Here is a 57671-nt window from a genome sequence, read left to right as displayed (position 1 = left end):
CAGGTCCGCCAGCACGTTGCGCATGGTGGCGGAGGACACCTCGAACCCCGGCCTGCGGGTGAGCTGCTGACTGCCTACCGGCCCGCCCGTGGAGATGTACTCCTGGACGACCGCCCGGAGGACTTCCTTCTCACGCTCACCCAGCTCTTCGGACATCCCTGGCGCTCACTCCGGAGCCACGGTGCGGCGGCACCTCCGCCCTGGCTCCCTGGGAAAGTCTAAGGAAGCGGCCCCGGGCATTCAATCCGGGAGCCACCCTGTCCCTACGGGCGACCCGGCGCGACATTCCCGACGCCCACATTCCGGCCAGCCGGACGGCCGCCCCGACGCACGAGCGCGGTGCCCGCCACTGTACTGCTCCGAGAAGGCCCCGGCTGTGAGGTGCGGCAATGCCCACATGGCCGGCGAAAATCGCCAGCGATACAAGCCGCGCCGTGCTCGCCTCGCGTGCCGCGCCGCTCCCCGTTTCACAGCCAGCCCCCGTCAACCTGCCCTCCGGAGACGTCCTTCCCGGTGGTCCCCAGCGCGGGTGGCTCATCGCCAGCATCCTGTCCCTTTATATTATTTGGGGCTCCACCTATCTGGCCATCCGGTGGGCGCTGGAAGGTGGCATGCCGCCATTCCAGATGTCAGGGGTGCGCTTCGTGCTCGCCGGCGCCCTGCTCTTCGCGGTGCTGTGGCTGCGCGGGGCGCCCGTGCCCACGGCCCGTCAGTGGGGCGCCAGCGCGCTGGTGGGGCTGTTGCTGCTGGGTGTGGGCAACGGGGGGCTCGTCTTCGCGCAGCAGTCGGTGCCGTCGGGCGTGGCCGCGCTGGTGGTGGGCAGCCTTCCCTTGTGGACGGCGCTCTTCGGGGGGCTCTTCGGCCAGTGGCCCGGACGCGCGGAGCGCTGGGGACTGGCCGTCGGCTTCGGTGGCATCGTCCTGCTCAACCTGGGCGGTGACATGGGCGGCGGTCTGCTGCCGACGCTGGCGATGCTGGTGTCGCCCATGAGCTGGGCGCTGGGCTCGGTGTGGAGCCGCCGGCTGCCCATGCCACAGGGACTGATGTCCACCGCGGCGCAGATGCTGTGCGGTGGCGTCGTCATGCTGGGCTTCAGCCTGCTGATTGGGGAACGCCCCACGGTCATTCCCACGCCCAAGGCGGTGCTCGCGTTCTTCTACCTCGTCGTCTTCGGCTCGCTGGTGGGCTACAGCGCCTATGGCTACCTGCTGCGCAACGCGCGCCCGTCGCTGGCCACCAGCTACGCCTATGTCAACCCGGTGCTGGCGGTGCTCCTGGGCGGCCTGCTGGCGGGCGAGACGATGACGCCCACGGCCTGGCTGGCCATGGGCGCCATCCTGGGCGCGGTCGTGTTGCTGACGCGCGAGAAGTGACGCTCAGTTGACGAGCAGCACCTTGCCCACGCCGCCCTGCTCCGCGAGCTTCTGCGCTTCCTTCACCTGCTCCAGCGGGAAGCGCTTGCTGACGGGGATGACCAGGTCGCCCCTGGCGACGGCCTGCCCCAGTTGCGTCAGGCGGCGCGAGTCCGGGTGCGAGAGGATGGCGCGCACGGTGATTTGCCGCCCCTTGGCCTCGGGAGGCTCACCCAGGACGCTGCCCAGGGTGCCTCCGGGCTTCACCTTCTCCAGCACGCGGGCCACCACCTGGCCGCCCACGGTGTCCGCCACCGCGTCCAGCATGGGCAGCTTGGAGAACTCGTCCGCGACGTCGAGCGCGAAGACGCCATCCACGCCCAGCTTCTGCGCCTCCGCCTTCTGGTTGGCGCGCACGCCGGCCAGCACCTTCGCGCCCCGGGCCTTCGCCGCGAAGACGGCGGCGCGGCCCACCGCCCCCAGCGCGCCGATGACGAGCACCGTGTCCCCCTTCTTGGGGTTCACCGCCTCTTCCATCAGTTGCACGCCAGTGAGTGTGACCAGGGGGAGCGCGGCGGCGTCCTTCAGGTCCATGGACTCCGGGACCTTCGCCCAGGACTCCACGGGCGCGACGACCTTCTCCGCGTAGCCGGCGTTCACCACGCCCATCACGCGGTCACCCGGCTTGAAGTCGCTGACGCCCGGGCCCACCTCCATGACCTCGCCGGCCACGTCCCGTCCGAGGATGGTGGGGAACTGCACGGGCATCATCGCCTTCAAGTCCCCACGTCGAATCTTCCAGTCCACGGGGTTGATGCCCGCGGCGGTGACGCGGACCTTCACCTCGCCTGGCCCCACCTTCGGCTCGGGCATGTCTTGAACGGCGAGCGCATCCACGTCTCCATAGGACTTGAGCACCACGGCTTTCATGAGCGCCTCCCAACGCGAAAGAGCTGACGTCGCGCGAAGGGTAATCACCCACGGAGGCCGCCCACCTCGGCGCCTGCCCGGCCCTACCTCCCCCTTGCTGGAAGGGCGGCTGGCAGGCGCCAGGCAGGCGAGCTTCACGAGGCACGGCTGCTCATGGCGCGCATCCCTCGCCGAGCGCTGCACCGACGAGCAGCAAGAGCGTCGAGCCCAGCTCGCCGACGACGAGCAGCGCGACCCCTGGCCCCGTCACGAGGTTGCGCTGCGTGAACATCGTGCGCTCGGTCCGACGAATACCGTGGAACGCGTACACCACGAGGGTCACCACGAAATAGAAGTACGCCGTCCAGAACGCTCCTCGGTTGAGCGTGGCAGAGAACGCGCTCGCTGCCGCGAGATGACCGAGCACCAACGTCGCGCTCGCATAGAGGAGCGACGCGCGATGCAAGATGTCGACGTACATCGGGGCTCGTCGTTCGGGGCTGCGCACCATCGCGCGCCACTTCCAGACACCGGAAGCCATCCCCACCGCGAGCAAGGCGCCCGCGGCAAGGATGGAGGTTCCCTCTATCTTCATTCGCCGGGAATGACCTCGAGCCCGACGAGGATTCGACGGAGCTCCTCGACACGCTCTGCAGGGAGCGCCTGCAGGGGCGCGCGGAGCGGCCCGACAGACGCCCCCTGTAGCTCGAGCGCCGCCGAGATTGCGCGCGGGAGGCCGTGAGCGACGATGAATTGCAGGAAAGGAAGCTGCCGATAGAAGCTCTGACGCGCTGCCGCGACGTCTCCTCGCTGGATGGCGTCGTAGAGCTCGATGTTGAGCTTCGGGATGATGTTGGGCGCTGCGGTGCACCAGCCGCGAGCACCGGCCACGAAGGCGGCCAACGCGAGCGGGTTGCTCCCATTGTAGAACGCCACATCCTCTCCGCAGAGCTGGACGAGGCGGTGCATGCGGTTCACGTCGCCGGTGCTCTCCTTGACCATCGTGACGTTCTGAATCTTCAGGAGCCGCGAGATGACGTCGGGGCTCAGGTCGAGGCCACCCGTTGCGGGGTTGTTGTAGACCGCGATGGGGATGGCGATGCGCTTCGCCACCGTGTCGTAGTGGGTGATGATCTCCGCGTCGCTCAGCTTCCAGTAGCTCATCGGGATGATCATCACCGCGCTGGCACCGAGCTTCTCGGCGTGCTTCGCGTGGTGGACGGTGCGCTCGGTGGTGAGGCTCGAAACGCCGACGAGCGTGGGTACGCGCCCGGCGACCCGCTTGATGACGATTTCCGCAACCTGCTCCCGTTCGTCATCGGAGAGGTACGGCAGCACGCCGGTGCTGCCGAGCGGCGCGATGGCGTGGACACCCGCCTTCACCATGTCGTCAACGATCTTCCCGAGGAGCACCTCGTCGACACGTCCCTTCGACGTGAACGGCGTGATTGGGTACGCGACGATACCGCGAAGCAGCGCGCTCATCGTGCTCCCCCCGCCGCCTCGTGGCGCATCTCGATGCCGATGTAACGGTTCGCTGTCATGTGGGTCTCCAAGCCTGCTGTGCGCGTCGTTGCGCACGGTTCGTTTGTGTACCGGGCGGCTGGACCCTGAACGACCTCCAGAAGAGAAAGAACGAAGGGTCCAGTGCTGCGTGCGTGCATGCGGCTCAAGCCAGGGCGTCCCCGTGCTTCTTCAGCACTCGGCGCGCGAAGTAGGCGAACGTGATTGCGCTGCGCGTGGGCCGCAAGATCCAGTCGTGCGCCTCCTTTCCCAGCGTCTCCGGTATGGGCTTGATGTCGCCAGCCGCAGAGGCGAGGAGCTGCAAGCGCGCCGCCCTCTCGAAGAGCTCGGCCAGCACGCACGCCTGCTCGATGCTATCGCCGGCCACCAGTTGACCGTGATGGGAGAGGAGAAGCGCGCGCTTGGAGCCGAGCGCCTTGGAGATGATTTCACCCTCCTCGTTGCCAACCGGTACCCCCGGCCAATCTTTCAGGAAGGCGCAGTCATCGAAGAGGGGGCACATATCCATGTGCGAGACCTGCAAGGGGACCTCCAGCATGGAGAGCGCGACGATGTGCGTCGGGTGCGTGTGGATGATGCAGTTGACGTCGGGCCGCGCCTCGTAGACCCAGCTATGGAAACGGTTCGCCGGGTTGGCCATCCCTTTGCCTTCGAGGACCTCGAGGTCGCTGTTGACGACCAGGAGGTTCGACGCGGTGATCTCATCGAACCCAAGGCCCAACTGCTGCGTGTAGTAGGTGCCGGGCTCCGTAGCGCGGGCGGTGATTTGCCCGGCCAACCCCGAGTCGTGGCCGCCCTCGAACAAGATCCGGCAGGTCAGCGCCAGCTTCTGACGCACGCTCCAGTCACCGTGGCCGAAGGTGGTGTCCATCTGCTTCGTCGCTTTTCCGACCAGTTCCTCCTTCGTCTGCCTAAAGGTTTTCGGCATCTCAGCTCCTCGTTCGTGTTGGTACGCGTCGTTACGCAACACGGGTGTAAGGGCATGCTGGACCCGGTGCATCATCCAGAAAGGAAACGACTACGGGGCCAGTTGGCCGAGCCCAGGGACGGTGCTCCCGAGGACGCTCGCGACCGCGAGGACCGCGCCGACGAGGGCGCGCGTCGCGGTGCAGAGCATCCTTCAGCTTCGGCCCGAGCAGGACGTCAACCCACGGGACGGCAGCGGCGCCACGGCGCTGTTCCTCGCCGCCTGGAAGGGACTGAGCGCCAGCGTCTCGGCGCTGCTCAGGCGGCAACACGCCGCTGCACACCGCGGCCCGCAACGCTCCAGCCGGGCCCTGAGCGCGAAAGGCGCCGGAGCATCAGGGGGACAGCCCCTGATGCCCTTCCGCTGCACGGACGCCGGGATGCTTCGCGAGGGACGCGCTCAGTTGGTGGAGCGCGTCGCCGCGTCCGGATGCACGCCGCCGGTAGGCGCCTCCGTCTCGCGCGGCAGCCAGACGTGGAAGGTGGACCCCTCCCCCGCCACCCCCGGAGACTCCACCCAGATACGGCCGCCGTGCTGCTCCACGATGCCCTGGCTGATGGTGAGCCCCAGGCCCAGACCGCCGTACTTGCTGCCGTGCGCGCGGCCAAAGCGCTCGAAGATGAGCGCCTGCTTCTCCTTGGGGATTCCCACGCCGGTGTCCGTCACCGACAGGTGGACGCCCTCGTCGCGCTCCCCCTGCACCCGCACCCACACGGGCCCGCCCTCGGGCGAATAGCGCAGCGCATTGGACAGCAGGTTCGTGAGCACCTGGTCCAACCGGCCCCGGTCCCACGTCCCCTCGAGCTGCTCCGACGCCTCGACGTGGATTTCATGGCCTTGCGACAGCACCGCCATGCGGTCCCGCGTCTCGTGCACCAGGTGACTTAGGTCGAACCGCTCCAGCTCCAACGACAGGCGGCCCGCCTGGAGCCGGCTGATGTCCAGCAGGTCCTCCACCAGCTTGGCCATCCGGTCGATTTGCCGGTTGATGATTTTGAGCGACTTGCCCGGCCCGGCCTCGGTCTCACCGCCCAGCTTCAGCAGCGCCAGGTGCGCGTGGCCCTTGGCCGCGGCCAGCGGCGTGCGCAGCTCGTGGCTGGCCGCCGCGAGGAAGGAATCCTTCGCCTCGCTGGCCAGCCGCAGCGCCGTCTCCGCCCGCTGCCGCTCGGTGATGTCGCGCGCCACGGAGATGAAGCGCCCGGGGCCGCCGTCCGCCGCCACGTACTGGAGCACCACCTCCACCGGCACCTCCGAGCCATCCCGCCGGCGGTGGCTGGTGGAGTACGTCTGGCTGGGCAACGTGCCACTCACCAGCGGCGCCAGCAGCTTGCGGAAGCCGGCCTCGTCGAAGGCGCTCTCCACCTCCAGCACCGACAGGCCCACCAGCTCCTCGGTGCTGCTGGCCAGCTGCTTGGCCGCGCCCGCGTTGGCGTAGGTGAGCGTCAGCGAGTCCGGGGAGAACATGAGGACGCAGTCCAGCGTCGCGTCCAGCGTCGCCTTGAAGCGCCCCAGCGCCTCCTCCGCCCGGCGCTTGTCGTCGATGTCCGTGGCCACGGCAATCCAGCCGGCCAGCAGGCCATTCTCGTCCCGCTCCGGCACCGCGCGCGCCAGGTGCCAGCGGTACACGCCGTCGAAGCGGCGCAGGCGGAACTCGCGCTCCACGCGCTGTCCCATGCGGATGGCCTGCGTCCACACGGCGCGCATGGCCTCGCGGTCCGCCGGGTGGACGAACTCCAGGAAGGTGTTGAGTGACAGCGGCTGGTCCACCTGGATGCCGGTGTAGTCCCGTGAGGCGCGGTTGGCGTAGGTGAAGCTGCCGTCCGAGCGCGCCGCCCACATCACCTCCGGCAAGGACTCCGTGAGCCGCAGGTGGCGCAGCTCGCTCTGCCGCTCCAGCGCCTCGCGCTCGCGCTGCCGGAGCAGCGCCGCCTGCCGCTGAATCTGCTGCTCCTTGAGGAACAGGTCCACGAAGACGCTGACCTTGGAGCGGAGGATTTCCGGATCGAACGGCTTGAGCAGGTAGTCCACCGCGCCGTGCGCATAGCCCTTGAAAACGTGGGCCGCGTCGCGGCTGAGCGCGGTGAGGAAGATGATGGGGATGGTGCGCGTGCGCTCGCGCTGCTTGATGAGCGTGGCCGTCTGGAAGCCGTCCAGCCCCGGCATCTGCACGTCCATCAGGATGACGGCGAAGTCGCGCTGAAGCAGGAACTTCAGGGCCTCCTCACCGCTGGTGGCCTTCACCAACTCCTGCCCGAGCGGCTCGAGAATGGCCTCGAGCGCGAGCAGGTTGGACGGATGGTCGTCCACCATCAGGATGCTCGCCCGGGGTTGGGAAGCCCTTTCCTGGTTGCGGTCCGCGGAGATGTGTTCGCTAGGCGTCATTGAAGTCGGCGGATGAATCTGCCCCGGTCCCACCTGTTCTCAAGGTGGAAGAGGCTAGGCGTCCCCTCGACCGGACCCAAGCCCGGAAGAGAGGCGCCGTACGGTAACCATCACTCAGCGAATCAAGCCGTCACCCACAGACGGATGAGTTCCAGAAGCTTGTCGGTGTCCACCGGCTTGGGCAGGTAGTCGCTCGCGCCGGCCGCCATGCACTTCTCCCGGTCGTCCTTCAGCGCCTTCGCCGTCACCGCGATGATGGGGAGGCTGGAGTACTTGAGGTCCTTGCGGATGGCCCGCATGGTCTCATAGCCGTCCATCTCCGGCATCATCACGTCCATGAGGACGATGTCGACGTCGCGGTGCTGTTCGAGCATCTCGATGGCCGCGCGCCCGTTCTCCGCGAACACCACCTGCATGCCGTGGTTCTCCAGCACGCTGGTGAGCGCGAAGATGTTGCGCATGTCGTCATCCACCACCAGGACCTTCTTGGCGGAAAGCTCCGTGTCCTTCTCGTTGCGCTGAGCCAGGGCGGCGCGGGCGCGAGGCGGCAGGTTCTGGTCCAACCGGTGGAGGAACAGCGCCGTGTCGCTGAGCAGCTGCTCCGGACTCTTCGTCCCGCTCTTGAGGATGACACTTCCGGTGTAGCGGCGCAGCCGGGCCTCGTCCTTGGGCGTCAGCTCCTTGCCGGTGTAGATGACGATGGGCAGGTCGCGGAAGCGGTTCTGCGTCTTGACTTCCTCCACCAGCCGGATGCCGTCGGTGTCGGGCAGCATCAGGTCGATGACGACGCAGTCGAACTCGCCCGTCTCCAGGTTCTCGAGCACCTCCTCGCCGGTGGCCACGGCCGTCACCTCGACATCGCCGCCTTCGCTGAGCAGCTTCACCAGGCTGTCGCGCTGGACGTCGTCGTCCTCCACCAGCAGCAGCCGGCGCTCCTTGCGCTCCAGGAAGCTGGCCAGCTGGTTGAACACCCGCTCCAGGCCCTCCTTGCTGACGGGCTTGGTGAGGTAACCGAAGGCGCCCTGTGAGTTGCCCTGGTTCTTGTCCATGACGCTGATGACGTGCACGGGGATGTGGCGCGTGCGCGGGTTGCGCTTGAGCCGGTCCAGCACACTCCAGCCGTCCACCACGGGGAGCTGGATGTCCAGGGTGATGGCGTGCGGCTGGAACTCGTTGGCCATGGACAGGCCGGTGTCGCCGCGCGTGGCCACCAGGGCCTTGAAGCCCTTCTCCCGCGCCATCTGCACCATGATGCGGGCGAACTTCACGTCGTCCTCGATGAGCAGCAGGACGCGGTCCCCTTCGCGGATGTGGTCGCGGTCATCCTCCACGGCGACGGGCGTCAGCAGCGACTCGATGGGCGGCGGCAGCGCCGCGTCCAGCACGTGGCCACTGTCCACCACCGGCGGCGCGGGAGGCGGCTCCGCGCGCGGCGACTCCGACGCCGGAGGAGGCGGCAGCCGGGGCGGAGGCTCGTACGGGGACGGAATGGACGGCAGGCCCTCCTCCTCCGGACTGACGTACTCGGGCGGCAGGTAGAGCGTGAAGGTGCTGCCGCGGCCGGGCTCGCTGGTCACCTGGATTTCGCCGCCCAACAGCTTGGCGATTTCGCGGCTGATGGACAGGCCCAGGCCCGTGCCGCCGTACTTGCGCGCGGTGGAGCCGTCCGCCTGCTGGAACGCCTCGAAGATGAGGCGCTGCTTGTCCCGGGCGATGCCGATGCCCGTGTCCGACACCGCGAAGCCGAGCACGTACCGCGAGCGCCGCAGGACCTCGTGGTCGAAGTGCGTGCCGACCTCGGCCAGCTTCACCTTCAGCTGGACGCTGCCCTCGTCGGTGAACTTGAAGGCATTGGACAGCAGGTTCTTCAGCACCTGCTGGAGCCGCTGCGGGTCGGTGCGGATGTGGCGCGGCGCGCCGGGCCCCACCTCCACGGTGAAGGACAGGCCCTTCTGCTCCGCGACAGGGAGGAAGCTGCGCTCGATGAACTGATTGAGCTCGGTGAGGACGATGTCCCGCGGCTCCACCTGCATCTTCCCGGCCTCCACCTTGGACAGGTCGAGGATTTCGTTGATGAGGCTGAGCAGGTCGCCGCCGGAGGCGTAGATGGTGTTCGCGTACTCCACCTGCTTGGTGCTGAGGTTGCCGTCCTTGTTGTCCGACAGCAGCTTGGCCAGGATGAGCAGCGAGTTGAGCGGCGTGCGCAGCTCGTGGCTCATGTTGGCCAGGAACTCGCTCTTGTACTTGGAGATGACGGTGAGCTGCTCGGCCTTCTCCTCCAGGCTGACGCGGGCGCGCTCCACCTCGTTGTTCTTCTCCTCGACGCGGCGGTTCTGCTCCTCCAGCAGCGTCGCCTTCTCCTCCAGCTCGATGTTGCTGCGCTTGAGGGCCTCCTGCTGCTGCGTCAGCTCCTTGGACTGGCTCTGGAGCTCCTGCGTCAGGTCCTGCGACTGGAGCAGCAGCTGCTCCGTGCGCATGTTGGCGATGATCATGTTCAGCACCACGCCAATGGTCTCCGTGAGCTGATCCAGGAAGATTTGGTGGATGGCGCTGAACGCGTGGAAGGAGGCCAGCTCGATGACGGCCTTCACCTCGCCCTCGAAGAGGACGGGCAGGACGATGATGTTGAGCGGCGCGGCCTCACCCAGCCCGGAGGAGATGGTGATGTAGTCCTCCGGCACCTGGGTGAGCAGGATGGTCTTCCGCTCCAGGGCGCACTGGCCGACCAGGCCCTCACCGAAGCGGAACCGGTTGGCGATGTGCTTGCGCTCCCGGTACGCGTAGGTGCTGGTGAGCTTGAGCAGCGGCGTGCCGGCCTCGGCGCCGTCCACCAGGAAGAAGGCGCCGTGGTGCGCGGAGACCAGCGGCGTCAGCTCGCTCATGATGAGGCGGCTGACGGCGTCCAGGCTCTTCTGGCCCTGCATCATGCCGCTGAACTTCGCCAGGTTCGTCTTGAGCCAGTCCTGCTCCTGGTTCTTCTGCGTCGTCTCACGCAGGTTGACGATCATCTGGTTGATGTTGTCCTTCAGCGCGGCGACCTCACCCTCCGCCACGACGGTGATGCTGCGCGTGAGGTCACCCTTCGTCACCGCGGTGGCCACGTCGGAGATGGCGCGCAGCTGGCTCGTCAACGTGCCGGCCAGCTGGTTCACGTTGTCGGTCAGCTGCCGCCACGTGCCGCGCGCGCCGGGCACGCGGGCCTGGCCGCCCAGCTTCCCTTCGATACCCACCTCGCGGGCCACCGTCGTCACCTGGTCGGCGAAGGTGCCCAGCGTGTCCGTCATGTTGTTGATGGTCTCCGCCAGCGCGGCGACCTCGCCCTTCGCCTCCACGGCCAGCTTCTGCGTCAGGTCGCCGTTGGCCACCGCCGTCACGACCTTGACGATGCCGCGCACCTGCGTGGTGAGGTTGGAGGCCATGAAGTTCACGTTGTCCGTGAGGTCCTTCCATGTCCCCGCGACCCCGGGCACGCGGGCCTGACCGCCCAGCTTCCCTTCGACGCCCACCTCGCGGGCCACCGTGGACACCTGCTCGGCGAAGGTGCCCAGCGTGTCCGTCATGTTGTTGATGGTCTCCGCCAGCGCGGCGACCTCGCCCTTCGCCTCCACGGCCAGCTTCTGCTTCAGGTCGCCGTTGGCGACGGCCGTCACCACCTTCACGATGCCGCGCACCTGCGTGGTGAGGTTGCGGGCCATGAAGTTCACGTTGTCCGTGAGGTCCTTCCACACGCCGGACACGCCGCGCACTTCGGCTTGACCGCCCAGCTTGCCCTCGGTGCCGACCTCGCGAGCGACGCGCGTCACCTCCGCGGAGAAGCTGTTGAGCTGGTCCACCATGATGTTGATGGTGTCCTTCAGCTCCAGGATTTCGCCCTTGGCGTCGACGGTAATCTTCTTGGACAAGTCGCCATTGGCCACCGCCGTGGTCACCAGCGCGATGTTTCGCACCTGCGCGGTGAGGTTGGAGGCCATGCTGTTCACGTTGTCCGTGAGGTCCTTCCAGGTGCCGGCGACGCCGGGCACCGCGGCCTGGCCGCCCAGCTTGCCGTCCGTCCCCACTTCCTTCGCGACGCGCGTCACCTCGGCGGCGAAGGCGCGGAGCTGGTCCACCATGGTGTTGATGGTGCTCTTGAGCTCCAGGATTTCGCCCCGGGCCTCCACGGAGATTTTCTGCGACAGGTCGCCGTTGGCGACGGCCGTGGTCACCTTGGCGATGTTGCGCACCTGGTCCGTGAGGTTTCCGGCCAGCACGTTCACGTTGTCCGTGAGGTCCTTCCAGGTGCCGGCGACCCCGGGCACCGCGGCCTGACCGCCCAGCTTGCCTTCGGTGCCGACTTCCTTCGCGACGCGCGTCACCTCGGAGGCGAAGGCGCGCAGCTGGTCCACCATGGTGTTGATGGTGTTCTTGAGCTCCAGCACCTCGCCCTTCACGGAGACGGTGATTTTCTGCGACAGGTCGCCGTTGGCCACCGCCGTGGTCACCTTGGCGATGTTGCGCACCTGGTCCGTGAGGTTTCCGGCCAGCACGTTCACGTTGTCCGTGAGGTCCTTCCACACGCCGGACAGGTCCTTCACGTCGGCCTGACCGCCCAGCTTGCCCTCGGTGCCGACTTCCTTCGCGACGCGCGTCACCTCGGCGGCGAAGGCGCGCAGCTGGTCCACCATGGTGTTGATGGTGCTCTTGAGCTCCAGCACCTCGCCCTTGGCGTCGACCGTGATCTTCTTGGACAGGTCACCATTGGCCACGGCCGTGGTGACCTCGGCGATGTTTCGCACCTGCGCCGTGAGGTTGTTGGCGAGCAGGTTCACGTTGTTGGTGAGGTCCTTCCACGTGCCCGCCACGCCCGGCACTTCCGCCTGGGCGCCCAGCTTTCCTTCCACGCCCACCGTGCGGGCCACGTCCGTCACCTGCTGCGCGAAGATGGACAGCGTCTGCGTCATCGCGTTGATGGTGTCCGCGAGCGCGGCAATCTCGCCCTTGGCATCCATCGTCAGCTTCTGGTTCAGGTCGCCGTTGGCCACCGCCGTCACCACGCGCACGATGCCGCGCACCTGCGTGGTGAGGTTGACGGCCATGAAGTTCACGTTGTCCGTGAGGTCCTTCCACACGCCGGACACGCCGCGCACTTCGGCCTGACCGCCCAGCTTCCCTTCGGTGCCGACTTCCTTCGCGACGCGCGTCACCTCGGCGGCGAAGCTGTTGAGCTGGTCCACCATCGTGTTGATGGTGCTCTTGAGCTCCAGCACCTCGCCCTTGGCGTCGACGGTAATCTTGCGAGACAGGTCACCCTTGGCCACGGCCGTGGTGACTTCGGCGATGTTGCGGACCTGGTCGGTGAGGTTGTTGGCGAGCAGGTTCACGTTGTTGGTGAGGTCCTTCCACGTGCCCGCCACGCCCGGCACCACCGCCTGGGCGCCCAGCTTTCCTTCCACGCCCACCGTGCGCGCCACGTCCGTCACCTGCTGCGCGAAGATGGACAGCGTCTGCGTCATCGCGTTGATGGTGTCGGCCAGCTCGGCCACCTCGCCCTTGGCCTCCATCTTCAGGCGCTGGGTGAGGTCACCGTTCGCCACCGCCGTCACCACCTTGGCGATGCCGCGCACCTGGGTGGTGAGATTGACAGCCATGACGTTCACGTTGTCCGTGAGGTCCTTCCAGGTGCCGGACACACCGCGCACCTCGGCCTGGCCACCCAGCTTGCCGTGGGTGCCGACCTCGCGCGCCACGCGCGTCACTTCGGAGGCGAAGCTGTTGAGCTGGTCCACCATGGTGTTGATGGTGTTCTTCAGCTCCAGGATTTCGCCGCGCGCGTCGACCGTAATCTTCTTGGACAGGTCGCCATTGGCCACCGACGTCGTCACCAGCGCGATGTTGCGCACCTGCGTGGTGAGGTTGGAGGCCATGTAGTTCACGTTGTCCGTGAGGTCCTTCCACACGCCGCCCACGCCCTTCACGTCGGCCTGACCGCCCAGCTTGCCGTCGGTGCCCACCTCGCGGGCCACGCGCGTCACCTCGGACGCGAAGGCGCGGAGCTGGTCCACCATCGTGTTGATGGTGTCCTTCAGCTCCAGCACCTCGCCGCGCACGTCGACGGTGATTTTCTTGGACAGGTCGCCCTTGGCGACGGCCGTCGTCACCTCGCCAATGTTGCGCACCTGGGCCGTGAGGTTGTTGGCCATCAGGTTCACGTTGTCCGTGAGGTCCTTCCACGTCCCGGCGGCGCCGGGCACCTGGGCCTGGGCGCCCAGCTTGCCTTCCACGCCCACCGTGCGCGCGACGCTGGTCACCTGCTGCGCGAAGACGTTGAGGGTGTCCGTCATCGCGTTGAGCGTGGCGCCCAGCGCGGCAATCTCACCCTGCGACGGCACCATCAGCTTCTGGGTGAGGTCGCCGTTGGCGACGGCCGTCACCACCTTCACGATGCCCCGCACCTGCGTGGTGAGGTTGGAGGCCATGAAGTTCACGTTGTCCGTGAGGTCCTTCCAGGTGCCGGACACGCCGGGCACCGCGGCCTGACCGCCCAGCTTCCCTTCGGTGCCGACTTCACGCGCCACGCGCGTCACTTCGGAGGCGAAGCCGTTGAGCTGGTCCACCATGGTGTTGATGGTGCTCTTGAGCTCGAAGACCTCGCCGCGCGCGTCCACGGTGATTTTCTTGGACAGGTCGCCGTTGGCCACCGCCGTCGACACCTCCGCGATGTTGCGCACCTGGGCCGTGAGGTTGTTGGCCATCAGGTTCACGTTGTCCGTGAGGTCCTTCCACACGCCGGATACGCCGCGCACTTCGGCCTGACCGCCCAGCTTTCCGTCGCTGCCCACCTCGCGCGCCACGCGCGTCACCTCGGCGGCGAACGAGTTGAGCTGGTCCAGCATCGCGTTGACGGTGGTGCCGATGCGGAGGAACTCGCCCTTGACGGGCTGGCCATCAATCTCCAACGCCATCTTCTGGGTGAGGTCGCCCTGTGCCACGGCCACCAGCACGCGCGCCACCTCCGTGGTGGGCTGCACCAGGTCGCCGATGAGCGAATTGATGGAGTTGATGCTGTGGGCCCAGTCGCCGCGCACGTCGCCCAGCGACACACGCTCGCCCATGCGGCCCTCGCGGCCGACCACGCGCTCCACGCGGACCACTTCCTGCGTCAGGGTGGCGTTGAGCGACACCACGGCGTTGAAGGCACTGGCAATCTCCTCCATCACCGGGTCGGCGTCCCCGCCAGGGAGCCGCACGGAGAAGTCTCCGCCGTGCACCGAACGAAGCGCGGCGAGCAGGGGCTGTAGCGGATGGCCGCCGCGTCCCTGGCCACGCGGGGTGGACGCGCGAGCGCCACGGCCCCGGCCGTTGCGGCGGGCGGGCTTCGGCGCCGCCACTTCGAGGTCGGCTGGCGAGGTGGAGCGGGTTCGTCCTCGGTCACCGCGCAAGCGGTTGGCCGCGGGGTGCTCGGAAGGGGCCACCTCGCGGGTGGGCGCCTCCGGTCGGGAAGTGCCGTTCCCCGAAGGCTTGCGCGCGGAGGCACGCTTACGGCCGTTGGAAGGGGACTGGGGAACCTTGGTGTCGTCCACGCGAGAAACCTCTGATCGGGATGAACGCTGCTGGCTGCGCTGAGCGGCGCCCGGGCTGGGGCGAATCTCCAGGGAGTTCGCGGGCTTGTCGATTCAATGCAGGCCCCGCGGACCCCTGAACGTTCGCCAATGAACGCAGTGGTTCAGAGGCCCGGACCGCCCGTGAAAGGCACCCGGCGCCGCACCTCCTACCAACATCTCAGGGGGCAGGGGCCGTGCACGGAAATCCGTCGCAGCCGTGCACATAGAGGGGCCGTCCGAGGAGCCTCCGAGCAGGCGCCCCTGGCGGGCGCTGCGCCGGCTCGTACCGGGCGGTCCGGAGATCCACCGCGAAAGCCTGCTCGGCCCCCTGGGCGCAGGCGATCAGGACGCGCTCGGGGCGCTCGAGCCACCACAAGTCCGCTGCTTCACACGGCAACTCCACGGGGAGTGGCGTGAGGGTTCGCGCTTCGTAGAAGCGGAGCGAGGCCTCGTCGAGCACGGCGGCGAAGGTGCCCTCCGCTCCCGCGGACAGCCGTGCTTCCGCCCCGGATACCGGCACCTGTCCCAGCACCGCTCCATCAGGCGCCACCGAGACGAGCTGCCCCTCCGCGTCGAGCGCCAGCACCCCGCCCCCGTGGCTGACGAGTGATACTGGGGAGAAGTCGCCCATGCGCATGGGCTCGGCCCCGTCGTCGCGCCAGAGCTGTCCGGCCTGCGACCACCAGAGGCGATTCTCCCGGTCGAAGGTGATGGCGCGTACGCCCGCCAGGGGGAACCGCTGGGAGCCCTCCGGCAGGGTGCAGACCGCCATGGCCTGGGCGCCGTAGACGGCGGCCCGCGAGGCATCCGGCGAAACGGCCCAGCCCAGCAGGGGGCGTTGCAGGAGACGGGCAAGACAGTGGTTCAGCGCGCCGAAGTGCGGATCCGAGGTGGGCGCGGAGATGAGGTAGGGCAGGCTGGTGGTGGCGACGTAGACGAGCAACCCGAGCGCGGCGGCGGTGGCCACGGTGAGCGGCCATGGGCCAGCTCGGCGCAGGCGAGCCTCCTTCGCGGAGGCGCGCGCCGCCTTGCCTCCTGACACCGGACTCTCGCGTCCACTCACGGCGGCTCCTCGCGGCGGGGTTCCTGACCTTGCCGGGGATGGAATCAACAGCGGCCCGGCGCCACGTCCCAGTTCGTTTCCCCACGACAGCACAGAACGGGGCCGAAGGGTGGCCGTGCCATACTGTTCTGGAGGGGAGACAACGCCCGCATGGTGGGGGAGAAGGCGCTGCGAGTCGTGGGAGTCGCCCTGGCCGCGTTGATGACGGCCGGCGCGGCGGAGAATCCACGGAGTGCCATTCTGGGCACGGTCATCGATGCCCAGTCACGGCAGCCCGTCGCGGAGGTCGTCGTGACGGCGAGCCCGTCCGCGCAGGGCGGTGAGCGCATCGCCGTGACCCAGCCCAACGGAAGGTATCGGATTCCCGACCTGCCCCCGGGCGACTACACGCTCCGCTTCGAGCGCGAGCTGTTCGAGCCCTACTCGCTCCCCCTCTCCGTCAGTGAAGGGCGCGCTTTACGCGTCAACGTCGAGCTCCAGCCGACGGAGCCAGGAGAGGCCGTTGGATTGTTCTGCGGAGGCCCGACTGTCGACACGAGCAGTTCGACACTTCGGTTCATCCAGTGGCGAGAAGACGTCTCGCGCGTTCCGGTCAGCCGCCCAACGAAGTGGGCGGGCGCCATGCGCACCTCGGACAGCCTCGCGGAGTGGGTACCCGGCACGGTGGACAGCGTGGACGGACGGTCCTTCAGCGGCGCCACGCCCTTTGAAAACGAATACCTGCTGGAAGGGCTTTCGACTCGCGATCCGACCACGGGCCGCAACCTGCTCCCGCTGAGCCAGGAACTGGTCAGCGACATCAGCGTGCTCACCGGCGGATACATGCCGGAGTACGGACGTACCACGGGCGGCATCATCGACCTGAAGCCAGTGGCCGTCTCCAATGAGCTGCATGGAGAGGTCTTCGCGAACTGGGCACCGGGCGCGCTGGAAGGGGCATGGAGGCCCGCGACAGGCCCCCGCCCCGCCGTCTCCTCGGACGGCGCGCTCCGTCACCTGGGGGATTTCGGCGGAACACTGGGCGGACCGCTGCTCAAGGACCGGCTCTGGTTCTTCGCGGGCATCGTCCCCGCGCTCAGCCGCGTCGAACAGGACGCCGGCTTCATGGACCAACGCAGCCTCCAGGCACTGGCCAGGCTGACGTATGCCCTCAAACACAGACATTGGACATCGCTGACGGTTGTCACCGCTCCCGCGTTGATGCGGGGGATGGAAGGCGCGCAGGCTCCGTGGGCGGTGGACAGCGACACGGTCATGGCCGTGCTCGCCTACAACGCCTTGGTCCTCGACGGAGGCGTCACGCTCGATGCCAAGGCGAGTTGGCTGGGCCACGATGTCACCCGGCTGTCGCCTGCTGACCCTGCGAGCGTCGACACGGACCGATTCCAGGCGAAGACGCAGGCATCCTATTGGCTGAAGGGCCTGGGACACCATGCGCTGGCAACGGGCCTGGAGCTCGAACATGTCGTCCAACGCCCATCGCAGGTCGCCGACATCACCAGCAGCAGCTTGAGCGGGTTCGTGCAGGACCGATGGACCTTGAACGACCGGCTCACGCTGAATGGAGGTCTTCGCTACGACGCGCAGTTCCTCGATGCGAACGTGCGTGGGAACATGACGCATCACCAGCTCTCACCGCGAGTCGGGCTCGTCTTCGACCCCGGTGGGAACGGCCGGATGAAGCTGTTCGCGCACGCCGCGAAGTATCAGGGGATGGTTCCCCTGGGGTTGCTCACGCCGGACGCGCGCTTCGCTTCGCGGCTCGACCCGACGTCGTCTTCCGAGTTCGTCGCGGGCGCGGAGCATGAGCTCTCGCTGTTCGCGAAGGCGGGTGTGACCTACACGCGCCGCCGCCTGGATGATGCGCTCGCGACCATTGCGGACGACGCTGCGGGCGGGTTCCTCATCGTCAATCCCGGCGCGGGCCCTGCTGCCAGCTTGCCGAAGGCAGCGCGCACCTATGATGCCGTCACGGTGGAGCTTGGCCGCAGCTTCTGGGACGGCTGGCAGGCCCAGCTCCGTTACACATGGTCTCGGCTCCATGGGAACTACACAGGCCCCTTCGGCACGGATGGCGGACGGCCGCTGTCACAGTCGGGATTGCTCGCAGCGGACCGGCCCCATGTCTTCAAGGCCTTTGCATCCAAGGAGTTCACGCTCACGCGGAAGCTCACGCTCAACGCGGGCCTCGCCTACCTGGGCGCGGCTGGGGCATCGCGCGAAGCGGGTAACACGCGGGCGCTGTGGGTACACACCATCGATGCCCAGTTGAGCGTGCGCTACGGCACTTCCGACCAGCACATCGTGACGCTGAGCATCGACGCGTTCAATGTGCTCAATGCACAAGCTGTTCTCCGTGAGGAGACGTTGCTGCCCTTGCAGTACCAGACGCCACGACAGCTCCGCCTCGGGGTTCGCTACGCCTTCTGAGGCAGACCTCCTCCGGCCGAGGGTGCCGGCTGCTGTTCGGAAATGTCGGGACTTTTGAGCGGCGAAATGTCCCGACATTTCCGAACAGCAAGCTCTGAAGCCCGTCCAGGGCCGGGCTCGCCACGCGCTCATTCGTTTGGGCGCCGGAGTCCCCATGTGAATGCGGCCAGGACAGAGGCAGCGGTGCTCACGGGTGGCATCGCTGGCCTGAAGGTTGCTCATGCGCCTGGGCCATGCGCTGGAGACGGGCTTTCAAGGTGATGATGTGGCTGTTGAGCCTCGGGCTTGTGGTGCCGCTGGCCACTGTGGAGTGCGTCTATCAGGCCATGCTCGCGCGGGTACCCTCCCTTCCCCAGAAGGTGGAGGGCCCGTCGCCCTCAGCATCCTGGAATCAGGTGCGGTGGGCGCAGAGCGAACACACGCCGGCGCTTCGCGTGCAACCGGTCTGGCCGACCACCCTCCTCTTCACCCTGATGAAGGTCACGCTGAGTCGCCCCGCGGCAGGAGGAATGCGCGGCACGATGCCTCACGGGTTCAGGCTTGCCGGCAGTGTGGCTCACACATGGTCACGCCTTCAGGACAGGACTGGCGAAAGGCGGATACGCGTTTTTGAAACACTTGCCCTGACCATCTGGCTCACCCGAACCTGGACCGCGGAGGAGTTGCTCGCTTTCGAAGCGAGGCACCTCTGGTTGGGTCGTGACCTTATCGGCGCACATGCCGCCGCGCCCGTGCTGCTGCGCAAGGAGTGGGTACGGCTTGATGCGACAGACGCAGCGCTGCTCCTCGCCATTGCCGAGAACCCTCGCGACGTCGGCTGCGCTCCAAACCGAGTTCGACAGCGGCGAGACAGGCTGCTCGGGCACCTGTCCGACGCAGGCGTCGTCAGTGCGGCTGAAGCGGAAGCAGCGCGCACGTCGCCACCGGCACTGAGCTCCCCCGCTCGTGAGCCGTCATGTCCCCGGCGCTGAGAGGCCCGTAGGGCGGATTCGACAGTGGCTTCCTGACGCCACCGCTCCCAACATTCGGCCATCCTCTTGGCTGTTCGCCTGTTCCCGTGCTTGCCGCCTCGCTCCCGGACCTCACCTTTGCGAGGCAAAGGGAAAGGAACCGACCATGCGACGCGCCATCACCCATGCCGCCCTGACCTTCAGCCTTCTCACGTCATCTGCCGGTCTCGCCCAGCCAGCAAGCGGTGGCTCGTCCGGAGGCGCGGCGTCCGGCGGAACGCCGGGCGTCGTCCAGCCACAGGACGCCTACGACCCAGGCAACTTCTCGCCTCCGCCGCAGTTGGCTCCTGACGGTTCGGAAAGAAACTCGATGGACACGATTGAGACCAACACCGGCGCGGAGCCCGTCGCCGCACCACCCGCAGGCGCGACACGCGGGTACGCCCCCCAGCCGGGTATCGGCGGCAGCTGGGAACCCGAGGCACCCGCGAACGCCGACGGCGGCACCTGGGGAACTGGAATGAACGTTCCTTCCACGGGCACGGCCGGCACAGGTGGGTCGGGATTGAGCGGCACCGCAGGAACGGGCACGACTGGCGGAGGCACGAACACGGCAGGTGCGAACTCCGGCGGCAGTGACATGTCGGCAGGCTCCGCCTCTGAAGGCAGCAGTACGGCGGCCGGCGGCAGCGACTTGTCGGCAGGCTCCGCCTCTGAAGGCAGCAGTACGGCAGCCAGAGGCAGCGGCATATCGGCAGGCCCCGCCTCTGAAGGCAGCAGTACGGCAGCCGGAGGCAGCGGCATGTCTGCAGGCCCCGCCTCTGAAGGCAGCGGCATGACGACAGACTCCAGCTCCGATGTCGGCGGTACGGCGACGGGCGGCAGTGGCATGACGACCGGCTCCGCGACGGACGGCGCGGCCGGCAGCAACACGATGGGAACCCAGCCCCCTGCGACGAGGCAGGGCAGTTCGACTGATGGCCGTGAATCACCAGCTGGCGCGCCCACGGGCGGCGCGGTCAGCGGCGGCGCAGCAGAGACTCAGGCAGCCAGCGGCGCGGGGCACGAGAACCTCGAGCAAGAGGTCGCGCGGCTTCGCGACCAGGTCCAGCGGCTCGAAGCCGAGGTGAACACATTGCGGCGCGAGGGTACGGGGACGGGCGGCTCAGGGACACAGGCCACTGCGTCTGACGCGGACACGGGGACCACGGTGTTGGCCAGCGTCGTCATGCAAGGGCGGGTGGCCTCCGTCGGAAAGGACCACGTCGTGGTCCGCGACGCCGAGTCCGGAGACACCTTCAACCTCTTTGTGACGAACACCACCCGCATCAGCGCCAACGGCAAGCGCGTCTCACCGCAGCAACTCTCCGAGGGCACGCCCGTGCAAGCCGCGTTCAACTACATCGCGGATGGTGACACCTACGCCACGCAGATTCGGGCCTATCCCGGCCGCAGGCGCTGAAGCCTCGCCCCTTCACCTGGGGACGCGCTCAACCACCCTGCCCATCCTGGACGAAGCGCCCGATCCGGGTGATGGCCAACGTCATCTTCTGTCGCGCGGAGCTGTTCGCCGAATGCACCTGGACCCGTGGCGGCACGAAGCCACGGGTCGCCACGGCCTCTTCCAGCCACAGCAAGACGTCGTATCCGGTGCCATGCGTGTCGTCGCTCAGGCTCAGCTCCGTCACCTGCCCGGACGCCAGCAGCGAAATCGCCTCTTCGGGCCACCCCACACGCCCCCAACCGTCGGGAGTGGCCCGCTCGTCATCCTGATAGACCTTCATGACCTCCAGGCCTCGCGTTCGGTGACCCAGGGCCCCAGGGACGCGCCTGGAGCGCCGTGACTGAATCCAGCGAAGACGACTCACCACGGCTACGCCTGCTGCTCCAGACTGGCCATCGCCTTGCCGATGTAAGCGAAGAGCGAGGGGTCCAACCCATGCTTCGCCGCGACCTCGGGCTCCTGCTGATGCGTCGCGTTCAGCGCCCCTTCGATGCCAGGGTCGCCCCCCGTGAATGCCTTCAGCAGCTCCCGCCAGCGCATGGCCAGCGAGCGCACCGGCTCGATCGTGGGGTCTGTGCCCTGGTCCATCTCCGCGCGGACGCGAGCGATGAGCTGGGGCCACTCGGCCTCGACCTGGCGGATGGCCTCCTCCCCCAGGGCCTCGCGGCGGGCCTTCAACTGCTGGAGCTGCTCCGGCGTGTAGTGCTTCTCGAACATGATTCACACCTCATCCCGCCACGGCAGTGTGGCGTGATGAGATGGGTACGGCCTCACGCGGCGTGAGGCTCAAGCGGATTCAACGCTCGTCATCCGGAGCGCCGCCCGCGAGCTTCCGCAGCTTCGCGGCGAACGGGCTCTCCTCCCCCGCCCGCAGCGTCCCGCCCGCCATCCGCTGCCGCCGCGCCAGCGCGAGGCCTCCCTCGGCGGGCCCTTCCAGCGCCTCCTTCTCGAAGCGGTCCTGCCCACCGAGCGCGCGCCCCACGGGGCGCGAAGCAATGACACGGCGGTTCGTATCCACGGACATGAAGACCCCTTTCGAAGCAGCGGCCCGATGCTACCGCACCTCCGCACCGCTCGCAGCCCTGCCCCCGTCTGGCGAAGCCGAGCCCCACGTCCCCTCCGGCGCCTCCAGCGCGGCGCCGATGTCGCGCAAGACACGCGCGACGTCCTCCACGCCGATGAGCCGGGCGTCCCAGGTGCAAGTGAGCGTCATCACCTGCCCAGGCACCAGCGCGCCCGCATCCACCACGGGCTCCGTCCGCACCGCGCCCGGCGCCAGCAGGAGGGGCACGCGCGTGTACGGCACCAGGGCCACATAGCCCCGTTCCAGCCCCAACGAGCCCAGACTCGTCACCGCCACCGAGCCGAACGGGTCCCACGGCATGCCCACCCAGCGCAGGTCCACATTCAACGTGAACCAGACGAAGGACAACATCCGCAGCGCCAAGCCCATCAGGAAGCCAGGGATGAGCGAGGAGCGCCGCTTGCCACGCTCGATGACGGCATCCCGGCGCGCTCGGACCGCTGCGATGCGCGAGGCCATCGTCTCCGCGAAAGCCCCCAGTGACAGCGAGTCCGCGCGATGCACCGTGGCCGTCGTCAGGTCCGCGCGCCCCGTCTCCGCGGGCTGCACCACCAACACGCAGACGCCGACCTCCTTGCGCCGCCAGGGGCGATTCCAGCGCATCAGGACGTTCGCTTCGGGATGGCGGCGCAGCGCATCCGCGGCGGCCTTGGCCACCAGGTGCGTCACCGTGAGGCGCTGTCCCGTCCGGGCGCGGAAGGCCTCGAGGAAGGCCACCGCTCGCTCCATGCGCACCTCCACCGCCGCATAGGCGCTGGGGTCTCCTGGCGAACGCCATGTCCCCAGGGCGAGCTTGCGGAAGGCACCGGCCGGCGGTGCGGGCTGAAGGTCGAGGTGCACGGGCAGCGTCCGCCTTCGCACGGAGCCCGGTCCCCTGCAACTGTGGGCCCTGCGCCTGGCTCGCCGCCCTGTTAGACAGGGGCTTCCCTCCCCCGAGGCCCCGACATGACGCCCATCGCCCTGGCCCTGTCTCTCGCCCTCCAAGCCTCGCCAGCCCCCCAGAACATGTCCCAGACCACCGCGCCCACCGCCGATGACTTGCAGACGTCCACCCGCGCCTGGCACGAGCAGCGCGTCCAGCGACTCCAGGCGGAGGACGGCTGGCTCACCCTCGTGGGCCTGTTCTGGCTCAAGGAAGGCGAGCAGACAGCGGGCTCCGCGCCCGAGAGCGACCTGGACTTCCCCGCGGGCACGCCCGCGAAGCTGGGCACCTTCACGCGGCAGGGCAACACCGCGCGCTTCCAGCCCGCGCCCGGCGTCACCTTCACCCGCAACGGCCAGCCCTTCACGGGCGGCGCACTCCAGTCGGACGAGAAGGGCACGCCGGACGTGCTCAAGCTCGGCAACGTCAGCTTCCAGCTCATCCTCCGAGGCGACAAGCTGGGCGTCCGCGTGAGGGACTCCGGCGCGGCGACGCGCCAGCAGTTCCGGGGCATCCCCACGTACCCGGCGAGCAACGACTGGCGCATCGAGGCGCGCTTCGAGCCCGCACAGACGCCTCGGATGCTGCAGGTCCCCAACGTGCTGGGAACCATCGACGAGATGAAGGCCCCCGGCACGCTCGTGTTCACGGTGGCGGGCAAGGAGCACCGGCTGACGCCCGTGGAGGACGGCTCGGGCAAGCTCTTCATCATCTTCGCGGATGAGACCAACCGCGACGCGACCTACGGCGCGGGCCGCTTCCTCTCCGCGGACATGCCCACCGACGGGCGCGTCGTGCTCGACTTCAACCGGGCCTACAATCCGCCCTGCGCATTCACCCGGTTCGCCACCTGCCCGCTGCCTCCGCGCGGCAACCGGCTCGCCACGCGCGTGGAGGCCGGCGAGAAACGCTACGCGGACCACTGACGCCGGGCCTGCCTCCAGGTCTCAAGCAAGCAGCCCGGCACGAGCGTCCGTCCCTGGACGCTCCGTGCCCGGGAGGCTGGCGCATCCACGCGCCCGCGGACATTCATTCGCTCATGCGCGCCTCTTTGACGCTCCTCCCCGCTCTCGTGGTGCTCGCCCTGTCCGCCTCCGCCTGCCGCAAGAGTCAGGCGCAAGGCACCGCGTCTCCCCAGGACTGCATCCGCGTGGAGAAAGGCTGGGGCGCCGACGGCACCGTGCCCTTCAACGTCGAGGTGGTGGCGCGGGGCCTGGAGACGCCGTGGGGCATCGCGTGGCTCCCCGGAGGCGACGCGCTCGTCACCGAGCGCCCGGGCCGCATCCGCCTGCTCAAGGACGGTGTCCTCCAGCCGCGGCCCGTGGCGACGGTGCCCGTCGCGGACGCCGCGGAGGGCGGCCTGCTCGGCATCGCGGCCCACCCGGACTTTGCGAACAACCGCCAGTTCTACATCTACGTCACCACGGACGCGGGCGGCGCCGAGGAGAACCGCATCGAGCGGTGGACACTGTCGGAGGACCACACCACGGCGACGCACGAGCGCGTCATCTTCGGTGGCATCGCCTCCGCCAAGTATCACGACGGCGGGCGCCTGCGCTTCGGCCCGGATGGCATGTTGTACGCGGGCACGGGCGACGCGAGAGACCCGGACCGCTCGCAGAACGCGAACGACCCGGCCGGAAAGCTGCTGCGCCTCACGCCGGCGGGAGCGGTGCCCCAGGACAATCCCATCCCCGGCTCGCCCGCGTTCCTCACCGGCATCCGCAACCTCCAGGCCTTCGACTGGCGCGACGCCTCCACGTTGTACATCGTGGACCACGGCCCCAGCGGCGAGACGCTGCGCCGGGGACACGACGAGGTCAGCGTCGCCCACCGCGGTGACAACCTGGGCTGGCCCGGCATCTACTCGTGCGAGACGCGCGAGGGGCAAATCACACCGTCCATCACCTACAAGGACGCCATGCCTCCAGGCGGCGCCGCCATCTACACCGGAACGGCCATCCCCGAATGGAAGGGCTCGCTGCTCATCGGCACGCTGGGCTCACGCCACCTCCAACGCGTGGAGTTCGCGCCGGATTCGAGCCGCGTGGCCAAACACGAAGTGTACCTGCGCAACACCCACGGCCGGCTGCGCGAGGTCATCATGGGGCCGGATGGCCACCTCTACGTCACCACCAGCAACTGCGACGGACGCGGTGACTGCGGCCCGGACAAGGACGTCATCCTCCGCCTGAAGCGCTGAGCACGGGCCTTCAGCGCTCCGGCCTTGCCCAAGGGCGCTGGAGCGCGCGCCGTCAGAGCATCATCCCGCCCGAGGCCTCGATGCGCTGGCCCGTCACCCACGCGCTCTCCGGCGACAGCAGCATGGCGACCGCATCCCCGATGTCGTCGGGCTGCCCCACACGGCCGAGCGCGACCTGGGCGGCCAGGGTCTTGTTCAGCTCCGGGTTGTCACGGACGACGCCGCCCCCGAAGTCCGTCGCGGTCGCGCCCGGCGCGAGCACGTTGACGGAAATCCTCCGAGGTCCCAGCTCCTTGGCGAGGTACCGGGTGAGCGCCTCCACGCCCGCCTTCATGGTCGCGTAGGCGGCGTGGCCAGGGAGGGTGAAGCGCGCGAGCCCGGAGGAGATGTTCAGGATGCGCCCCCCATCCGCCAGCACCGGCAACAGCCGCTGCGTGAGGAAGAACGCCCCCTTGAGGTGGACGTTCATCAGCGCGTCGAACTGGGCCTCGGTCGTCTCCGCGAAGCTGACTTGGATGCCCATGCCCGCGTTGTTCACCAGGAAATCCAGCCGCTCGCGCCCGAAGTGACGGCCCAGCTCCGTCCGCACCGCTTCCACGAAGGCGCCAAAGCCCCGCGTGTCCCCCACATCGAGCGGGAGCGCCACCGCCTTGCCGCCTGCTGCTTCAATCTGCTTCACGACCGCCGCCGCTTCATCCGCGCCGGTGCGGTACGTCAGGATGATGCCGGTGCCCCGGGCCGCCAGCTTGAGCGCCATGTTCCGCCCCAGTCCACGGCTTCCCCCCGTGATGAGAGCCACGGGCATGTTCTTCGAGGTGCTCATCTCCAATCCTTTCCGGTGACGCGGCGGTGCGCCGCACCTGTCCATGAATTGGGAGCCGTGAGCGGATTGAGAAAGGGGCTGCGCTCCGACACACCGTTTCGACGGCGCTCGAAGCGGAACCTGGCACGTGATTCCAGGCGGCCAGGAGCTCGCGCGGGCGCGGGCGCATCGGCCTGCCCGTCAACGTCGCGCGCGAACCCATCCTCCCACGCTTGTACTTCGAGCCGCACGAGGAGGGCTGACGCCCTCCCGCCGGCGGGTCAGGCGCCGAGCTGCTTCAACAGCTGCTCGGCCTGCGCGCGCACGTCCTCGGCGCCCAGCGCCAGCGCCTGCTTCGCGTGGCGCGCTGAGAGCTCCTTGTCCGCGGGGAAGGTCCCCAGGGCCATGTTGAGGTGCGTGCCCGCGTCATTCGGGTGCGCGCCCAGCACGGGCGCCAGCAACGCCGCGACCCGCGAGTGCCCGTTGTCCTGCATCAGCACCACCGCGAGGTCGTTGGTGGGGCCGGGGTCTGTCGGCACCGTGGCCACGGCCGCCTCCAGCAGCGTCACCGCCTCGGCGCGCTCGCCCAGGGCCAGGTGCATCTGCGCCAGCGCGTGCTGGGCCTGCCAGCTTCCGGGCGCCTGCCGTAGCACCTCCGCGAAGACGTCCTTGGCCTCGACGAAGGCGCCAGCGCTCATCGTCGCCAGTCCGAGCAGGTAGAGATAGGTGATGCTGGAAGGGTCCAGCTTGCGCAACTCCTGAGCCACGCGCTTGGCGCCATCCGAGCTGCCGGCGGACAGGTACAGTCTGAAGAGGTCCTCCAGCACCGCGCGCTGGAGCCCACCCCGCGCCTTCTCCAGCGCCTGCGTGGCGGCCTGGATGGCCAGCCCCAGCTGGCCGCATGCGGAATGGGCCCGCGACAACATCAGCAACGGCATGGCCTCCTGCGGCGCGCCCTCGGCGGCCCGCAGGAAGTGCGACACCGCGCCATCCGGCTCGTTCTGCTGAAGGCGGATGCGCCCCAGTTCGAAGTGGACGTGGGTACTGCCGGGAGAAATCTGGAGCACGGACTCGAAGGCGGCGCGCGCTCCCGCCAGGTCCCCGCGCTCGAACAGCAGCGAGCCCAGGTTGAAGCGCTCGAAGTAGCCCGCGGTGGGCGCGGCGGCCAGCGCCTTGAGGGACTCCAGCGCCTCCGGGTTGCCCGCCTGGGCGCGCAGCATGGCGAGGTGCGCCTGCCCCTCCGTGTGGTCCGGCTTCGCCTTCAGCAGGCGGAGCACGGCGGCCTCCGCATCCGCCGCCGCGCCGGTGCTCAGGTGCACACGGACCAGGCCCAGGAGGCACTCCACGTCATTCGGATCAATGGAGAGCCCCTTCTGGAAGCTCTTCACCGCGTCCTGGGTCTGTCCCATTTGAAGGAAGCGACCCCCTTCCTGAGCATGCGTCGAAGCCATGCATCAGCATCTACCACGGGGTATCGAGTCCCGGCAGTTCACGGAGCCACTTGCCCGTGCGGTCCGCGCCCGCGGGACCGAGCGCACGCCCATACTCGCAGCGGCATCCGCCTTCCCTCGAAGTGCGAGGGCGCTGCCTGCCATTCCGGCGGGAGGTATCGAGGACCCACCCTGGGGAGCGCACGGATGACGCGCTCCCCAGCTCCTCGAGCACCCCGGGCGTTTCAGGTGGGCATCGGCTGGCCCAGGCCCTTGCGCAGCGCCTCGTCGATGAGGCCCTGTATCTTCGCCTCCGCTTCCTTCGCGCGGGCCTGGTGCTGCTCGCTCAGCTTGGACTGCTCCAGGTGCAGGGCGTGCTGCTTCTCGCTGAGCTGGTGCTGCTCCTTGCTCAGGATGGACTGCTTCTCGGCCAGGCCCGCCATCTTCGTCTCCAGGGCCTTCATCTCCGCTTCCAGCTCGCGGTCCTGCTTCTTCAGCTCGGAGCGGCGGCGCTCGCGCTCGGCTTCGGGCAGGGCGTCCAGACGCGACTCCTCCAGGTGGAGCCCAGACTGCCTGTAGGCCAGGTCACCCAGCTTGCGTCCCAGCCCGCCCTGCTCGTGGCCCAGGGTGGCCTGCTTCTGACCGAGCACCGCCTGCTGCTGCCCCAGAGCGCCCTGCTTCTCTCCCAGCGCGCGTTGCGCCTCGCCCAGCTCGCGGGTGACGGAGTGCGCTTCGCGAATGGACTTCAGCGTGGCCGCGTCGCGGATGATGAACGCCTCGCCCTTGCGGCGGACGAACAGGAGCTCCTTGTTCTTCTGCTTGAAGGTGCGCGCCAGCTCCAGGTCGACCGTGCTGCCGTTCATCATCGCCATGCCGTCCGTCAGCAGCACGTAACCACGGTCCGGGTCGCCGGGCGCGGGCGGCGCAGGCGGCGCGGGCGGCGAGGGCGGAGACGGAGGAGTCGGCGGAACGGCCGCGATGTGCGGCGTGCCCCCCACGATGTGCCGCTGCGTGACGACAGCGAGACGCGGAGCAGAAGGCGCCGGCGGTGTTCTGGGAACGGATGGCGACAGAGCAACGCTGGGCGGGACGGGCGGCACCGGAGCGGCGCCGGGTGACGCGGGCGGAGCGGGCGGCACTGGAACGGGCTCGGAGGTCATCACGCCCGTGGAGTACGACACGACCACGCCCTGCTTGACGACGGTGCGCTCGGCCTGTGCGTCCGCCGGGGTCGCAGCGGGGGCGGGCCGTGCCTTCGGCGCGGATGCGGGTGCCGTCGTGGGCCGAGCACTCGGTGACGGCGCGCTCTTGGCAACGGGGGACGCGGATTGCGTGCTCGGTGTTGGCGCGTTCTGGGCCACGGTGGACGCAGGCTTCGACGACGCGGTGCCACGCTGTCCAGACGCCGCCGACTCGGGCGCCAGGCGAGGTGCACCACCCGCTTCCCGTGCGACGACCTGGAAGGGCACCAGCGCCGCAACGCCCATGGCGGAGAGCGCCACCCTCAACAGGCGCCGGATTCGAGGGGGAACGGCATCGACGTGCTCCAACATGCTCAACCTCCTGTGCAACGCATCAACGTGAGCGGACGCCCCCAGCGCAGCAGCCGTGCCGGGAGTTCTGGCGATTCCAAAAGCGAGAATCAGCTCGCCGTAGTCCGCGAGCTCCGCATCCGTGAGCCGGATGGCCTCGGCATCACACGCCTCCTCACGGGCCAGCGCGTACTCGCGAGCCGCCCGCCGCGCGAGCGGATGGAAGAAGAAGAGCGACTCCGCCAGCGCCGGCACCCAGCCGAGCCACAAGTCACCGCGACGCAGGTGCGCCAGCTCGTGCGCCAGCGCCATGCGCAGGGCCGCCACGGGCAACCGTCGCACCGCCCTCCCGGGCAGCACCACGACGGGAGACAGCAGTCCCGTGGCCAGCGGGCTGGCCACCGATTCGGAGACAAGGAGTCCCGGCACGCGCCGCAGTCCCGCGGCAGCGGACAGCGCCCGCACCTCTGCTTCCAATCCGGGGTGAACCAACGGGCGTGCGGACTGGCGAAGGCGACGCACCGCGAGCCCGCCCTTCACATGGCCATACACCTGCCACAGCACGCCGGCCCCCCACACCGCCAGAAGCAGCCCCACCATGGCGCGGCCCCACGGAAAGGGAGCACCAGACTCGGCCACCGTGCCCGCATCGACAGCACCGGTCTGAAGGGTGCCACGCCGCGCGGCCTCCGCCCCGGACGTCGCGAAGCCCGTGCGCGCCCACGATGAGCCATCCCGCTGCGGAGAGAGCACGGCCCCGTGTGTGGCTGCTTCGGCCACGGACCTCTCGGAGTCAAAGCCCTCCCCCGGAGACACGTGTCGCTGAGCGTCCGCCACCACGGGCTCCGAGACACGAGGCACCGTCTCCCGCGCGGAGCTCCCGCCCCACCAGGCCTCCACCCGCGCCACGCCAGCAGCCACCGACGCGGGCAGTACCGGCAACGCAAGGGAAGGCAGCCACCCCAGCGCCACCACGAACTTCAGCGCCACCAGCCACCAGAGCCCCGCTCGCAGCGACGCCGGCAGCTTCGGCCACGCCCTCGCCACCGCCCACACCAGCACGGCGCAAAGCGCCCCCTGCCACGACGCCCGCCACAGACCCGACGACGCCCACGCCCCTACGTGCGACAGCCAGTCCGTGCCCATGTCGCTATCCCTTCCGCTTCTTCGAACGCAGCCGCGCCACGACGTCCTGGAGCTGCGCCAGGTCCTCGTCGGACACGTCCTCCGCCTCGGACAAGTACGCGGCGAACGGCGACAGCGAGCCCGACAGGGAGCGCTGCACGAAGTCCCCCACCACGTCCCGCAGCAGCTCCGACGCCGGCACGGGCGAGGCGTACTGGAACACGCCCTCCACCTTGCGCCGCGTCAGGTAGCCCTTGAGCCGCAGCCGCTCCATGACGGTGAGGATGGTGGAGCGCGCCAGCCCCTGCGCCTCGCCGAAGCGCTCGGCCACTTCGCCCACGGTCGCCGGACCGTGCTCGGCCACGTACCGCAGCACCAACAGCTCCTGCTCTCCCACCGGCTTCTTCATGGACCGTCCCGTGACGACAACTGTAGTCACGAAGAAGGTACGACTGACTACAACCGTAGTCAAGCCGGGCAAAAAGACAGCGGCGGCAGGCCCCTGAAGGCCCACTCGCCGCTCGAGTCACTGCCGCTCAGCGCTGGAAGTCCACGCCGACGCCGGCGCCCGCGGTGACACCTCGCACGAGCGTTCCGTCCGGTTGTGGGAAATGAACGGTTCCGCCGGAGCCCCAGGCATAGACGTGGTTGACGATGCGCTGCCGCAGTTCCACGCCCGCCGAGTAACGCGGCCGGTCTCCCAGACCCGTCAGCACCACGCGCGCCAGCGCCCGCGTCCTGCCGCCCGGCAGCTCGAAGCCAGCGGACACATCCGTGTCCGTCCTGCCAAAGCCGAAGTACTGCGCCGCCACGCTGCCCAGCAGGAGCAGCTCGTTGGGATTCCCCTTCGCGACGCTCAGCTCCACGTAGCCAGCGAAGCCCGACGGAAGCACCTCGTCCGCGATGGGCGTCTCCGACAGACCGACGCCGGAGAAGCGGCCCAGCTCGTAGTCAGGACCGAACATGCCGAAGCGGAACCGGCCCCCCTGCTTGCGGCCCTGGACCGTCACGCTCACCTGCGTGCCACTGGCCATCTGTCCTGCCAAGGCCACGCCCAGCAATCCGCCGAAGGCCGGCGTGTAGGCCCGCGTGAAGCGCGCGCCGCCGCCCAGCAGGGCCCACGCGCGCAGGCGCTCCCCCTTGTACAGGGCAACGTCTCCGCCCACGGACGCCAGGGTGAGGTCGGGCGAAGTGCCGCCCGCGCGGCCCGCGTCATGCGCCGCGGACAGCCGGATGAGGTAGCGGTCGAAACGATTGGCGTCGTCACTGGCCATGCGGCCGATGTCCAGCAGCGCCTCGCCCGCGAAGATGCGCGCGGCGAGCACGTCGCTGGCCAGAATCTCCGCGCGGACCGCGCCCTTCACGAAGGTGAGCGAGCCACCCGCGGGGTGATAGTCCGGCGCCAGCGCGTTGCTGTAGCGGCCCACGAGATAGCCGCGGCCCAGCGTCTCTTCGGAGAAGGGCTCGACGCGGAGGAAGAAGGGGCGACCCTCCTGGCCGATGCGCAGCATGCGCACCACCTGCCCGAAGTCACTCAGCTCATCCCAGTCCTCACGACGCAGGCCGCCGCTGTAGTCCTCCGTGGTCGTGGGCGCTTCGTCCACGACCCGCAGCCGCAGGTTCGCCCCCAGCCGCAGCACGAAGGTCTCCCCGTGCGTCAGCCCCAACGAGGGGTAGATGCGCGCGAAGAAGTCCTGCCCCCCGCCGCGAGGCCCTGAGGGAAGGCTCAGGCCACCGACCTCCAACTGGCCGCTGAAGCCGAAGCCCACGCCGCCCGTGTGGGTACTGCCCGGAGGCGCGGGCTCATCCAGCCGCGCGGCGGAGACGGGGGCACCTTCCCTCCGCGATGTCGAGGAGACCTCCTCCTCCGAAGAGACCTCCTCCACGGTAGAGCTGCCGTCGTACTGCGTGGACACCAGGGCGAGAAGAGCGAAGAGGGGGGCGCCAGTCATCGTCCCCCGACTCTACCTGTCCATGGCGCGAGACGAAGCAGGTGACTGCATCCGCGTGTGGGTGCCACTGCGGACCGTCGGTACACGCGCCCCCGCCTGGCGTCAGCGGGCGACGTGCGACCTTCACACCGCGTCAACGGTTGCCGTCGACTTCAACCTCGTCGGCTTCCACTTCCCGCGTCTCGACGTCGCTGGCGTCGAGCTCCTTGACGTCGGACTTGCCGTCCACCGGCTCGCGCTGGATGTTGCCGGAGCCGCCCACGCCATCCTTGCGGGCCTCTTCACTCTGCTGGCCCCCCAGGAGCGGGCCGTCCTGCACGTCGTACTTCTCGCCTTCTGGCGTCGTCACCGAGGTGCCCGCGCCCATGCCGGGGCCACTGCCACCGGTGGCCTCGCCGTCGTAGACGGTGGGCGCGTCCTGCCTGTCCCGGCGCTCGTTCTTCGTCACGTCCGCGGCCTCACCCGCGCTGCGGTCATCCCACTCAGAAGACGTGTCCACGGACTCGGGCGCCGTCGTCTCCGTGCCCGAACCACCGATGGCGCTGTCATCCGCGCGCGTGTTCGCCGAGTTGCTCGAACAACCCCAGAAGGCCAGCGCCGCCGCTGCGGCCATGAGAGGAAGCTTCATGGTGAATCCCCCTTGCGTGAGAGAAGTTGTGCTCTCGACAAGGTGGCGTCCCGCGCGGCAGGGACAACCCGCCGGCCGTGCCCGTGCCCCCGGGCCCGTCCCAAGGCAGGCGGGCGGGCAGGCCCTTGGCCGCCTCCCGCCTCCGCGCGCCGCTACCCGTCGTCCTGCGCGCAGGGAAGGATGGCGCGGTGCGGGCGCTCGGTGCCCGTGCCCACCAGCCAGCGCGACAGCAGGCGGACACCGGAGGCGAACAGCCCGTCCTCGGCGCGGTGGAGCGCCTCGAAGAGGGACTCGTCCAACACCGACTGCTCCGGGTCGATGATGAGCTCCTCGGGCTCCAGCGACTTGAGCAGCGGACTCTGGTCGAACACCGTCGACATCGGGTGGACGCGCAGGCGTCGCAGCCCCATGACGGCCACGTCGTCCAGCCACTCCACCAGCCCGCTGTCCGCGGCCGCGAGCAGGCGCAGGGCCGCCATGCCCTCCAGCCCCGCGTGCTCGGCCATCAGCGACACGCGGATGCGGCGGATGGCGCGCGTCGTCGCGTCGTTCGGCGCCTCCGCCTCCCAGCTCAGGTTCAGCTCCGAATCCAACCCGAGGCTGCGGTTGGTGGTGTTCGCGGAGCCCAGCGTGAGGAAGCGGTCATCCACCACCATCACCTTCGAGTGGATGTACGTGTAGATGTCCTCGCCGGTGCGCGCGTCGTGCCCCGCGGAGCAGTACACGCCAAAGGCATGTCCCGTCTCGTGCGCCACGCGCTCCAGCGTGCGCAGCAGCCGCACCTGGGCGATGCCCATGGCCAGTTGTTCGCGCAGCGCCTCCGGCTGCCGCGGCAGCACCAGGACAATCTGCAGCCGTCCCCGCCAGGAGGACCGCATGCGCTTCACCAGCGCCTGGAAGATGGCCCGCGAGGAGAAGTACTGGTTTTCGATGTAGATGAAGCGCTCGGCCGAAGCGATGGCGTCCAGATACAGCATGGCCACCTCCTGCACCGCGGGTTGCGGCGGGAGGAGCGTCTTGCCGAAGGTGCGGCTGATGGCCACCGGTCCCGGCGGCGCTGGCAGGCCCGGCGTGAAGTCCACGTCATCCCGAGACACCCTGGGCAGCCGCAGCTCACCGCCGCCCGAGTGCGCCCAGCGCGCCTCGAACAACTCCGCCAGGCGGTCCACCACCGGCCCCGTCAGCACGGACTGCACGTCATGGTAGGGGCCGTGAGGATCCCTCCCACTGTCACAGCGCAGCTCCGAGTGCACCCGGTGCTCCCGGTCATCCCACCGGCAATCACAGACATCCATGCCCCCGGTGAAGGCCAGCGCGCCGTCGATGACGACCAGCTTCTGGTGATGCGCGCCATACAACGGGCTGGAGGCGTCGAAGCGGAAGCACACCTGCCCGTTCGCCGTCCAATTGAAGATGAGCCGCTGCATCCACTCGCGCTCCATGGCGAGCAGCAGGCTGAAGTCCCACGCCAGCACGTAGACGCGCAGCTCCGGGTTGGCCCGGCACAGCTCGTCCAGCATCGGCAGCAGCCGTGACTCGCCGCGCGCCTCGCGAAGGTCCTCGCCTCGCAGCAGCGCCACGTCGCTGTCGAACTGCCAGCCGGTAATCGCGATGTAACGTCGGGCCTTCTGCGCGGCCCGGTACAGCTCCCGGTAGTAGTCGCGCGCGTCCACCAGCACGCCCGCGTCGCTCGCCTCCTCCACCGTCCAGCAATTCCGTCCGGGACTGATGATGCGTCTCACAGGTGCGTCCCTTCCCGTCCCCGCCTCGGCCGCCCTCACCTGGCGCCACCGCCAGGTCCTCCTGCACCGCACACGCCCCGGATTGGCGTGTGTCAGCCGACGAAGACGATGTGCTTGCCCGTGGCGACCGCCATGTCCTTGGAGGACATCACCTGCGCCACCTTCTTCACCTCGCCGCCCACCGTGTCGAAGGCCGCCGCGATGAGGTCGCCCAGCGTCACCTGCACCTGGCGGGCGCCCCGGCCAGCCCCCTTCACCGCGCTCGCTGCCGACACCTTCATCTGCTGGGCCTCACGACGGATGACCTGTCCACGCTTCTGAGTCTTCGCCATGATTTCGTCTCCAAGGGTGAGAGGGTTGCTTGTGCTGCTCCCTTCAGCAACCGGCGTGCCGAGCGCCAACCCCGCGATTTTCCGAAGGCCGGCTGCCTGCCCCCCCGCCCCAGGGACCGGACTTCTGACTTTTTTTCAGCCCTGTCCCGGCAGGCTTCCGACGGAAGTTCTTCCCTGCCGCCTGATGACGGCGTCCGGCCGCCGGGGCGCTCCGCCGGGGCAGGTTGCCCCGCTGGGGCATCCCGCCCCACGCGGCCCACGGACGCTCGCTCCCGCGCGCCGCGTGGGCACACGCTCACTCACAGCGAACCCAGGTCACCTGGCTTCATACCGACCGCGCGGGTCGTTATTGCCCACGGGGAATCCCATATCGAATATTCCGGAAAATTACAGACATGTAAGTCTATTTGAAAATATAGGAAAAAGCCGCTTCAATACGTGTCACTCCTCACGAGGGCGTAACCCGTATGGAATTGAAGACTCCCATCAGCGCCACCACACCGACCCTTCAACCCATGTCGTTCCAGGGCATCGAAGTCATCGGCCAGTCGATTCTCGCCATCGTCAACGGCATGGAGCTCGCCCAGTCACGCGCGTTGCGCATCCTGGGTGAGAACGGCATCGCGCCGCTGAAGGCGGATGCCTGGTACCCCATGCCCGCCCTGCTGAAGTCGTTCCGGCTGGTGTTCGACAAGATTGGTCCCAGCACGGTGAGGACCATTGGCCGGAAGATTCCGGACAGCGCGCACTTCCCGCCGGACATCGACACGCTGGAGAAGGGGCTGCGCGCGGTGGACATGGCGTACCGGATGAACCACCGCGGCAAGGGCGCCATCGGCGGCTACCGCTTCGAGCCGGTGGATAAGCGAAACGCTCGCATGGTGTGTGACAACCCCTATCCGTGTGACTTGGACCTGGGGCTCATCGAAGCCATTGGCGACCGGTTCCGTCCCAAGGATTCGCTTTGGGTGCGTATTGAACATGAGGCCAAGAGTTGCCGGCGGCGCGGCGACAGCGCCTGCACGTACAGCATCAATTGGTAGCGGAGTCCCGCCAGCGGGCCGGGGGCGGCGCATCACCAGACACCCCAGGGAGGTCCATCATGAAGGAAGTGCTCCAACACATCGCCGTGCGCGAGGCGCGCTTCGCAGCGCACCCCTTCTTCTCCGACATGCGGATGGACCGCCCCATTGAACAGGTGATGGCCTTCGCGCCGCGCCTGACCTTCTGGGTGATGACGTTCCAGGACGTGCTGCGCCTCAACGCACACTTCATCCAGGACGCGCACCTCAAGGCGCTGGCCACGCGGCACCATGCCGAGGAGGGCGGGCATGACCAGTGGTTCGAGGACGACATCTCCGCGCTCACGGGCGGCTCGCTGAGCATCGGCACCATGTACGGCCGCGCGCACGTGAAGACGCGTGACGCGGCCTACGCCATCATCAGCGAGGTGTACCGCCCGGTGGATGACCGGCTGCGCATCGTCCTGCTGTGGGCGCTGGAGTCCACCAGCCATGTCTTCTTCAGCCGCACCGCCATCATCAGCGCGGCGCAGGGCGCGGACGACCGGCTGAAGTACTTCTCCGACCACCACATGCAGGCCGAAGCGCAGCACGCCATGTTCGAACAGGAGCTGGCGGCGGAGCTGGAGGCCATGCAGCTGTCCCCGGAGGTGCGCGCGGACGCCCTGGCCATGGTGGACCGCATCTACGCGGCGTTCGACACCATGTTCGACGGGCTGCGCGTCAACCTGGAGCGGGAGCACGCCGAGGCCCCCGCTCCGGGCCTCCAGGCGCACACCGCCGCCGCCGAAGTCCTCCCCCTGGAGATGGAAGAGGACCTGGAAATCATCGTCCTGGAGGAGGACGGGGAAGCCCGCGCCGCCTGAGGCGGCGCTGGGGGAGCTACCGCGCGGGAGGGGAGAGCACGAGGATGAGCTCCCCGCCCACGTACTTGCCAGCCTTCTGGTAGACGGCGCCCTGGCGGCCCAGCTCCACGTCCAGCGTGGGCTGACGGGGAATGGCCACGCGCACCGTGGCCGTGCCGTCCTTGATGCCCTGCAGCTGCAACGTCGCGTTGGCGCCGTTGGGCAGCTTCACCTCGGAGGCGCTCTTCGCGCTCACCGTCAGCACCTCATTCGAGAGGCGCTTGAACGAGGTGAAGCTGAAGTTCTGCTTCTGGAACTGCTCCTTCATCTTCTCCAGCTCGGGCGGGTCGACCTCGGCGCCCTTCTTCGAGGCGAGCACCACCTCGACCTGGACCTGGACTTTCGCGTCTTGTGCGCTGGCGGCCATGGGCAGCAGCAGGCCCAGCCCCAGCAGCGCCCACAGCATCCGGCCCGACGACACGTGTCTTCTCACAAGGAACCTCCCGACGGCCTGGGGGCGTCGGGGGCCGGGCGCGCGGGGACGTTGCGCCCGCTTGCGTCTGGCTGACCGACACCTGTCTGGTCCTGCCGCTCCCCCTTCTCCGCGCCGGGAGACAGGACGTCCGAGTCCTCGTCCACCAGCCAGATGATGGTGCCCCCATTGTCCGTCTCCATCACCACCGGCGCCACCTGGGCGTTGCGGTAGGGCTGGATGGACTTCACCGTCATGCGCTCGGAGGCGTACCCCACCGGCGCCCGGTCGCTCGTCAGCAGGGGTACCCCCACCAGTACCAGCACGGCCGCGGTGGCCAGCGACGAAATCATCGCGGTGCGCTGGTAGAGGAACATTTCGGACACTGCCAGCTTCAGCCGCTCCATGAGGGGCGGCTTGTCCGGCGTCACCCGCGCCATGACGCGCTGGGTGAAGTCCTTGAAGTCCACGTCGTCCACGGCCATGTCCAGGCCCACTCGCAGCAGCCCGGATTCCGCGCGCAGGTCCGCCGCCCGCCCGGTGCAGTCCCGGCAGGCCGCCAGGTGCCGCTCCACGTTGACGCGCTCGCCGGAGCTCAGCTCTCCGTCGACGTACGGGGACAGCATGGGTACGAAACGCTCACACGCGGGATTACCGGCCATTGGTTCCACCTGCTTGCTGGAAGGGGCTGCGAAAATTGGGACGGGCAGGTCCCTCAGATATTCGAGGCCCGCTCACTCACTGCCCACGCCGCTCTTCGCTTCGTCCAACTCCAGGTATTCACTGAGGATTTTCTGGACCTTGGCCCGGGCATGGAAAAGCCGGCTCATCACCGTGCCCTTGGGGATGTCCAGGGTGCGTGCGAGGTCGTCGTAGGACATGCCCTCGATTTCCCGCAGCAGGAGGATGGCGCGGTGCTTCTCCGGCACCGTGGCCAGGGCCTCCTGGATCTTCTCCGCCAGTTCGCGGCGCAGCGCGCTCTTCTGGGGGTTGGTGCCCAGCCGGCTGCCCAGGGCGCCGATTCGGGCCTCGGACAGGTCCATGGTCTGGCTCTCGTCGAACTCCACGGCCTCGCCGCCCCCGCCACGCTTGCGGATGACGTCGATGCAGATGTTGACGGTGATGCGGTAGAGCCACGTGTAGAAGGACGAGTCGCCCTTGAAGTGGTCCAGGTACTTGTAGACCTTGACGAACGCCTCCTGGGAGACGTCCATCGCTTCCTCCTTGTCCTTCAGCATGCCCAACGCAACGGCGTACACCTTGCGCTGGTAACGCTCGACGAGGAGTTTGAAAGCGCGCTGGTCGCCGGTCCGGACGCGCTTGACGAGAGTGAGGTCGTCGGTTGCCAAGTAGGTGCGGCAACCTAGCACAAGCGGACACAATCCAAGGAGATTCGCGCCGGCGAAGGCGCCGCCGGCGGGCCGACGGGCCTAGAGGCTGACGAGCGCCGTCACGGCCAGCGCGATGGCCAGCAGCACCAGCAGTGCGCCGAACGTCACCCGGTCCCACTGCCCCTCCGCCACCGCCCCGTCGTCCGGCCCCGCGCGAAAGCGGTGCAGCACGTTCCACAGCATCCGCGCGCCCAGGCGGCGGTTCGTCCCACGTCGGCGCGGGGCGTCCCCGGCTTGCTGCGCGTCCTCTGAGGAAGAGGCCTCGTCGCGTGGACGCAGCGCGGGCAGGACGGGGCCGTGAAAGGCCGTGGCCGCGCGAGCGCCGGCCGCCTGGACCAGCGGCTGCTCGGCGGGCCGGGCTGCGGCTTCCTCGGAGTGGCGCACCTCGGGAGGTGGCTCCAGCCGCACCTGGGCGGCCCGCGTCCGGGCTTCGGCGGGGGTGCGGGCTTCCATCACCCACAGGCCCCGCGTCACGCCGTCCTCGCCGGTGTGCGCGTCCCGCAGCTCGGCGAAGCCCTGCCCCTCCAGCGCCTCGCGGAAAGCCTGGCGCGCCTCGGGCTGGGGCGGGTGCCGCGCCGCCGCCGTGGCGTAGGCCGTGTAGAACGCCCACAGCCGCGTGGCTCGCTCCGAGCCCGGCACCTGCGGCGGCGACAGATGCGAGGCCAGCAGCGCCGCGTCCGCCCCGAAGCGCTTCCCCAAGGCCTCCTGCCCCGGCGTGTCCTCCAGGCCCGGTGGCACCAGCTCCGCCACCGACTTCACCGGCGCGCGCTCCTGGCCGCCCATGGGGGGGTGCAGGGGCGGCGGCAATCGCGGGCGGAAGTTGTCCCCCGGCCGGGGCGGCTGCGCCGGCGGGCCCCAGTCCTGGAGCCGAGGCCCCGGCGCGCCCCGACCTTCGGGGCGTCTGGCGCCACCACCGCCCCCCAGCGAGCGGAGGGCGCGATCAATCACGTTGGGGATGCGGAAGGAGGGCATGGGCAATGCCTCATTCTGGCTTGGGGAGGCCCGGCTCCCTGATTTTCGGCGGACGGAAGCGCGGGGTTGCGCGACGGACTATTCGCCCTCGCGCTCCACCTCGATGGGCGTCGTCATTCCGTTGGCATCCAGACGAACGCGGTAGAGGGAGTTCAGCCCGTCACCGTCGAAGTCCCCCCGCGCGATGCAGGACACCTCCGGCTCGCCCACGGGGCTCTCCTGCACCACCACCTGGTACTGGAATCGGACCTTTCCGTCGGGCTCGAAACCAATCCGGTGAAAGGTTTCGTCCTTGGGGAAAGCCACGGCCCTGCCGCCGCGCGGGACCTCCTTCGGCGTGGGGCCCGCGGTGACGTAGACGCCGTGCTCATCGCGGTAGGCCTGGACGGCGTCACACAGCGTGAGCACGTTGACGCGGGCCTCGGCGTCGCTGGGGGGCGCCGCCTGTGTACCGGGGGGGCTTTCCGAACAATGCGTCACCAGCAAGTGGCCCGCGGTCACCGCGATCACGCCGCCGACGACGATGGGATGGGCCCGACTCCTCGTCCTCCGGACCGGCGCATTCCAGTCCGGCTCATTCAAACCCATCTCAGCCTCCTCTCGCCCAGTCGCGTGGCTGGCGCAGCACCTCCACCAACCGAGCCTCCGGCGTTCCGGGCTCGGGGTGGTAGTCGTAGCGCCAGCGGACCTGGGGCGGCAAGGACATGAGGATGGACTCGATGCGCCCGCGCGTCTCCAGTCCGAAGACGGTGCCCCGGTCATAAACGAGGTTGAACTCCACGTAGCGCCCGCGCCGCACCTCCTGCCAGAAGCGCTGCCCCTCCGTCACTGGCGTGTCCTTGCGCCGCTCGGCGATGGGCAGGTACGCGTCCAGGAAGGCCCGGCCGCAGTCCTGGATGAAGGCGAACTCCTTCTCCAGCTCCCCACCCATGTTCTCGAAGAAGATGCCGCCCACCCCGCGCGTCTCCTCGCGGTGGCGCAGGTAGAAGTACTTGTCGCAGGCGCTCTTGAAGCGCGGGTAGTAGCCCGCGTCGTGCTTGTCACAGGCCGCCTGGTGTACACGGTGGAAGTGCGCCGCGTCCTCTTCATAGAGGTAGTAGGGCGTCAGGTCCGCGCCACCACCGAACCACGCCTTCCCGCCCTGATGGATGAAGCGGTAGTTGGCGTGCACGGTGGGCACGTGCGGGTTGCGCGGGTGCAGCACCAGGGAGATGCCACCCGCCCAGAAGTGGCGGCCCTCGCCCTGGAGCTTCTGCGCGAACTGCTCCTCCAGTTCGCCGTACACCACGGACGTGTTGACGCCGGCCTTCTCCAGCACGGCGCCGTCCTCCAGCACCCGGCTGCGTCCACCGCCGCCGCCCGGCCGGGTCCAGGAGTCCTCGCGGAAACGCGCCGAGCCGTCCAGCCGCTCCAGGCCGCCGCAGATGTCGTCCTGCAGCGACCGGATGAAGCCCGTCATCCGCTCCTTGAGGTTCTCCACGTCCACCGTCGTCATTCGCTCTCCCGAAGGCTCGGCGCGCGGGGGCGCCCGCGTCAGGCCTACACCAACTTCCCGGTCCCGCGGAGAACTCCCGCGCACTACTGCTGCATCGAGTATTCGTCCGGGGCCTCGAAGTCCACGGGCGGGACGGCCGGCGCCATCTGTCCCGCCGCGTCGAAGGCCTGGATGCGGGCCCGGTAGCTGCGGCCGTCCTCCATGGCGAAGGTGCCGCTGCAGGCCTCATGGCCGATGAAGGCGGTGTTGTTGCTCACCGGCACCACGTACTGCTGCACGCTGGGGCCAGGACGGCGCGGCTCCAGCTTCACCACCAGGTACGCCGGGCTGTCCTCCTTCAGTGACAGGTTGAGCCGCACGAAGCGGGCGGTGCCCTGCGCGGTGCGGCGAAGGAAGCCCTCGGAGACGGCGGGCCGCTTGAGCCAGCGCGGGGCCTGCTTGTCCGGCCCCTTGCCCGTGCGCCACTCGGGCAGCATGGTGCCCCGGCCGTTGAGGAGCGCCACGTTGGGCAGCGCCTCGTCCACGCGCAGCGTGTAGCGCTTGTCCGCCTCCATGGCCCCGGCGGGCTTGAGGATGACGGTGACGCGGCCCAGGCTGCTCTCCCAGCCGCGCTGCACCGCCACCTCGACGACGTGGCTGTCCGACACCAGCCGCAGCTTCTTCCCCACCAGCGCGGCCACCTGGGGGCGCGCCGTGCCGACGCCTTCCAACAGGAAGCGGGAGTTGGTGGGGATGATGGAGCCCGGTGTGGGGAAGAGCTGCACGCCATCCCCCAGGCACTGGGCCGCGGCGGAAGAGGCGTAGAGCGATACGAGCAAGGGGACCAGGAGTCTCAGCACCATGGCCCCGAGTCTGCGCGCCACCGGGCCCGAAGGCCAGCGAAGCGCCCGAGGAAACACGCGACGTGTGGGTTCCCCCGGCGAAAACGGCGCTCAGTGCATGCCGCCGTCTTCCTCTGGAATCGCGATGGGGCCGAACTTCGCCTCGTAGCGCTGGATGTTGTCCTGCATCGCCGCCACCAGGCGCTTCATGTGCTTGGGGTTGGTGATGATGCGCGAACGCACCCGGGCCTTGGGCTGCTGGGGCTGGACGTAGATGAAGTCCAGGGTGAACTCGGTGTCGGAGTGGTTCACCAGGGCCATGTTGACGTACTGACCATTGGCCACGTCTTCGTCCATCTGAATCTGCAACTGCATGTCCGGGGGCTTCGGAGTGTCCGCCATGAGGCAGGGGGCATAGCGCCTGCGCTCGCGCGTGGCCAGTGTCACGGCGTGAGCCCGTTCCCAGAAGCCGCCCCCATGGACCCGCGAAAGACGGCGCCCTTCGAGCTGGGCCGGGGCGAGGAGGTGTGCCTGCTCCTGCACGGCTTCACGGGGAGCCCCTGGGACGTACGCCCCCTAGGCGAAGCCCTGGCGGTCCGTGGCCTGCGCGTGGTGGCGCCGCGCCTGCCCGGCCATGGCACCACCCCGCAGGCCCTGCTCGACGTCACCTGGCGGGACTGGTTGGCGGCGGCGGAGCGCGCCCTGCACGCGCTCCGGGGCCACCGGAGTGTGTTCGTCGCGGGCCTGTCCATGGGCGCGCTGCTGGCGCTCGAGCTGGCCGCGCGGCATCCGGAGGAGATACGCGCGCTGACGCTGATGGCGCCCGCCGTGCGCTTCCGGGGGCCGCGCATGTTCCTGGTCCGGCAACTGGCGCGCACGCCCGTCCTGGAGTGGACGCGTCCGTGGGTGGCGAAGACGGGCACCGACATCTCGGACCCGGAGGCGCTGGCGGAAGCGCCCGTGCTGCCCGCCTTTCCCGTGGCCCGGCTGCGTGACTTGTGCACGTTGCAGGCGCTGGCCATCCGGGACGCGGCCCGCGTGCGCTGCCCCACCCTGGTGGCGGTGGCGGAGCAGGACCACGTCGTGGACCCGGAGGGCGGGCGGTGGCTCGCACGGCGCCTCAGCGCGGCGCCGTCGGTGCGCGTCCTGTCGCTGCGGCAGGGGTATCACGTCATCCCTCGGGACACGGCGGGGCCCTTGCTGGCGGCGGAGGTCGGAGACTTCCTGGCGCAGCAGCGGAGCGCCCCGTGGTGGGAGTCCGCTTCGCCCGCGGCTGGCGCCTGAGTGGGGTGCGGGCATGCGCTGAAGGTCGAGCGACGGACAGGGCATCCGTGTATGGAGAAGCCCCCATGTCCCCGCCCGACTCCCCTCCCCTGGTCGAACTGCGCGACGTCACGAAGGCCTACGCCGAAGGCGACACGACGCGCGAGGTGCTCTCCGGCGTGCGGCTCTCCTTGCGTCGAGGCGAGTTCGTGGTGCTGCTGGGGCGCAGCGGCTCGGGCAAGTCCACGCTGCTCAACCTCATCAGCGGCATCGACCTGGCCAGTCAGGGCGAGGTCCGCGTGGATGGCCGCGACCTGGGACGGATGAATGAGCGCGAGCGCACGCTGCTGCGGCGCGAGCGCATCGGCTTCATCTTCCAGGCCTTCAACCTGCTCCCCACGCTGACGGTGGAGGAGAACGTGCGGCTGCCGCTGGAGCTCAACGGCCAGGGCGGCGCGGAGGCCAGTGCGCGGGCGCGGGCATTGCTCGAGCAGGTGGGGCTCGGCACCCGCGCCAGCAGCTTCCCGGACCGGCTGTCCGGCGGCGAGCAGCAGCGCGTCGCGGTGGCCCGCGCGCTGGCCCATGAACCACCGCTGCTGCTGGCGGACGAGCCCACCGGCAACCTCGACGAGGCCACGGGACGGCAGGTGTTGGACCTGCTGGAGGCGCTGACCCGGAAGGGCAACACCTGCGCGCTCGTCGTCACCCACGAGCCCGGCCTGGTGGCCCGCGCTCACCGCGTCCTGACGATGGAGGGTGGCCGGCTGGTGGAGGTGGCGCACACGCCCATCCGCGCGATGAAGGAGGCGCTGTGAAGGGGCTGCTGGTCCGCTCCAGCCTGCGCCACCTGGGCCGCCACCCGTGGCTGACGGCCCTGTCGCTGCTGGGCATCGCGCTGGGCGTGGCGGTGGTGGTGTCCATCGACCTGGCCAGCGGCAGCGCCCTGCGCGCCTTCGAGCGCTCCACGGACGCGGTGGCCGGACGCGCCACGCACCAGCTCCTGGGCGGCGCCACGGGCGTGCCGGAGGCGGTGTACCAGGCGCTGCGCGTGCGGCCCGGCGCCCCCGTGGCCGCGCCCGTGGTGGAGGGCTACGTCCAGGCGGCGGTGGGCGACAAGCGCACGCTCACCGTGCTGGGCGTGGACCCCTTCGCGGAAGGGCCTTTCCGCGACTACGCTCGGGGCGAGGCCGTGGGGAACGTGAGCGCGCTGCTCACCGAGCCGGGCGCGGTGATGCTGAGCGCCCGCGCCGCGCGCGCCCTGGGCCTGTCCACCGGCGACACGCTGCCGGTGCGCCTGGAGGGACTGGAGAAGCCGCTGCGCGTGGTGGGGCTGCTGGAGCCCGCGGACGAGGACACCGCACGGGCCCTGGAGGCCCTGGTGCTCACCGACGTGTCCACCGCGCAGGAGCTGCTGGGGCACACCGGCCGGCTGACGCGCGTGGACCTGCGGCTGACCGGCGGCGACGCGCAGGAACGCGCCGTGGCGGCCACGCTGCCGCAAGGCCTGGAGCTGGTGCGCGCCGCCGCGCGAGCGGGCACGGTGGAGCAGATGACGCGGGCCTTCCGCACCAACCTCACCGCGCTGTCGCTGCTGGCGCTCGTGGTGGGGATGTTCCTCATCTACAACACCATGACGTTCTCCGTGGTGCAGCGGCGCGGGCTGCTGGGCCGCCTGCGCGCGGTGGGCATCACCCGGCGCGAGCTCTTCGCGCTGGTGCTGGGCGAGGCGGCCGTGCTGGGCGCGGTGGGGACCGTGGCGGGCTTGCTGTTGGGCGTGTTGCTGGCGCGAGGGCTGGTGGAGCTGGTCACCCAGACGCTCAATGATTTGTATTTCGTGGTGAGCGTGCGGCGGCTGGCGCTGGAGCCCTTCACCCTGTTCAAGGGGCTGGCGCTGGGACTGGGCGCCACGCTGCTGGCCGCGCTGGTGCCCGCGTGGGAGGCCGCGCGTTCGCCGCCGGTGACGACGATGCGCAGGTCCACGCTGGAGGACGTGTCGCGCGGGCGGGCGCCCCGGCTGGCGCTGCTGGGCCTCGGGGTGCTGGCCGCGGGCACCGTGCTGCTGCGGTGGCCCACCCAGGCGCTGCTTCCCGCGTATGGCGGCCTCTTCTCGGTGCTGCTGGGCGCGGCGCTGCTGGTGCCCTGGGCCACGCAGACGGTGTCCTCGCTGGCGGCACGGCCGCTGGGCATGGCCTTTGGTCTGCTGGGGCGCATGGCCGCGCGGGGTGTTCACACCAGCCTCAGCCGCACGTCCGTGGCGCTGGCGGCGCTGATGGTGGCCGTGGCCACCACGGTGGGCGTGGGCCTCATGGTGTCCAGCTTCCGGGGCACGGTGGTGTCGTGGCTGGACACCTCGCTCCAGGCGGACGTGTTCATCTCGCCGCCCTCGCTCGTGGCGCGGCGCGGAGGCGCGACGCTGCTCCCCGGTCTGGCGGAGACGCTGCGCGGTACGCCGGGCGTGGCGGGCAGCAGCACCCTTCGCGTGGCGAACGTGCGCGTGGACGGCGTGCCCACGGACCTGATGGCCGTCGACTTCTCGCGCACGCCGGTGCGCCCCTACACCTTCAAGCAGGGCGACGCGGAGACGGCGTGGCGTGAGCTGGAGTCCTCGCCCGACACGATTCTCGTCTCGGAGCCCTTCGGCTTCCACCGGGGCGTGGAACTGGGGGACACCGTGCGACTGGCCACGGACAAGGGCCCCCGCGACTTCCGCGTGGTGGGCGTGTACTTCGACTACGGCTCCGACGTGGGCACGCTGTTGATGCCACGCACCACCTACGAGCACTGGTTCGACGACCGGGGCATCAGCGGCGTGGCGCTGTACGCGGCGCCCGGCCAGGACGTGGATGCGCTGGTGACCTCGGTGCGCGAGCGCGCCGGAGACGCCCAGGCGCTGCTGGTGCGCGCCAACCGCTCGCTGCGGCAGGCGTCCCTGGACGTCTTCGACCGCACCTTCACGATTACGCAGGTGCTGCGGCTGCTCGCCATTGGCGTGGCCTTCGTGGGGGTGCTGAGCGCGCTGATGGCGCTGCAACTGGAGCGGGCACGCGAGTTCGCCGTGCTGCGCGCCACCGGCCTGACGCCGGAGCAACTCTGGGGATTGGTGTCACTGCAGACAGGACTGCTGGGACTGCTGGCGGGGCTGTTCTCCGTGCCGTTGGGCGTGGGGCTGGCCTACGTGCTGGTGCACGTCATCAACCAGCGTTCCTTCGGCTGGACGCTGCAACTGGCCCTGACGCCCCAGACGCTGGTGCAGGCCGTGGTGCTGGCGCTGGTGGCGGCGGCGCTGGCGGGCCTCTACCCCGCCTGGAAGATGGCGCGCGCCCACCCCGCGCTGGCGCTGCGGGAGGAGTGACACATGAGCAACGGCCGGGGACTCGTCGTGGGAACGGCGGTGGTGTTGGTGGGGCTGGCGGCGGCGGTGGTGGCCATCACCCGCGAGCCACCACTGCCCGCGCTGCGACAGGGCGGCACGCTGACCGTGGCCAGCGCCATGAGCGGCAGCACGGAGGGCTACGCGCGCGCGGTGGAGCCTCGGGACTTCCACTTCCCCGAGGACCACGGCCCGCATCCGGAGTACCGCACGGAGTGGTGGTACTGGACGGGCAACCTGGAGACGGAGGACGGGCGCGCCTTCGGCTATCAGTTCACCCTGTTCCGCAACGCGCTGGCCCCCGAGGCCGCGCCGCGTGACTCCGCCTGGGGCGCGAGCCAGGTCTACATGGGGCACTTCGCGGTGACGGACGTGGCCAGCGGCGGCTTCCACGCCTCGGAGCGCTTCAGCCGCGTGGCGCTGGGGCTGTCCGGCGCCACCGCGCAACCCTTCAAGGTGTGGCTGGAGGACTGGGAGGCAGCCAGCGCGGGCCCGTCCACCTGGCCCATGCGGCTGCGCGCGCGGACCGACGCGGTGACACTGGAGCTGCTCCTGGAGCCGGGCAAGGCACCCGTGCTCCAGGGCGACCGGGGCCTGAGCCAGAAGAGCGCGGAGCGCGGCAACGCGTCCTACTACTACTCCATGACGCGCATGCCCTCGCGCGGCACGGTGCGGGTGGACGGGCGCACGTACGCGGTGAAGGGCCACAGCTGGATGGACCGCGAGTGGAGCACCAGCGCGCTCGGCGCGAACCAGGTGGGCTGGGATTGGTTCTCGCTCCAGCTCTCCGATGGCAGCGAGCTGATGTACTACCAGCTCCGTCACCGGGACGGCTCGCCGGACGCGTTCAGCACCGGCCTGTGGGTGCCCCCCGAAGGCACGGGTGAAGCGGTGCGCGTCGGCCGCGACGACATGAAGCTCACGGTGCTGGACACCTGGAAGAGCCCGCGCAGTGGCGGCGAGTACCCGTCACGCTGGCGCATGCAGGTGGATTCGCTGGGCCTGGACCTCACCGTGACACCGCGCCTGGCGGACCAGGAGCTCCCCGTCAGCGTGCTGTATTGGGAAGGCACGGTAGGCCTGGAGGGAACGCGCGCGGGCCAGCCCCTCACGGGGCGCGGGTATGTGGAGCTGACGGGCTACGCGGACACGCAGGGGCCTCAGCGCAGGGAGTCCCAGGCGCGAGGCACGCCGGAGGCGCAATCCACGCAGAACATCCGGTAGCGCATCCTCGCCTCCAACCCGGGGGCATCCCGTTCGCCAACTCCAGACAGCCGGAAGCGCCGAACGGCCAGGGCAAACGCTTTGCCGCCTGCCTGGATTGCCCGGGCCTCCGCTCCAGTGGCACGAAGCAGGTGCCAGGGCCTTCACCGGCGCGTGCCCGGTGAGAACGGGAGCGGACCATGCAACGGATGCGAGCGAGCTTTCTGATTCGGGGCGTGGACGGAAGATTGCGACACGGCAAGGCGCTCTTCTCGGGCCTGGCGTATTCGTTGAGGCACGACGGCACGCTGGATTCGCTGATGGCGGCGTCGGAAGGTGTCATCACCGGCCCCTCCCCCGACTGGCTCCCGCTGCCCGAAGGCGGGCTGCGCGTGAACAGCGCGCTGCTGGAGATGCCCGAGGACTACGGCCCTCGCCTCTTCCAGGGCCGGCCCTTCACGGGCGTCGCCTATGCCTTCACGCGCAACGGCTACTGCACCTCCGAGGTGGAATACGCGGGCGGCTTCGCCACCGAGGTGGCCGAGCGGCGCTGGTACGTGTCGGGACAACCCAAGATGCACGTGGACGGCGGTGAGTACACGTCCTGGTTCCCCGACGGACGCATCCAGCGCCGGGGCTTGAAGGGTGAGCTCGTCTACGGCCTCAACACGCGGGACGACGGCCACCTGCGGGAGCTGGTGCTGCGGGACGCGAGCTTCCTGGACATGGAGATTTTGAGCGCGCTGACGCCGACGGAGGAGTTCCAGATGCTCGGCGGCGCCGTCGACACGGCGATGCTGCACACGCTGCGGGAGCAGACGGACATCGGCGCCGTCCCAAGACTCCGGCTGGTGCAGACCCGCGTGGGCGCGGAGGGCGTCGAAATCCTGGCCGCCTTCAAGAACCTGCGGGAGGTCTGGTTCGACGGCAACCCGGGCCTGGGGCTCCAGGAGGCCCGGAAGCTCGAGCGGCTCCGGCCCGGCTGCGTGGCGCACCACGTGGACCCCGACGCGCTCCCGCTCGTGCGCAGGCCTCGCGTCCTGTCCTCCGCGGCCAACGGACACACGGCACGTCCCCGAGGGTGAGGCGTCCGGGTTCCCGGTGAGGGCAGCGCGGAGCCCTGCCGATTCCTCGGCCATCCCCCTGCCCCACCCCACGGCCCGGCATTCCCCCCTGGCACCCTGCTTGCCTCTGGAGTCAGGACGCGAAGTGACGCGTCCAAAGACAGACGCCGGAGGCGGACCCAGGTATGAGCGGACTTGGACAGGGCAGGTGGTGGGCGGGCGTGCTCGGGCTGACGTTGCTGCTGAGCTGTCATGGCGGCGAGCAGCTCCAGTCGCCGCCGTCCACAGACGATGGGATTGGCGAAGGGAACGAACCACCCCCCACCGAGCCGCCCGGAGAGCCACCACCGGGCGAAGGCGAGGAGCCGCCGCCCGTGGGTGAAGAGGTTCCGGACTCGGGGACGCCCGTGGACCCACCCCCGGTGGAGCCCGACGCGGGCACGAACGGTCCCGTGGGCGGCGAACCCATTCCTCCTGACAGCGCGAACTGGCGCTTCTGGGGTACCGCCGAGGGCGGCCCTCGCGAGGTCCTGGGTGTCACCCAGGACGAGGGAGGCAACATCTGGGTCGCGGGCGGCGAGGATGGCCTGTGCCTCCTGCGTCCGGGCGCCACCGCCCTGCGTTGCTACACCCTGGCGGACGGCCTGAAGCCCTGGGCGCCGTGGAAGGGCAAGGACCCAGCGCCCGAAGCGCGCTACCTCAAGGTCCTCTCGGTGACGGGTGGCCCCGCGGGCACCGTCTTCGTCGGCTACGAGGGCCGGCCCAACTGCGAGAGCGAGTTCTACAAGGCCCCCGGCGTATTCGAGGACCCCGCCATCTACAAGAGCGGTGACGCGGACCGCGTGGAGCTCCAGCCGGACGGAACGCTCCGCGTGGTGCACTACGACATCCACTCGCCCGCGCACTCCGTGCCCGGTTACGGCCACCGCGAGAAGCTCTGCTCGGTGAACCGCATCATCTGGGACAAGGCACGCAACAGCCTGTGGTTCGCGTCCAACCACGGCCTGGCGTGGGGTGAGCCCGACTATCAGGGCGGCGAGGCGTGCGCCAACGCCGAGGTCGTCGCCGCCAACGCGTGGGTGTACACGGGGGGCGAGAAGCGCCAGCGCTGCAAGTTCGGCGTCATGGAGCACGTCCATCCCGCCATCGCGATGGGCGACGGCACCAGCGAGGACAGCCGGCTCGCCGGAGACGTCTGGGGCGTGGCGGTGCGGCCCGACGGCGACGTCTGGCTGGGCACGCACATCCGGACCACGCGGTTCAAGATCATGACCAACGCCGTGGGCCACGAAGGCACCGGCGCGCCATGGAACTTCGAGATGGCGCGCAAGCAGAGCGAGGAGAAGAAGCACGTCGCCAACCGCATCGACCTGTGGCCGGACGCCGTGGCCGAGCCCCAGTTCCCCACCCATGCGCAGCGCAAGGACGACCTGGTGAGCGACCTGGTGCTGATGCCGGACGGCACCGTCTGGGTGTCCAGCTTCGCGTGGGGCCTGGCGAAGCTGAGCGACGCCGGGCTGGTGACGGGCTACCTGCTGGAGGGCGACGGCGACCGCAACATCTCCTCGCTGGAGCTGGACACGCGCGACGGCAGCCTCTGGATTGGCCACCGCTGGGGCAAGGGCCTGAGGCGCATGCACGGCGAGGGGGCCTTCGTCAGCCACAACCCGGCGCTCGGAGGGCTGTCCGCCCTGCCCGTCTGGGACATCCAGATGGTGGGCAGCGGTGACGCGCGCAAGGTGCTGGTGGCCTTCAGCGCCCAGCGGGACGCGACGGGCGCCATCGTCCGCCCTGGGGCCATCGGCGTCTACAGCGGGAAGTAGGCAGACCGGCTGGCTGCCTCCCGTGCCTGCCAGGGGGCCCGGGAGGCACTTCCTTCGGCCAGGGCTGCCCCCGGCGGAGGGAAGCGTCAACTTGAGGGCACTCCGCGCCCACGGGGCATCTCCGCCTCGGCGGGAGCGCTCAACGCATCGACGAACAGAGGAGCCACCATGTCGCTACTGGACAACATCTTGGGGAATCGTCGCAGCTCGGGCTTCGGTGGATGGAACCGGGGCCGGAGCAGGTATGGGCGCCGGGGCCACGGTGGTTATGGCCGCGGCCGGGCGGCCTCGAGCGGCGTGTTCGGCAGCTCGCTGGGCCGCATCGCCCTGGGCGGGCTGGCCGCGTTCGGCCTCCGGAAGGTGCTCGGAAACCGGCGCCCCTACGGCTACTAGCCGCGCCGCCGGGCAGGAAGCTCGCCTGCCCGGCCCCTCGACTGGAGTAGGGTCCCTCCCCGCTGGCATCCACCATAGGGAGGGCACACCCCATGCCGAAGGCGAAGTACGTCCTGGCCCTGGACCAGGGCACCACTGGAACGCACGTCTCCATCCTCGACACGAAGCTGCAGGTGGTCGGCCGCTCCTACAAGGAGTTCACCCAGCACTTCCCCAAGCCGTCCTGGGTGGAGCACGACCTGGATGAAATCTGGGCCAGCAGTGAATGGTGTATCGCCCGGGCGCTGAAGCACGCGGGCCTTCGCGGCAAGGACATCGCCGCCATCGGCATCACCAACCAGCGCGAGACGACGGGCCTGTGGATGCGCGGCAGCGGACAGCCGCTGTCCCACGCCATCGTCTGGCAGGACCGCCGCACCGCCGAGCAGTGCCGCCGGCTCAAGGAGCAGGGCGTGGAGCCGCGCGTGCGCGAGGTGACGGGGCTGGTGGTGGACCCGTACTTCTCCGGCACCAAGCTCACGTGGATGTTCGACCACCTGAAGGGCGCGCGCGCGAAGGCGGAGAAGGGCGACGTGTGCTTCGGCACCATCGACACCTGGCTCGTCTACAAGCTCACCGGCGGCGCGGCGCACGTCACCGACGTGTCGAACGCCAGCCGCACGCTGCTCATGGATTTGACGACGCTCCAGTGGAGCGACGAGATGCGCGCCATGCTGTCCGTCCCGGCCGCGTGCCTGCCGCAGATTCGCGGCTCCGCGGAGGTGTACGGCACCACGCGTGGCATGCGCAGCCTGCCGGACGGCATCCCCGTGGCGGGCATGGCGGGAGACCAGCAGGCCGCGCTCTTCGGCCAGGCGTGCTTCGAGCCCGGCGAATCCAAGTGCACCTATGGCACCGGCGCCTTCCTGCTGATGAACACCGGCTCGGAGCCGGTGCGCTCGTCGGCGGGCCTGCTCACCACCGTGGCGTGGCGGCTGGGCGGCACCGGCACCACCACGTACGCGCTGGAGGGCAGCAGCTTCATCGCCGGCGCGGCGGTGCAGTGGATGCGCGACGGGCTCAAGGTCATCAAGCGCGCGCCGGACATCGAGGCGCTGGCCGCCAGCGTGAAGGACTCCGGGGACGTCGTCTTCGTGCCCGCGCTGGCCGGACTGGGCGCGCCACACTGGCGGCCCGAGGCGCGCGGCCTCTTCGCCGGCATCGACCGCTCCACCACCGTGGCCCACATGGCGCGCGCGGTGCTGGAGGGCATCGCGCTGCAGATTCATGACCTGGCGGAGGCCATGCGCCGCGACAGCGGGCGGGACATCCCCGTGTTCAAGGCGGACGGCGGCGCGGCGGCCAACAACCTCCTCATGCAGTTCCAGGCGGACGTGCTGGGCGTGCCGCTGGTGCGCCCGCGCAACCTGGAGACGACGAGCCTGGGCGCGGCCTTCCTCGGCGGCCTGGGCGCGGGCATCTGGGACAGCCCCGAGGCCATCCGCCGCGCATGGAAGGCGGAGAAGACGTTCAAGCCGAAGATGAAGTCGGATGCCCGCGAGCGGCACCTGGCGAAGTGGAAGCGGGCCGTGGAGCGCGCGTGAGACAGGCCCCCCAGGTCCTTCGGTTGCTGACGGCGCTTCTGGCGGTGGGCACGGGGGTGGGGTGCCCCATGGGCCCTTGCGAGGAGCACGCGCCCTCCCCCCTCTTCGACGGCGCGATGGTCGGCGTGGGCCAGCCGCAGGCGCTCACCGTCCACGGCGTCTTCAGCAGGTGTGGCTCCTCACAGGAAGACCGGGCGCAGTCCGTCTCCGTGGAGGTGAGGGACCCGCAGAACCGCGTGGTCCCCGCCACCGCGGAGCTGGATGTGCATGGGACGTCCGCCATCGTGCGGTTCACGCCGGAGCAGACGGGGCGCCACCACCTCGTCGTCTCCTTCTCTCCGGTGGGCAGCGTCCGCCAGTCCTCCCTCTACGTGGTGGAGGACCACAGCGCCCAGGCGCCCCTGGCGGAGTTGTCCACCGTGGTGGAGTGCCTCAGCGTGGACCGGACGTCGTCGGGAACGTGGCTGTGCGGCAGCCAGGCGCTGCGCACGCCGGACCAGGAGCCCCAGCCCCTGGGTGACTACTTCGCCCCCGCCGTCGTGGCCGGCGACGTGGTGTGGGTGACGGAGGCCGCCCGGGTGCGCCGCTATGTCGACACGGGAAACGGGCCCCTCGCGACCTCCGCCGATGCGCCCTTCCCCGCCACGGGCGCGCCCGCCGATGCGCCGCCCCATGCGCGGCTCGCCACCGCGACTGAGTTGCTGCTGCTGGATGAAACGCATCTGCACCGCTACGCCTTTTCGGAGGAGGAGGGGCTGCGCGCCATGGGCTCCACGCCCGTTCCCCCCTCGCGGCTGGCCACGTTCAGCGATGACCTCCCCTCGCTGCTGATGCGCGCGGGCGAGCGGCTTCTGGTGGTCCGCATCGCCGAGGCGCCAGCGCCCGCCACCATGGCCATCGAGGCCTGCCCCTACCAGCTCGACGCCGCGGGCGCGCCGCGGCCCGTCCCCGACGAGCCCTGCCACAGCGTCCCCGGACTGCCCGTGGGCCACGAGGAGGGGGTGTTGTGGGCGCGCGCCGCCTCCGGCACGCAGAACCTGGAGCTGCTCCGGTATTCGGCGGCGAGCGGCCGCCTGCGCCTGGACGGCGTCCTGGAGATGACCTCCTCCTTCCAGTTGCAGGGCGCCGAGCGTCTGCGGACGACGGGCTTCGGAGTCCCCGTGGTGTCGCCGGCCGTCGGTTACTCGAGGCCCTCCGCCGTGCCCCGCTGGCGCGCGGAGACGGGCACCGTCGCCCTGGAGCTGCTGCCGTCCCCTGACGGGCGCCAGCCTCCCTTCGTCGGTGGGCGATACTTCCACCTGGAGCACTGGAACATTCTGTACGGCGTGAAAGTGTATGCGCGGCCGTCCACCCCATGACGATGGACGGCGGGTGTCTTCCCTCAAGCCCGGGAGCGGGTAGAAAGGCGGCCATGGCTTCCAAACCCACGCTGCTCGCACCCGAGGCGCTCCAGTCCTTCCTCTCGCAGCACACCGAGTGGAAGCACGAGGGCGGGATGATTCGCCGCACCTTCGAGGCCCCCACCTTCCTCGCCGGCATCGCCTTCGTGGAGCAGGTGGCGCAGGCGGCGGAGAAGGCGGACCACCACCCGGACATCGACATCCGCTGGCGCAAGGTGACGCTGGCGCTCGTCACCCACGACGCCGGGGGCCTCACCGCCCGCGACACCGCACTGGCCGCCGAGGCGGACCGTCTCTTCACGGAGGCCACGCGCGCTCGGTGAGTCCCTCCAGGTCGGTGGCGCGTCCGGCAGGACGCGGTGGCGGGGGGGTGAAAGCGTTCGGGTGCGCGCTGGTGCTGGGCGCCACATCCGCGGCATGGGCGCAGGAGACGCCCCCGCCGCTGGAGCCGCGCCCGGAGCGGCTGTACCTCAACCCCGGCGCGCTGCTGGGCTCCGCGCGCATGGTGGCAATGGGCGGCGCGTACGTGGGCATCGCCGAGGGCGCCGCGGGGCTGCCCAGCAACCTGGCCTCGCTGGCGCACCGGGGTCCGGCCTTGGAGAAGGACTGGGATTTGGGCGTCACCCTGTCCTGGTTGGACCTGCCCTTCACCGGCTCGCGCAAGCGGGACGTGGACAACGACGGGCAGCCCGACGAGTCCCACGACAGCCGGCAGCTGCTGGGCGGCCTGCTGCTCCAGTACAAGCGCTTCGGCATCGGCTTCGCGATGCGCAACAGCGTGGTGTCCTACTGCGCCACGGCCGCGTGCGCGGGGCCCGGTGAGCGCATCCGCGTGTCGCTCACGCAGTCGGTGCTGGCGGGGGCCATGTCCTTTGGCCAGGACGACTTCATCCTCGCGCTGGGCATCTACGCGGCGCAGGCCTCCTTCCGGCTGGACTCCGGAGGCACGGACCTGCGCTACGGCGACACGGGCGTGGCGGTGGACATCCTGTACCGGCCGCATGGGCGCCCCTGGCGCATGGGCGTGACGGTGCGGCCGGAGGTGGTGGGAGACTGGCGGCGCGAGCCGAACCAGCTCCCGGAGCTGGCGGGGCGGACCCTCTTCGGCGCGGTGGTGTCCCCCGCCGTGCTGTCGGTGGGCGCCAGCTGGCGGCTGGGCGAAGGCGCGGAGCGCTACAACCGGCTGTCCCCCGCGGCACGGCGGCAGCTCCTCGTGGAGGGAGACGCGCTGCCGGTGCCGGAAGCCGAGCCCCTGGACGCGCCCGCTGGCCGCTGGCTCATCAGCGCCCAGGTGGACCTCATCTCAAGCGTGGACAACGCGGTGCCCGCGCGCACCTTCGCGTCCACGGCGGACGAGGCCATGGTGGGCAAGGGCACCTCCTTCGCGCCGCGCATCGGCGTGGAGCATGACACGGTGCCGGGCATGATTCGGCTGCGGGCCGGCGCGTACGCGGAGCCGTCCCCGTTCGACAAGCGGCCCGCGCGCCCCCACGTCACCGGCGGCTTCGAGGTGTTCGTCTTCCGCTACTGGGAGGACTGGTCCGTGACGGCCTCCTTCGACCTGGCGCGCCGCTACACCAACGTGGGCCTGTCCGTGGGCTTCTGGCGCTGAGGCACCTCGGGCGCCACGGCCATGGCATGCCAGGCCCCTGATGGGGCAACGGGAGTGCCACCGTTGGGGCGGCATTTCCCACGGTCAGCGGGGCCGCCTCGCGCATCCGGGCGGCCAGGCAGGCAAACGCCCCAGTGGGTGTTGCTGACACAGACACGCATGCCGACCCTCCCCTGGGCGAAGCGGGGGGACTGCATGCATCCAGCGTGGCGATGGGTCCGGACCGTCGTGAGTGCGGCGGTTCTGGGTGGGGCGGGGTTGTGGCTGGGCTGTGGTGGGAAAGACACGAGCGAGCTTCCCGGCGAGGAGCGCTGTACGGAGGCCCCCCCGGGGGACTGCGTCGCGCCTCCCGAAGAAGCACCGGGTTCGGAGACACCTCCTGAAGAGAGGCCACCCGGCGTGCCACCGCCACCCGCGCGTCCGCCACCGCCACCACCGGGGCCGGGCAGCACGCTGTGGATGCAGCGCGAGGGCACGCCCCAGGACGACCTGGCGCTGGGCGCGGCGGTGGATGCCAGCGGCGACCTCCTCACGTTGTCGCTGCATGACATCGATGACCTGGACAGCCTTCAGCCCACGGATAACCGGGCGAAGCTGGTGCTGACGCGGCGCGCGCCCACGGGCGAGCCTCGCTGGCAGAAGGCCTTCGACGTGAGGGCCCCGGAGGCGCCGCTGGAGGTGCGCGCGTTCGTCCGGGGCCGCATCGCCGCGGACCCGGCGGGCGGCATCGTCATCGCCGGCACCACGGAGGGCATCCTGGACCTCCTCAGTCACAAGCTGGGGGATGGCACCTTCGTGGTCCGGATGGACGCGGACGGCAACGTCCTGTGGACGAACACGCCCGCGGGCACCGGCCTCGCGGTGGCGGACCTGGCGGTGGACACCCAGGGACGGACGCTGGTGGCCTTCAACGCGCCGGGCAGCACGGACTTTGGCAACGGCGTCACCGGCGCTGGCGCGGTGGTGGTGACATATGCCCACGGCGGGCTGGCCGAATCCGCCGTGTCCGTGGGCCAGCCCCAGGCGGGCGGGCGCGTGGCGCTCACGACGCTGGCGGTGGATGGCGCCGGGCGCATGGCGGTGGGCGGCCAGTACGAGGGCGCGGTGCGCTTCGGCAGTCAGCAGGTGAGCGCCGCCGAAAGCGGCAGTCCCTTCGTCGCGCTCTACCAGCAGGGCTCGCTGACGTGGACCAAGGCCATGAGCCAGGCACGCGGCACCATGCGCGACGTGGCCATCGACGGCGAGGGCACCGTGGTGGCCGCGGGCCCATTCCTGGGCACCGTGCGCTGGGGTGACATGCAGGTGCCGGGGCATGCGTTCCGGGACACCCCCTTCGTCGTCTCCGCCAAGGCGGAAGGACAGGAGACCTGGGCCAAGGGTCTGGGGGACGGGCTCCAGGTGGACGCGGTCTCGCTGGCGCCCTCCGGAGAGCTGATGGTGGCGGGCTTCACCTTCAACCGCATCGAGAACGGCGTTGCGGGCAAGGACGGCATGGGCTCGGCGCAGCCCGTGGCCCTGCGCTACGACGCGGCGGGCACGTCGCTCCTCACGACGATGTTCCTGTCGGACCCGCCCCAGCCGAGAGGCGAGCTGTATGGCATGGAATCCATTGCCTCCATGGGCGTGCTGCCCGACGGGGACGTCTTCCTCTTCGGTCACACGGACCGCGAGACTGACTTCGGCACCGGACGCCAGAGCCCCGCGCGCGGCGATGTCTTCCTGCTGCGACTGAAGCGCTGAGCGGGCGCCTTCCGAAAACACCAGGGGCCATGGGAGTCCAGCCCCCATGGCCCCGAAGTGCGTGTCCGCGGAACGCCTCAGCGGCGCGTCGTGCGCCGGGCCGGCGACTTCCGGGCGCCGCCACGCGTGGTGGTCCGCTTCGTCGCGGTGCCGCGCGTCCCCGTCTTGCGGGCGGTCCGTCCCGCCGTCCCCGTCTTCCGCGTGGTGGCCTTGCGCGCGCCGCGGCCGGTGGCACGCGTGGCGGACTTGCGCGTAGCGGACTTGCGGGTGGTCGTCTTCCCGCGTGCCGCCGTCTTCTTCGCGCGCGGAGTCCCCCGCTTGGTGGTGGCCTTGCGCGCGGACTTCCGCGTGCTGCCCGTCCGTGAAGCGCTCTTGCGCTTCGTGGCGGTGCGGCGCCGCGGCGTGGGCGCGAGGCCCGCCTCCGCCGGGGAGGGAGAGACATCGTCGGTCAGCTGCGGATTGACGGACTCGTTCGTCATTCAGTCGGCTCCGGTTGGGGAAGACTGCAGGCGATGCATGGACAGGGTACGCCCATGCACGCCAGGGCGTGTGCGGTGAAGGCACGCAGATGAACGACAGCGGACGAATGACGTGCACCGCGCGCGGGCGTCATGCCCCGGAGGGCATGTCCCGCGACGAGTCCTCGTCAGCTCGCGCCCTTGAGGAAGGCCGCGAGCTTCTCATACGCGTCCGCAAGCGGCGGGATGGGCGCGCTCTCGTTGGCCTGATGCGCCTGGGCCGTCTCACCGGGCCCGAAGTTGATGGCATCCACGCCCCACTCGCCGAAGC

General features: G+C 69.7%; 50 protein-coding genes (2 of these 50 only partly in view). 20 read left to right on the top strand and 30 right to left on the bottom strand.

Annotated elements, in window-relative coordinates; translation table 11 throughout:
- A protein-coding gene (gene hrcA, locus BLU09_RS08295) for a heat-inducible transcriptional repressor HrcA (protein ID WP_090487989.1) crosses the window boundary here: on the bottom strand, nucleotides 1-156 show its beginning. Its footprint begins 876 nt before the window's first position; only the first 156 of its 1032 coding nucleotides appear in the window; the start codon lies at nucleotides 154-156; the stop codon falls past the left edge of the window.
- A 233-nt stretch (nucleotides 157-389) separates the two neighbouring features.
- On the opposite strand from hrcA, the gene yedA reads away from it, so the two are divergent.
- Complete coding sequence (gene yedA, locus BLU09_RS08290) at nucleotides 390-1373, top strand: drug/metabolite exporter YedA (protein WP_090487987.1); 984 nt, start codon at nucleotides 390-392, stop codon at nucleotides 1371-1373.
- A gap of 3 nt (nucleotides 1374-1376) precedes the next feature.
- Here yedA and BLU09_RS08285 read toward each other — a convergent pair whose 3' ends face one another.
- The 7 genes from BLU09_RS08285 to BLU09_RS08250 all read right to left on the bottom strand — a co-directional run bounded on the left by BLU09_RS08285 (nucleotide 1377) and on the right by BLU09_RS08250 (nucleotide 15777).
- Entirely contained in the window at nucleotides 1377-2282 is a 906-nt protein-coding gene (locus BLU09_RS08285) for an NADP-dependent oxidoreductase (protein WP_090487985.1), read from the bottom strand.
- Between the two features lie 151 nt (nucleotides 2283-2433).
- On the bottom strand, nucleotides 2434-2856 hold the full coding sequence (locus BLU09_RS08280) for a hypothetical protein (protein ID WP_090487983.1): 423 nt from the start codon (nucleotides 2854-2856) through the stop codon (nucleotides 2434-2436).
- Nucleotides 2853-3746, bottom strand: coding sequence for a dihydrodipicolinate synthase family protein (locus BLU09_RS08275; RefSeq protein ID WP_090487981.1), 894 nt, complete (start codon nucleotides 3744-3746; stop codon nucleotides 2853-2855). The genes BLU09_RS08280 and BLU09_RS08275 overlap by 4 nt, the downstream gene beginning before the upstream one ends.
- A gap of 184 nt (nucleotides 3747-3930) precedes the next feature.
- Entirely contained in the window at nucleotides 3931-4713 is a 783-nt protein-coding gene (locus tag BLU09_RS08270) for an aldolase (RefSeq protein ID WP_090487979.1), read from the bottom strand.
- 438 nt (nucleotides 4714-5151) lie between these two features.
- Nucleotides 5152-7134 (bottom strand): hybrid sensor histidine kinase/response regulator, encoded by a 1983-nt coding sequence (locus tag BLU09_RS08260; protein WP_186817988.1) that lies wholly within the window; start codon nucleotides 7132-7134, stop codon nucleotides 5152-5154.
- 122 nt (nucleotides 7135-7256) lie between these two features.
- Entirely contained in the window at nucleotides 7257-14693 is a 7437-nt protein-coding gene (locus BLU09_RS08255) for a HAMP domain-containing protein (protein WP_090487976.1), read from the bottom strand.
- Nucleotides 14694-14892: 199 nt separating this feature from the next.
- Nucleotides 14893-15777, bottom strand: coding sequence for a hypothetical protein (locus BLU09_RS08250; protein ID WP_090487974.1), 885 nt, complete (start codon nucleotides 15775-15777; stop codon nucleotides 14893-14895).
- 150 nt (nucleotides 15778-15927) lie between these two features.
- Here BLU09_RS08250 and BLU09_RS08245 point away from each other — a divergent pair, with 150 nt between their 5' ends.
- From BLU09_RS08245 to BLU09_RS08230, 3 genes are all read left to right on the top strand, one after another.
- Complete coding sequence (locus BLU09_RS08245; protein WP_090487972.1) at nucleotides 15928-18207, top strand: TonB-dependent receptor; 2280 nt, start codon at nucleotides 15928-15930, stop codon at nucleotides 18205-18207.
- Between the two features lie 260 nt (nucleotides 18208-18467).
- Complete coding sequence (locus BLU09_RS08240) at nucleotides 18468-19178, top strand: transglycosylase domain-containing protein (RefSeq protein ID WP_090487970.1); 711 nt, start codon at nucleotides 18468-18470, stop codon at nucleotides 19176-19178.
- Between the two features lie 814 nt (nucleotides 19179-19992).
- Nucleotides 19993-20619, top strand: a complete 627-nt coding sequence (locus BLU09_RS08230; RefSeq protein WP_244171531.1) for a bZIP transcription factor — start codon at nucleotides 19993-19995, stop codon at nucleotides 20617-20619.
- A 28-nt stretch (nucleotides 20620-20647) separates the two neighbouring features.
- On the opposite strand, the gene BLU09_RS08225 is transcribed toward BLU09_RS08230, so the two are convergent.
- The 4 genes from BLU09_RS08225 to BLU09_RS08210 form a co-directional block, all read right to left on the bottom strand.
- Entirely contained in the window at nucleotides 20648-20941 is a 294-nt protein-coding gene (locus BLU09_RS08225) for a cyclic-phosphate processing receiver domain-containing protein (RefSeq protein ID WP_090487963.1), read from the bottom strand.
- 89 nt (nucleotides 20942-21030) lie between these two features.
- On the bottom strand, nucleotides 21031-21378 hold the full coding sequence (locus tag BLU09_RS08220) for a TipAS antibiotic-recognition domain-containing protein (RefSeq protein WP_090487961.1): 348 nt from the start codon (nucleotides 21376-21378) through the stop codon (nucleotides 21031-21033).
- A 79-nt stretch (nucleotides 21379-21457) separates the two neighbouring features.
- Nucleotides 21458-21685: a hypothetical protein gene (locus BLU09_RS08215; RefSeq protein WP_090487959.1), complete on the bottom strand. Its 228-nt coding sequence runs from the start codon at nucleotides 21683-21685 to the stop codon at nucleotides 21458-21460.
- A gap of 30 nt (nucleotides 21686-21715) precedes the next feature.
- On the bottom strand, nucleotides 21716-22606 hold the full coding sequence (locus BLU09_RS08210) for a 2-oxo acid dehydrogenase subunit E2 (RefSeq protein ID WP_244171530.1): 891 nt from the start codon (nucleotides 22604-22606) through the stop codon (nucleotides 21716-21718).
- Between the two features lie 84 nt (nucleotides 22607-22690).
- On the opposite strand from BLU09_RS08210, the gene BLU09_RS08205 reads away from it, so the two are divergent.
- Nucleotides 22691-23593, top strand: coding sequence for a DUF1684 domain-containing protein (locus BLU09_RS08205; RefSeq protein ID WP_090487945.1), 903 nt, complete (start codon nucleotides 22691-22693; stop codon nucleotides 23591-23593).
- A gap of 113 nt (nucleotides 23594-23706) precedes the next feature.
- The gene (locus BLU09_RS08200) at nucleotides 23707-24870 is read left to right on the top strand and encodes a PQQ-dependent sugar dehydrogenase (protein ID WP_090487943.1); all 1164 of its coding nucleotides are present in this window, start codon (nucleotides 23707-23709) and stop codon (nucleotides 24868-24870) included.
- Nucleotides 24871-24922: 52 nt separating this feature from the next.
- Here the strand turns inward: BLU09_RS08200 and BLU09_RS08195 are convergent, their stop codons facing one another.
- The 8 genes from BLU09_RS08195 to BLU09_RS08160 form a co-directional block, all read right to left on the bottom strand.
- Complete coding sequence (locus BLU09_RS08195; protein ID WP_090487941.1) at nucleotides 24923-25693, bottom strand: SDR family NAD(P)-dependent oxidoreductase; 771 nt, start codon at nucleotides 25691-25693, stop codon at nucleotides 24923-24925.
- 260 nt (nucleotides 25694-25953) lie between these two features.
- Entirely contained in the window at nucleotides 25954-27123 is a 1170-nt protein-coding gene (locus BLU09_RS08190; RefSeq protein ID WP_090487939.1) for a tetratricopeptide repeat protein, read from the bottom strand.
- 224 nt (nucleotides 27124-27347) lie between these two features.
- Entirely contained in the window at nucleotides 27348-29780 is a 2433-nt protein-coding gene (locus tag BLU09_RS39845; protein WP_090487937.1) for a M56 family metallopeptidase, read from the bottom strand.
- Between the two features lie 4 nt (nucleotides 29781-29784).
- Entirely contained in the window at nucleotides 29785-30168 is a 384-nt protein-coding gene (locus BLU09_RS08180; RefSeq protein WP_090487935.1) for a BlaI/MecI/CopY family transcriptional regulator, read from the bottom strand.
- A 127-nt stretch (nucleotides 30169-30295) separates the two neighbouring features.
- Nucleotides 30296-31711, bottom strand: a complete 1416-nt coding sequence (locus tag BLU09_RS08175) for a hypothetical protein (protein ID WP_090487933.1) — start codon at nucleotides 31709-31711, stop codon at nucleotides 30296-30298.
- Nucleotides 31712-31844: 133 nt separating this feature from the next.
- Nucleotides 31845-32339 (bottom strand): hypothetical protein, encoded by a 495-nt coding sequence (locus tag BLU09_RS08170; protein WP_090487931.1) that lies wholly within the window; start codon nucleotides 32337-32339, stop codon nucleotides 31845-31847.
- Nucleotides 32340-32491: 152 nt separating this feature from the next.
- Nucleotides 32492-34153: a phospholipase D-like domain-containing protein gene (locus BLU09_RS08165; protein WP_090487929.1), complete on the bottom strand. Its 1662-nt coding sequence runs from the start codon at nucleotides 34151-34153 to the stop codon at nucleotides 32492-32494.
- A gap of 20 nt (nucleotides 34154-34173) precedes the next feature.
- The gene (locus BLU09_RS08160; protein ID WP_167371056.1) at nucleotides 34174-34413 is read right to left on the bottom strand and encodes a chaperonin; all 240 of its coding nucleotides are present in this window, start codon (nucleotides 34411-34413) and stop codon (nucleotides 34174-34176) included.
- 467 nt (nucleotides 34414-34880) lie between these two features.
- Here BLU09_RS08160 and BLU09_RS08155 point away from each other — a divergent pair, with 467 nt between their 5' ends.
- Nucleotides 34881-35456, top strand: a complete 576-nt coding sequence (locus BLU09_RS08155) for a hypothetical protein (RefSeq protein WP_090487925.1) — start codon at nucleotides 34881-34883, stop codon at nucleotides 35454-35456.
- Nucleotides 35457-35515: 59 nt separating this feature from the next.
- Nucleotides 35516-36301: a hypothetical protein gene (locus tag BLU09_RS08150; RefSeq protein ID WP_244171527.1), complete on the top strand. Its 786-nt coding sequence runs from the start codon at nucleotides 35516-35518 to the stop codon at nucleotides 36299-36301.
- A 16-nt stretch (nucleotides 36302-36317) separates the two neighbouring features.
- Here BLU09_RS08150 and BLU09_RS08145 read toward each other — a convergent pair whose 3' ends face one another.
- The 8 genes from BLU09_RS08145 to BLU09_RS08110 form a co-directional block, all read right to left on the bottom strand.
- Entirely contained in the window at nucleotides 36318-36746 is a 429-nt protein-coding gene (locus BLU09_RS08145) for a hypothetical protein (protein ID WP_090487921.1), read from the bottom strand.
- A gap of 23 nt (nucleotides 36747-36769) precedes the next feature.
- Entirely contained in the window at nucleotides 36770-37414 is a 645-nt protein-coding gene (locus BLU09_RS08140; protein WP_090487919.1) for an anti-sigma factor family protein, read from the bottom strand.
- A gap of 72 nt (nucleotides 37415-37486) precedes the next feature.
- Nucleotides 37487-38101, bottom strand: a complete 615-nt coding sequence (locus BLU09_RS08135) for an RNA polymerase sigma factor (protein ID WP_186817864.1) — start codon at nucleotides 38099-38101, stop codon at nucleotides 37487-37489.
- Between the two features lie 81 nt (nucleotides 38102-38182).
- Nucleotides 38183-39115, bottom strand: coding sequence for an Immediate early protein ICP0 (locus BLU09_RS08130; protein ID WP_244171526.1), 933 nt, complete (start codon nucleotides 39113-39115; stop codon nucleotides 38183-38185).
- 78 nt (nucleotides 39116-39193) lie between these two features.
- Nucleotides 39194-39703: a hypothetical protein gene (locus BLU09_RS08125; RefSeq protein ID WP_090487914.1), complete on the bottom strand. Its 510-nt coding sequence runs from the start codon at nucleotides 39701-39703 to the stop codon at nucleotides 39194-39196.
- Nucleotide 39704: 1 nt separating this feature from the next.
- Nucleotides 39705-40610: an oxygen-dependent coproporphyrinogen oxidase gene (hemF, locus tag BLU09_RS08120; protein ID WP_090487912.1), complete on the bottom strand. Its 906-nt coding sequence runs from the start codon at nucleotides 40608-40610 to the stop codon at nucleotides 39705-39707.
- 83 nt (nucleotides 40611-40693) lie between these two features.
- Nucleotides 40694-41452, bottom strand: a complete 759-nt coding sequence (locus tag BLU09_RS08115) for a hypothetical protein (RefSeq protein WP_090487910.1) — start codon at nucleotides 41450-41452, stop codon at nucleotides 40694-40696.
- 90 nt (nucleotides 41453-41542) lie between these two features.
- Nucleotides 41543-41833 carry a DUF3467 domain-containing protein gene (locus BLU09_RS08110; RefSeq protein WP_011556689.1) on the bottom strand — a complete coding sequence of 97 codons (291 nt, stop codon included), beginning with the start codon at nucleotides 41831-41833 and terminating at the stop codon, nucleotides 41543-41545.
- Nucleotides 41834-41908: 75 nt separating this feature from the next.
- On the opposite strand from BLU09_RS08110, the gene BLU09_RS08105 reads away from it, so the two are divergent.
- The 12 genes from BLU09_RS08105 to BLU09_RS08050 all read left to right on the top strand — a co-directional run bounded on the left by BLU09_RS08105 (nucleotide 41909) and on the right by BLU09_RS08050 (nucleotide 56882).
- A complete protein-coding gene (locus BLU09_RS08105; RefSeq protein ID WP_090487907.1) occupies nucleotides 41909-42715 on the top strand; it encodes an alpha/beta hydrolase in 807 nt (268 codons plus the stop codon).
- Nucleotides 42716-42780: 65 nt separating this feature from the next.
- Entirely contained in the window at nucleotides 42781-43509 is a 729-nt protein-coding gene (locus BLU09_RS08100) for an ABC transporter ATP-binding protein (RefSeq protein WP_090487905.1), read from the top strand.
- Nucleotides 43506-46046, top strand: coding sequence for an ABC transporter permease (locus tag BLU09_RS08095; RefSeq protein WP_090487903.1), 2541 nt, complete (start codon nucleotides 43506-43508; stop codon nucleotides 46044-46046). The genes BLU09_RS08100 and BLU09_RS08095 overlap by 4 nt, the downstream gene beginning before the upstream one ends.
- Before the next feature lie 3 nt (nucleotides 46047-46049).
- Complete coding sequence (locus tag BLU09_RS08090; protein ID WP_090487901.1) at nucleotides 46050-47288, top strand: lipocalin-like domain-containing protein; 1239 nt, start codon at nucleotides 46050-46052, stop codon at nucleotides 47286-47288.
- 188 nt (nucleotides 47289-47476) lie between these two features.
- Nucleotides 47477-48352, top strand: coding sequence for a toxin-antitoxin system YwqK family antitoxin (locus BLU09_RS08085; RefSeq protein ID WP_244171525.1), 876 nt, complete (start codon nucleotides 47477-47479; stop codon nucleotides 48350-48352).
- A gap of 164 nt (nucleotides 48353-48516) precedes the next feature.
- Nucleotides 48517-50154: a ligand-binding sensor domain-containing protein gene (locus tag BLU09_RS08080; protein ID WP_090487897.1), complete on the top strand. Its 1638-nt coding sequence runs from the start codon at nucleotides 48517-48519 to the stop codon at nucleotides 50152-50154.
- 168 nt (nucleotides 50155-50322) lie between these two features.
- Nucleotides 50323-50547, top strand: a complete 225-nt coding sequence (locus BLU09_RS08075; protein ID WP_090487895.1) for a hypothetical protein — start codon at nucleotides 50323-50325, stop codon at nucleotides 50545-50547.
- 92 nt (nucleotides 50548-50639) lie between these two features.
- Entirely contained in the window at nucleotides 50640-52130 is a 1491-nt protein-coding gene (glpK, locus tag BLU09_RS08070) for a glycerol kinase GlpK (protein WP_090487894.1), read from the top strand.
- Complete coding sequence (locus BLU09_RS08065) at nucleotides 52127-53488, top strand: hypothetical protein (RefSeq protein ID WP_244171524.1); 1362 nt, start codon at nucleotides 52127-52129, stop codon at nucleotides 53486-53488. The genes glpK and BLU09_RS08065 overlap by 4 nt, the downstream gene beginning before the upstream one ends.
- 53 nt (nucleotides 53489-53541) lie before the next feature.
- The gene (locus BLU09_RS08060; RefSeq protein ID WP_090487889.1) at nucleotides 53542-53853 is read left to right on the top strand and encodes a 4a-hydroxytetrahydrobiopterin dehydratase; all 312 of its coding nucleotides are present in this window, start codon (nucleotides 53542-53544) and stop codon (nucleotides 53851-53853) included.
- Complete coding sequence (locus tag BLU09_RS08055) at nucleotides 53850-55142, top strand: hypothetical protein (RefSeq protein ID WP_090487887.1); 1293 nt, start codon at nucleotides 53850-53852, stop codon at nucleotides 55140-55142. Before BLU09_RS08060 ends, BLU09_RS08055 begins: the two co-directional genes overlap by 4 nt.
- Before the next feature lie 399 nt (nucleotides 55143-55541).
- Nucleotides 55542-56882, top strand: coding sequence for a hypothetical protein (locus tag BLU09_RS08050; RefSeq protein WP_244171523.1), 1341 nt, complete (start codon nucleotides 55542-55544; stop codon nucleotides 56880-56882).
- 77 nt (nucleotides 56883-56959) lie between these two features.
- Here BLU09_RS08050 and BLU09_RS08045 read toward each other — a convergent pair whose 3' ends face one another.
- Both BLU09_RS08045 and dapE read right to left on the bottom strand, forming a co-directional pair.
- Entirely contained in the window at nucleotides 56960-57361 is a 402-nt protein-coding gene (locus tag BLU09_RS08045) for a cell envelope biogenesis protein TolA (RefSeq protein WP_090487883.1), read from the bottom strand.
- Nucleotides 57362-57528: 167 nt separating this feature from the next.
- Nucleotides 57529-57671 carry the end of a succinyl-diaminopimelate desuccinylase gene (gene dapE / locus BLU09_RS08040; protein WP_090487882.1) on the bottom strand. The gene runs 946 nt beyond the window's last position, so 143 of the gene's 1089 nt are visible here — the last part of the coding sequence; the start codon falls outside the window, past its right edge; the stop codon is at nucleotides 57529-57531.

Source organism: Myxococcus virescens, from assembly GCF_900101905.1.
Lineage (GTDB): Bacteria > Myxococcota > Myxococcia > Myxococcales > Myxococcaceae > Myxococcus > Myxococcus virescens.
The sequence above is the reverse complement of the archived record's forward strand: the minus strand, read 5'-3'. Positions and strand labels throughout refer to the sequence as shown.

Coding starts and splice junctions, on each gene's coding strand:
- BLU09_RS08280 (WP_090487983.1), bottom strand. CDS start 2,856: ATGAAGATAGAGGGAACCTCCATCCTTGCCGCGGGCGCCTTGCTCGCG.
- BLU09_RS08105 (WP_090487907.1), top strand. CDS start 41,909: ATGGACCCGCGAAAGACGGCGCCCTTCGAGCTGGGCCGGGGCGAGGAG.
- BLU09_RS08075 (WP_090487895.1), top strand. CDS start 50,323: ATGTCGCTACTGGACAACATCTTGGGGAATCGTCGCAGCTCGGGCTTC.
- BLU09_RS08130 (WP_244171526.1), bottom strand. CDS start 39,115: ATGCCCTCCTTCCGCATCCCCAACGTGATTGATCGCGCCCTCCGCTCG.
- BLU09_RS08190 (WP_090487939.1), bottom strand. CDS start 27,123: ATGGCTTCGACGCATGCTCAGGAAGGGGGTCGCTTCCTTCAAATGGGA.
- BLU09_RS08125 (WP_090487914.1), bottom strand. CDS start 39,703: ATGGGTTTGAATGAGCCGGACTGGAATGCGCCGGTCCGGAGGACGAGG.
- BLU09_RS08080 (WP_090487897.1), top strand. CDS start 48,517: ATGAGCGGACTTGGACAGGGCAGGTGGTGGGCGGGCGTGCTCGGGCTG.
- BLU09_RS08285 (WP_090487985.1), bottom strand. CDS start 2,282: ATGAAAGCCGTGGTGCTCAAGTCCTATGGAGACGTGGATGCGCTCGCC.
- BLU09_RS08100 (WP_090487905.1), top strand. CDS start 42,781: ATGTCCCCGCCCGACTCCCCTCCCCTGGTCGAACTGCGCGACGTCACG.
- BLU09_RS08245 (WP_090487972.1), top strand. CDS start 15,928: ATGGTGGGGGAGAAGGCGCTGCGAGTCGTGGGAGTCGCCCTGGCCGCG.
- BLU09_RS39845 (WP_090487937.1), bottom strand. CDS start 29,780: ATGGGCACGGACTGGCTGTCGCACGTAGGGGCGTGGGCGTCGTCGGGT.
- BLU09_RS08195 (WP_090487941.1), bottom strand. CDS start 25,693: ATGAGCACCTCGAAGAACATGCCCGTGGCTCTCATCACGGGGGGAAGC.
- BLU09_RS08145 (WP_090487921.1), bottom strand. CDS start 36,746: ATGCTGTGGGCGCTGCTGGGGCTGGGCCTGCTGCTGCCCATGGCCGCC.
- BLU09_RS08225 (WP_090487963.1), bottom strand. CDS start 20,941: ATGAAGGTCTATCAGGATGACGAGCGGGCCACTCCCGACGGTTGGGGG.
- hemF (WP_090487912.1), bottom strand. CDS start 40,610: ATGACGACGGTGGACGTGGAGAACCTCAAGGAGCGGATGACGGGCTTC.
- BLU09_RS08205 (WP_090487945.1), top strand. CDS start 22,691: ATGACGCCCATCGCCCTGGCCCTGTCTCTCGCCCTCCAAGCCTCGCCA.
- BLU09_RS08170 (WP_090487931.1), bottom strand. CDS start 32,339: ATGAAGCTTCCTCTCATGGCCGCAGCGGCGGCGCTGGCCTTCTGGGGT.
- BLU09_RS08150 (WP_244171527.1), top strand. CDS start 35,516: ATGAAGGAAGTGCTCCAACACATCGCCGTGCGCGAGGCGCGCTTCGCA.
- BLU09_RS08175 (WP_090487933.1), bottom strand. CDS start 31,711: ATGACTGGCGCCCCCCTCTTCGCTCTTCTCGCCCTGGTGTCCACGCAG.
- BLU09_RS08160 (WP_167371056.1), bottom strand. CDS start 34,413: ATGGCGAAGACTCAGAAGCGTGGACAGGTCATCCGTCGTGAGGCCCAG.
- yedA (WP_090487987.1), top strand. CDS start 390: ATGCCCACATGGCCGGCGAAAATCGCCAGCGATACAAGCCGCGCCGTG.
- BLU09_RS08275 (WP_090487981.1), bottom strand. CDS start 3,746: ATGAGCGCGCTGCTTCGCGGTATCGTCGCGTACCCAATCACGCCGTTC.
- BLU09_RS08155 (WP_090487925.1), top strand. CDS start 34,881: ATGGAATTGAAGACTCCCATCAGCGCCACCACACCGACCCTTCAACCC.
- glpK (WP_090487894.1), top strand. CDS start 50,640: ATGCCGAAGGCGAAGTACGTCCTGGCCCTGGACCAGGGCACCACTGGA.
- BLU09_RS08230 (WP_244171531.1), top strand. CDS start 19,993: ATGACGACAGACTCCAGCTCCGATGTCGGCGGTACGGCGACGGGCGGC.
- BLU09_RS08110 (WP_011556689.1), bottom strand. CDS start 41,833: ATGGCGGACACTCCGAAGCCCCCGGACATGCAGTTGCAGATTCAGATG.
- BLU09_RS08220 (WP_090487961.1), bottom strand. CDS start 21,378: ATGTTCGAGAAGCACTACACGCCGGAGCAGCTCCAGCAGTTGAAGGCC.
- BLU09_RS08140 (WP_090487919.1), bottom strand. CDS start 37,414: ATGGCCGGTAATCCCGCGTGTGAGCGTTTCGTACCCATGCTGTCCCCG.
- BLU09_RS08240 (WP_090487970.1), top strand. CDS start 18,468: ATGATGTGGCTGTTGAGCCTCGGGCTTGTGGTGCCGCTGGCCACTGTG.
- BLU09_RS08180 (WP_090487935.1), bottom strand. CDS start 30,168: ATGAAGAAGCCGGTGGGAGAGCAGGAGCTGTTGGTGCTGCGGTACGTG.
- BLU09_RS08090 (WP_090487901.1), top strand. CDS start 46,050: ATGAGCAACGGCCGGGGACTCGTCGTGGGAACGGCGGTGGTGTTGGTG.
- BLU09_RS08060 (WP_090487889.1), top strand. CDS start 53,542: ATGGCTTCCAAACCCACGCTGCTCGCACCCGAGGCGCTCCAGTCCTTC.
- BLU09_RS08115 (WP_090487910.1), bottom strand. CDS start 41,452: ATGGTGCTGAGACTCCTGGTCCCCTTGCTCGTATCGCTCTACGCCTCT.
- BLU09_RS08260 (WP_186817988.1), bottom strand. CDS start 7,134: ATGACGCCTAGCGAACACATCTCCGCGGACCGCAACCAGGAAAGGGCT.
- BLU09_RS08085 (WP_244171525.1), top strand. CDS start 47,477: ATGCGAGCGAGCTTTCTGATTCGGGGCGTGGACGGAAGATTGCGACAC.
- BLU09_RS08200 (WP_090487943.1), top strand. CDS start 23,707: ATGCGCGCCTCTTTGACGCTCCTCCCCGCTCTCGTGGTGCTCGCCCTG.
- BLU09_RS08045 (WP_090487883.1), bottom strand. CDS start 57,361: ATGACGAACGAGTCCGTCAATCCGCAGCTGACCGACGATGTCTCTCCC.
- BLU09_RS08215 (WP_090487959.1), bottom strand. CDS start 21,685: ATGTCCGTGGATACGAACCGCCGTGTCATTGCTTCGCGCCCCGTGGGG.
- BLU09_RS08270 (WP_090487979.1), bottom strand. CDS start 4,713: ATGCCGAAAACCTTTAGGCAGACGAAGGAGGAACTGGTCGGAAAAGCG.